At 64.8% G+C, this 57394-nt stretch carries 54 protein-coding genes, 1 tRNA gene and 1 pseudogene (1 of these 56 cut by a window edge); 32 read left to right on the forward strand and 24 right to left on the reverse strand.

Annotated elements, in window-relative coordinates; all coding sequences use genetic code 11:
• Window positions 1–586: 586 nt before the first annotated feature.
• Window positions 587–859, reverse strand: coding sequence for an amidohydrolase family protein (locus IIB36_11355; GenBank protein ID MCH7532337.1), 273 nt, complete (start codon window positions 857–859; stop codon window positions 587–589).
• 338 nt (window positions 860–1197) lie between these two features.
• Here IIB36_11355 and IIB36_11360 point away from each other — a divergent pair.
• The 8 genes from IIB36_11360 to IIB36_11395 all read left to right on the forward strand — a co-directional run bounded on the left by IIB36_11360 (window position 1198) and on the right by IIB36_11395 (window position 8584).
• Window positions 1198–1280 (forward strand) — tRNA-Leu (locus tag IIB36_11360).
• A 793-nt stretch (window positions 1281–2073) separates the two neighbouring features.
• Window positions 2074–2235, forward strand: coding sequence for a hypothetical protein (locus IIB36_11365; protein MCH7532338.1), 162 nt, complete (start codon window positions 2074–2076; stop codon window positions 2233–2235).
• A gap of 159 nt (window positions 2236–2394) precedes the next feature.
• Complete coding sequence (locus tag IIB36_11370; GenBank protein ID MCH7532339.1) at window positions 2395–2700, forward strand: hypothetical protein; 306 nt, start codon at window positions 2395–2397, stop codon at window positions 2698–2700.
• A gap of 162 nt (window positions 2701–2862) precedes the next feature.
• Entirely contained in the window at window positions 2863–3183 is a 321-nt protein-coding gene (locus IIB36_11375) for a hypothetical protein (GenBank protein MCH7532340.1), read from the forward strand.
• Window positions 3184–3628: 445 nt separating this feature from the next.
• Window positions 3629–3865, forward strand: coding sequence for a hypothetical protein (locus IIB36_11380; protein ID MCH7532341.1), 237 nt, complete (start codon window positions 3629–3631; stop codon window positions 3863–3865).
• A 457-nt stretch (window positions 3866–4322) separates the two neighbouring features.
• Complete coding sequence (locus IIB36_11385; protein ID MCH7532342.1) at window positions 4323–5633, forward strand: citrate synthase; 1311 nt, start codon at window positions 4323–4325, stop codon at window positions 5631–5633.
• Between the two features lie 57 nt (window positions 5634–5690).
• Window positions 5691–6548, forward strand: a complete 858-nt coding sequence (locus tag IIB36_11390) for an MBL fold metallo-hydrolase (GenBank protein ID MCH7532343.1) — start codon at window positions 5691–5693, stop codon at window positions 6546–6548.
• A gap of 41 nt (window positions 6549–6589) precedes the next feature.
• A complete protein-coding gene (locus tag IIB36_11395; GenBank protein ID MCH7532344.1) occupies window positions 6590–8584 on the forward strand; it encodes a M1 family metallopeptidase in 1995 nt (664 codons plus the stop codon).
• Between the two features lie 96 nt (window positions 8585–8680).
• On the opposite strand, the gene dnaE is transcribed toward IIB36_11395, so the two are convergent.
• The gene (dnaE, locus tag IIB36_11400; GenBank protein MCH7532345.1) at window positions 8681–12022 is read right to left on the reverse strand and encodes a DNA polymerase III subunit alpha; all 3342 of its coding nucleotides are present in this window, start codon (window positions 12020–12022) and stop codon (window positions 8681–8683) included.
• Between the two features lie 248 nt (window positions 12023–12270).
• Here dnaE and IIB36_11405 point away from each other — a divergent pair, with 248 nt between their 5' ends.
• Both IIB36_11405 and IIB36_11410 read left to right on the forward strand, forming a co-directional pair.
• Entirely contained in the window at window positions 12271–12777 is a 507-nt protein-coding gene (locus IIB36_11405) for an RNA polymerase sigma factor (protein ID MCH7532346.1), read from the forward strand.
• A 121-nt stretch (window positions 12778–12898) separates the two neighbouring features.
• Window positions 12899–13426, forward strand: coding sequence for a hypothetical protein (locus IIB36_11410; protein ID MCH7532347.1), 528 nt, complete (start codon window positions 12899–12901; stop codon window positions 13424–13426).
• A gap of 132 nt (window positions 13427–13558) precedes the next feature.
• Here the strand turns inward: IIB36_11410 and IIB36_11415 are convergent, their stop codons facing one another.
• On the reverse strand, window positions 13559–13870 hold the full coding sequence (locus tag IIB36_11415) for a hypothetical protein (protein ID MCH7532348.1): 312 nt from the start codon (window positions 13868–13870) through the stop codon (window positions 13559–13561).
• A gap of 1059 nt (window positions 13871–14929) precedes the next feature.
• On the opposite strand from IIB36_11415, the gene IIB36_11420 reads away from it, so the two are divergent.
• The 7 genes from IIB36_11420 (at window position 14930) to IIB36_11450 (ending at window position 18048) form a co-directional block, all read left to right on the forward strand.
• A complete protein-coding gene (locus IIB36_11420; GenBank protein MCH7532349.1) occupies window positions 14930–15223 on the forward strand; it encodes a hypothetical protein in 294 nt (97 codons plus the stop codon).
• Between the two features lie 2 nt (window positions 15224–15225).
• Window positions 15226–15450, forward strand: coding sequence for a DUF4926 domain-containing protein (locus IIB36_11425; GenBank protein ID MCH7532350.1), 225 nt, complete (start codon window positions 15226–15228; stop codon window positions 15448–15450).
• Window positions 15451–15700: 250 nt separating this feature from the next.
• Window positions 15701–15922: an addiction module protein gene (locus tag IIB36_11430; protein MCH7532351.1), complete on the forward strand. Its 222-nt coding sequence runs from the start codon at window positions 15701–15703 to the stop codon at window positions 15920–15922.
• On the forward strand, window positions 15916–16209 hold the full coding sequence (locus IIB36_11435) for a type II toxin-antitoxin system RelE/ParE family toxin (protein ID MCH7532352.1): 294 nt from the start codon (window positions 15916–15918) through the stop codon (window positions 16207–16209). Before IIB36_11430 ends, IIB36_11435 begins: the two co-directional genes overlap by 7 nt.
• A gap of 254 nt (window positions 16210–16463) precedes the next feature.
• On the forward strand, window positions 16464–16658 hold the full coding sequence (locus IIB36_11440; GenBank protein ID MCH7532353.1) for a hypothetical protein: 195 nt from the start codon (window positions 16464–16466) through the stop codon (window positions 16656–16658).
• Between the two features lie 24 nt (window positions 16659–16682).
• Window positions 16683–16931: an OsmC family protein gene (locus IIB36_11445; protein MCH7532354.1), complete on the forward strand. Its 249-nt coding sequence runs from the start codon at window positions 16683–16685 to the stop codon at window positions 16929–16931.
• 70 nt (window positions 16932–17001) lie between these two features.
• Window positions 17002–18048 carry a fructose-bisphosphate aldolase class I gene (locus IIB36_11450; protein MCH7532355.1) on the forward strand — a complete coding sequence of 349 codons (1047 nt, stop codon included), beginning with the start codon at window positions 17002–17004 and terminating at the stop codon, window positions 18046–18048.
• A gap of 4 nt (window positions 18049–18052) precedes the next feature.
• Here IIB36_11450 and IIB36_11455 read toward each other — a convergent pair.
• The 4 genes and pseudogenes from IIB36_11455 to IIB36_11470 all read right to left on the reverse strand — a co-directional run bounded on the left by IIB36_11455 (window position 18053) and on the right by IIB36_11470 (window position 22078).
• A pseudogene (locus tag IIB36_11455) lies at window positions 18053–18842 on the reverse strand (SDR family oxidoreductase).
• Complete coding sequence (locus IIB36_11460) at window positions 18842–20287, reverse strand: sodium:solute symporter family protein (GenBank protein MCH7532356.1); 1446 nt, start codon at window positions 20285–20287, stop codon at window positions 18842–18844. The pseudogene IIB36_11455 and the gene IIB36_11460 overlap by 1 nt, the downstream one beginning before the upstream one ends.
• 15 nt (window positions 20288–20302) lie before the next feature.
• Window positions 20303–21292 carry a P1 family peptidase gene (locus tag IIB36_11465; protein MCH7532357.1) on the reverse strand — a complete coding sequence of 330 codons (990 nt, stop codon included), beginning with the start codon at window positions 21290–21292 and terminating at the stop codon, window positions 20303–20305.
• 108 nt (window positions 21293–21400) lie between these two features.
• Window positions 21401–22078, reverse strand: coding sequence for a hypothetical protein (locus IIB36_11470; GenBank protein ID MCH7532358.1), 678 nt, complete (start codon window positions 22076–22078; stop codon window positions 21401–21403).
• Between the two features lie 202 nt (window positions 22079–22280).
• Here IIB36_11470 and IIB36_11475 point away from each other — a divergent pair, with 202 nt between their 5' ends.
• Together IIB36_11475 and IIB36_11480 are read left to right on the forward strand one after the other, a co-directional pair.
• On the forward strand, window positions 22281–23555 hold the full coding sequence (locus IIB36_11475) for an acetylornithine deacetylase/succinyl-diaminopimelate desuccinylase family protein (GenBank protein ID MCH7532359.1): 1275 nt from the start codon (window positions 22281–22283) through the stop codon (window positions 23553–23555).
• A gap of 184 nt (window positions 23556–23739) precedes the next feature.
• Window positions 23740–25074 (forward strand): beta-lactamase family protein, encoded by a 1335-nt coding sequence (locus IIB36_11480; GenBank protein MCH7532360.1) that lies wholly within the window; start codon window positions 23740–23742, stop codon window positions 25072–25074.
• Between the two features lie 16 nt (window positions 25075–25090).
• Here the strand turns inward: IIB36_11480 and IIB36_11485 are convergent, their stop codons facing one another.
• From IIB36_11485 to IIB36_11500, 4 genes are all read right to left on the reverse strand, one after another.
• Complete coding sequence (locus IIB36_11485) at window positions 25091–26635, reverse strand: alkaline phosphatase D family protein (GenBank protein ID MCH7532361.1); 1545 nt, start codon at window positions 26633–26635, stop codon at window positions 25091–25093.
• A gap of 35 nt (window positions 26636–26670) precedes the next feature.
• A complete protein-coding gene (locus tag IIB36_11490) occupies window positions 26671–27018 on the reverse strand; it encodes a hypothetical protein (protein ID MCH7532362.1) in 348 nt (115 codons plus the stop codon).
• 259 nt (window positions 27019–27277) lie between these two features.
• A complete protein-coding gene (locus IIB36_11495; protein ID MCH7532363.1) occupies window positions 27278–28252 on the reverse strand; it encodes a TRAP transporter substrate-binding protein in 975 nt (324 codons plus the stop codon).
• 5 nt (window positions 28253–28257) lie between these two features.
• The gene (locus IIB36_11500) at window positions 28258–29757 is read right to left on the reverse strand and encodes a serine hydrolase (GenBank protein MCH7532364.1); all 1500 of its coding nucleotides are present in this window, start codon (window positions 29755–29757) and stop codon (window positions 28258–28260) included.
• 192 nt (window positions 29758–29949) lie between these two features.
• Between IIB36_11500 and IIB36_11505 the strand changes: the two genes are divergently transcribed.
• A complete protein-coding gene (locus IIB36_11505; GenBank protein ID MCH7532365.1) occupies window positions 29950–30315 on the forward strand; it encodes an alcohol dehydrogenase catalytic domain-containing protein in 366 nt (121 codons plus the stop codon).
• Window positions 30316–30348: 33 nt separating this feature from the next.
• Here IIB36_11505 and IIB36_11510 read toward each other — a convergent pair whose 3' ends face one another.
• Complete coding sequence (locus IIB36_11510) at window positions 30349–30960, reverse strand: hypothetical protein (protein MCH7532366.1); 612 nt, start codon at window positions 30958–30960, stop codon at window positions 30349–30351.
• Between the two features lie 125 nt (window positions 30961–31085).
• On the opposite strand from IIB36_11510, the gene IIB36_11515 reads away from it, so the two are divergent.
• The 3 genes from IIB36_11515 (at window position 31086) to IIB36_11525 (ending at window position 33514) form a co-directional block, all read left to right on the forward strand.
• Complete coding sequence (locus IIB36_11515) at window positions 31086–31286, forward strand: type II toxin-antitoxin system VapB family antitoxin (GenBank protein ID MCH7532367.1); 201 nt, start codon at window positions 31086–31088, stop codon at window positions 31284–31286.
• A gap of 8 nt (window positions 31287–31294) precedes the next feature.
• Window positions 31295–31699, forward strand: coding sequence for a PIN domain-containing protein (locus tag IIB36_11520; GenBank protein ID MCH7532368.1), 405 nt, complete (start codon window positions 31295–31297; stop codon window positions 31697–31699).
• Window positions 31700–31852: 153 nt separating this feature from the next.
• A complete protein-coding gene (locus IIB36_11525; protein MCH7532369.1) occupies window positions 31853–33514 on the forward strand; it encodes a M28 family peptidase in 1662 nt (553 codons plus the stop codon).
• 9 nt (window positions 33515–33523) lie between these two features.
• Here the strand turns inward: IIB36_11525 and IIB36_11530 are convergent, their stop codons facing one another.
• From IIB36_11530 to IIB36_11540, 3 genes are all read right to left on the reverse strand, one after another.
• On the reverse strand, window positions 33524–34201 hold the full coding sequence (locus IIB36_11530; protein ID MCH7532370.1) for a hypothetical protein: 678 nt from the start codon (window positions 34199–34201) through the stop codon (window positions 33524–33526).
• A 34-nt stretch (window positions 34202–34235) separates the two neighbouring features.
• A complete protein-coding gene (locus tag IIB36_11535) occupies window positions 34236–36803 on the reverse strand; it encodes a hypothetical protein (protein ID MCH7532371.1) in 2568 nt (855 codons plus the stop codon).
• Between the two features lie 66 nt (window positions 36804–36869).
• Window positions 36870–38192, reverse strand: a complete 1323-nt coding sequence (locus IIB36_11540; GenBank protein MCH7532372.1) for an aminotransferase class I/II-fold pyridoxal phosphate-dependent enzyme — start codon at window positions 38190–38192, stop codon at window positions 36870–36872.
• Window positions 38193–38287: 95 nt separating this feature from the next.
• Here IIB36_11540 and IIB36_11545 point away from each other — a divergent pair, with 95 nt between their 5' ends.
• Entirely contained in the window at window positions 38288–40096 is a 1809-nt protein-coding gene (locus IIB36_11545; protein MCH7532373.1) for a GAF domain-containing sensor histidine kinase, read from the forward strand.
• 28 nt (window positions 40097–40124) lie between these two features.
• Window positions 40125–40784 carry a response regulator transcription factor gene (locus IIB36_11550; GenBank protein ID MCH7532374.1) on the forward strand — a complete coding sequence of 220 codons (660 nt, stop codon included), beginning with the start codon at window positions 40125–40127 and terminating at the stop codon, window positions 40782–40784.
• A 208-nt stretch (window positions 40785–40992) separates the two neighbouring features.
• On the opposite strand, the gene IIB36_11555 is transcribed toward IIB36_11550, so the two are convergent.
• From IIB36_11555 to IIB36_11575, 5 genes are read right to left on the reverse strand one after another with little or no spacing between them, the layout of a single operon-like run.
• Window positions 40993–42183, reverse strand: coding sequence for a hypothetical protein (locus IIB36_11555; protein ID MCH7532375.1), 1191 nt, complete (start codon window positions 42181–42183; stop codon window positions 40993–40995).
• Window positions 42180–42905: an ABC transporter ATP-binding protein gene (locus tag IIB36_11560; GenBank protein ID MCH7532376.1), complete on the reverse strand. Its 726-nt coding sequence runs from the start codon at window positions 42903–42905 to the stop codon at window positions 42180–42182. The genes IIB36_11555 and IIB36_11560 overlap by 4 nt, the downstream gene beginning before the upstream one ends.
• Window positions 42902–44167 carry an ABC transporter permease gene (locus IIB36_11565; GenBank protein MCH7532377.1) on the reverse strand — a complete coding sequence of 422 codons (1266 nt, stop codon included), beginning with the start codon at window positions 44165–44167 and terminating at the stop codon, window positions 42902–42904. The genes IIB36_11560 and IIB36_11565 overlap by 4 nt, the downstream gene beginning before the upstream one ends.
• The gene (locus tag IIB36_11570; GenBank protein ID MCH7532378.1) at window positions 44164–45426 is read right to left on the reverse strand and encodes an ABC transporter permease; all 1263 of its coding nucleotides are present in this window, start codon (window positions 45424–45426) and stop codon (window positions 44164–44166) included. Before IIB36_11570 ends, IIB36_11565 begins: the two co-directional genes overlap by 4 nt.
• Before the next feature lie 5 nt (window positions 45427–45431).
• Entirely contained in the window at window positions 45432–46205 is a 774-nt protein-coding gene (locus IIB36_11575; GenBank protein ID MCH7532379.1) for an outer membrane lipoprotein-sorting protein, read from the reverse strand.
• A gap of 226 nt (window positions 46206–46431) precedes the next feature.
• On the opposite strand from IIB36_11575, the gene IIB36_11580 reads away from it, so the two are divergent.
• On the forward strand, window positions 46432–47004 hold the full coding sequence (locus IIB36_11580; GenBank protein ID MCH7532380.1) for a TVP38/TMEM64 family protein: 573 nt from the start codon (window positions 46432–46434) through the stop codon (window positions 47002–47004).
• 27 nt (window positions 47005–47031) lie between these two features.
• Here IIB36_11580 and IIB36_11585 read toward each other — a convergent pair whose 3' ends face one another.
• The 3 genes from IIB36_11585 to IIB36_11595 form a co-directional block, all read right to left on the reverse strand.
• The gene (locus IIB36_11585; protein ID MCH7532381.1) at window positions 47032–47295 is read right to left on the reverse strand and encodes a DUF2442 domain-containing protein; all 264 of its coding nucleotides are present in this window, start codon (window positions 47293–47295) and stop codon (window positions 47032–47034) included.
• Window positions 47296–47365: 70 nt separating this feature from the next.
• A complete protein-coding gene (locus IIB36_11590; protein ID MCH7532382.1) occupies window positions 47366–47632 on the reverse strand; it encodes a hypothetical protein in 267 nt (88 codons plus the stop codon).
• A complete protein-coding gene (locus IIB36_11595; protein ID MCH7532383.1) occupies window positions 47629–49005 on the reverse strand; it encodes a DNA polymerase Y family protein in 1377 nt (458 codons plus the stop codon). The genes IIB36_11590 and IIB36_11595 overlap by 4 nt, the downstream gene beginning before the upstream one ends.
• A 384-nt stretch (window positions 49006–49389) precedes the next feature.
• Here IIB36_11595 and IIB36_11600 point away from each other — a divergent pair, with 384 nt between their 5' ends.
• Window positions 49390–49731, forward strand: coding sequence for a hypothetical protein (locus tag IIB36_11600; protein ID MCH7532384.1), 342 nt, complete (start codon window positions 49390–49392; stop codon window positions 49729–49731).
• A gap of 62 nt (window positions 49732–49793) precedes the next feature.
• Complete coding sequence (gene trxA, locus IIB36_11605; GenBank protein ID MCH7532385.1) at window positions 49794–50162, forward strand: thioredoxin; 369 nt, start codon at window positions 49794–49796, stop codon at window positions 50160–50162.
• Between the two features lie 30 nt (window positions 50163–50192).
• Here the strand turns inward: trxA and ggt are convergent, their stop codons facing one another.
• Window positions 50193–51956 carry a gamma-glutamyltransferase gene (gene ggt / locus IIB36_11610; protein ID MCH7532386.1) on the reverse strand — a complete coding sequence of 588 codons (1764 nt, stop codon included), beginning with the start codon at window positions 51954–51956 and terminating at the stop codon, window positions 50193–50195.
• 198 nt (window positions 51957–52154) lie between these two features.
• On the opposite strand from ggt, the gene IIB36_11615 reads away from it, so the two are divergent.
• The 4 genes from IIB36_11615 to IIB36_11630 all read left to right on the forward strand — a co-directional run.
• Window positions 52155–54380 (forward strand): NADP-dependent isocitrate dehydrogenase, encoded by a 2226-nt coding sequence (locus IIB36_11615; GenBank protein MCH7532387.1) that lies wholly within the window; start codon window positions 52155–52157, stop codon window positions 54378–54380.
• 9 nt (window positions 54381–54389) lie between these two features.
• Complete coding sequence (locus IIB36_11620; protein MCH7532388.1) at window positions 54390–55499, forward strand: carboxylate-amine ligase; 1110 nt, start codon at window positions 54390–54392, stop codon at window positions 55497–55499.
• 92 nt (window positions 55500–55591) lie between these two features.
• The gene (locus IIB36_11625; GenBank protein ID MCH7532389.1) at window positions 55592–57073 is read left to right on the forward strand and encodes a leucyl aminopeptidase; all 1482 of its coding nucleotides are present in this window, start codon (window positions 55592–55594) and stop codon (window positions 57071–57073) included.
• A protein-coding gene (locus tag IIB36_11630) for a Plug domain-containing protein (GenBank protein ID MCH7532390.1) crosses the window boundary here: on the forward strand, window positions 57070–57394 show its 5' end (the start). It continues 1604 nt past the right edge of the window; 325 of the gene's 1929 nt are visible here — the first part of the coding sequence; the start codon lies at window positions 57070–57072; its stop codon lies beyond the right edge, outside the window. Before IIB36_11625 ends, IIB36_11630 begins: the two co-directional genes overlap by 4 nt.

The raw sequence follows: 57394 nt of genomic DNA on the forward strand, positions 1-57394 counted from the left end.
ACCGAATGTCAGGCAGGATCCGACCGTACACGCGGCAGTGTTCGGGTGCACCTTCGGATAACGGTTCCATGTGTGCCTCGACGACCGAGAACTGGAAGTTCGTGAGGCTGGAGAGGCTCGTGCATGATCGCATCGGCAGTGTGGTGCCACCGTCTGTCTGAGCCCCAGCAGAGCCGGACAAGGCGAGCAGGCTGACCACCACCGCCAGTAGAGGAATCCGATTCTGCGAAGATCGCGAGTCGACAAGGTGCCGCGAGAAAGGCTTCATCGTGTTACTCCTCCTCCGTTCTCCGGCCGAAGCAGTCCGGTCCGTGAGCCGTTTAGACTTCGGCACGAGCATACCTCGTCGCAGACCTCGGCGCTATACAAGTTGAGCGCCAGCCCTTCGGCTCGATGGGCTTCGTAGCCGTAATCATCGTGAGCGTGCTGTTCGCGCTGGGGCTGGCGTTGGTGGATCTGCTCGCGCTCTGCTGACCCGCGCAGCATCTTGAGCGCATGAGCGAAGCCATCACCCGCCTGAACGCAGCCCTAGAAGGCCGCTACCGGATCGAGCGTGAACTGGGTGAGGGCGGCATGGCGAACCAGGTCAGTTACCCGACGGCGGCCTCAACTCCTCCGGATCGAACACCCACCCGCCCTTGATCACCCGCCAGATGGTCTGCGTGTTGCGAATGTCTTCCAGCGGATTCGCGTCGAGCAAGACGATGTCAGCGAGCTTGCCGACTTCCAGCGTGCCGAGGTCGTCACCGGCACCCACGGCGGCAGCAGCCTCTTGTGTGGCGATGCGCAACACTTCCAGCGGCGGGATGCCGGCTTGAACGAAGAATTCCAGCTCCCAATGAAGGGACGCACCGGGGATTCCGGGCGACGTTGCGGCACACGTACGCGGCCGCCCGGCTACAGACGACGGACCACGGAGCTCCCGTTAGCATCTTCACAGTGATGCGGGAGCTCGGCCATCGGTCGATCGGGTTGATCGAGAGCACCTACGGGCACCTCCTGGATGTACGGCACCGTAGCTCGGTTGTAGAATATCGGGTCGCAGAAGTGGTTCGTCTGCCGACCGATCAACCACGCGGAAAGCGCGTAGATGAAGACGCGACGGCCTTTTCGGTTACCGAAACGTTACCCGAAGCGTTACCCGACGACTAAATGAAGAGAGGGAGAGAGGCAAAAGTCCTTTAGTTTCAGCCCTTTGCCGGGGTGGCGGAACGGTAGACGCGACGGCCTCAAAAGCCGCTGTCCGCAAGGACGTGCGGGTTCGATTCCCGCCCCCGGTATGCAGGCCCCGCAAGGCTTTTCGGCCTGCGGGGCTTCGGCTCCTTTGAACCCTCACTTTCCGCCGGGCTCGCGCCTGACACCTTTCTTGACGCGCGGGTACCCGTCGGTCCTATTGCTCTTGCCTGGCCCCGTCCACATCGAGGTGGTTCCCACGATGGGAGCCGGGTGGGCCCCACAGTATTGAGGCCTCCTTCTGGAACGGAGGGGCACGATCCCCAGGAACGCCAGTGGCCTTTCTCCCTTGGGCGGCGAGATCATCTCGCCGGTGTTCTTCGATCTGTTTCAGGCGGCGGACGGCTGGGCGCCTTCCTGGCCGGTGATCCGCCCGACAGCGGCTCGAGGCCAATGTTCCAAGAACTCGGCACGTCCCGTCATCCCGCGCAACCGTTCCTCCGCCCCGCCCTGGACGGCCAACGAGGACGCCGTGGTGGATACGATCGCACGCCGCCTCAGGCGTGCCGTGCTCGACATTGCGGAGAGAGGGTCGGCATCGTGGCCCCCCAATCAGGAGTTCACCCTAGTTGAGGATGGGAACATGACCCCGTCAATCGGTCTTACTCAGCCCAAGAGCGTAGCCGTGGTAGACAAGGGTAGCGCGAGATACGTTTAGCCGGTTCACGATTCTCGTGCCCGGGAACGGGAGGGAACGGATGACCCCGCGGAGGAAAAAACCAGCCACGAAGGCACAGAAGAAAAGCCCGGTGAAGGAAACAAAGCGAACGTTCGAATTCGCTCCCGACCACGTGATGTTCTACTCGGACTACGAGCATCGTCTCGACGGAAGCCGAGGTAATGATGGCCCTCTATCAGACTGTGCCGAACCTTCCGGATCAGACGGGGGCAATAACGGGGGCGACCGGCTACCGGAAGGCGACGGTCACCATGACTCACGCGCACGCACTGCAGATCGGGGAATTATTGGTCAAGCAGGGCACCCGAGGCGGCAAGAAATGACACTCGTGACTGTCGATTCGACGACTGAGCCCATGTGGTGTGAGAGCGTGGCCACGGTGCCCTCGCCCGTGCCCGAGGAGCAGGGCGATGTGACGGCGCCTGACATTGACTTTGAGCAAGTGGATTGGGTGGGCGACATTGTGGGTTCAGCCGTGGCCTATGGTTGATCCTGGAGATCCGGCGCAGGTGCAGTTCGACGGGCTTCGGGATGAGTGGCGGTCGGAATCCCAGTTCATGTCCATGGTCCACGACATGGTTATGCTCCCGTGCTACCAGAGAATCGTCGGCATGGGGATGAGGGCGGTCCCATACATTCTCGAGGATCTTGAGGAGACGGGGGATCACTGGTTCTGGGCGCTCGAGGCGATCACCGGAGAAGATCCCGTCCCCGAGGAGCATGTTGGGAACATGCCCGCGATGGCGGACGCATGGCTGACGTTGGGCCGAGTTCGCGGCTGGGTGTAGGTGCCGCGCCGCCGCACGCGAAGGGGTCGAGCAAGTTCGGAGGCTGACATCCGCCAGGCCTTCCCCGGCCTCGCTGGGGTGGGATGGAGGATCACGAGCCCGGCATCAGTTGACTGCAACTACAACTGCATCGCCTGGGCAGCGGGCCTAACGAATCGATGGATGTTCTATGACGAGGCCTGGCCACCCGGCGTGCCGCGGTCTCGCCACGTTGATGCTTATCAGAGAGTCTTCGAGTTGCTCGGGTATGCCGTCAGTGGTGACGAATCACACGAGGATGGAGTCGAAAAGGTCGCCCTGTATGCGGATGCGAACGGCCACTGCAAACACGCGGCCAGGCAACTCAAGACAGGTCACTGGACGAGCAAGCTGGGCAACGGGAAGGACATCCGACACAACACCCTGTCCGCCCTCGAGGGCACCGCCTACGGCACCGTACATGTCGTGCTCGAGCGCCAGCGCCAGGAACCGGCGAAGTCGTAACACAAGGCCCCGCCCGATCTCGGATCTGCGGGAGTTTCGCGAACCGGTAAAATAACGGGAGTTTCGCGAACCGGTAAAAGAAAAAGACCCCCGATGGTTTACTCCGCACCGTGGGGAAGTCGGATTGTCAGTCGAGCGTAGAGTCGATCCGCTCGTAGAGCTCGTTTTTCCGTGCGACCTAGCCGAGCAGGAACACGCGCTGGCTCCGGTTGCTGGCGACGAAGTCATGGTAAAAGCGCAGCCGGACGAGCAGATAGTCCCGAGCGAGTTAGGGGCAGGGTCCGCGGCATCGATCGCGGCTTGCGTGATCGGCCCGTGCGCGCCGTCGTCGTGGCGGGCGGCGGAACCGGGGTAGGGGAGCGGCGGTGGCCCCGTGCGTCCTGAGACCTCGGGGACCCACTGTTAAGTTCAGTCAATGCTCCAACGCTCAGACGGGGTTGTGGCGATGCTGAAATCACTGATGGTGCTCGCCGCTGTTTCCCTTCTCCAGCCCCAGCAGGACGCCTATTCGGGCTTGGCGGTGATGGCTATGGCGGATGTTCGGAACGCCAATCCGAATCTCGAATTGTTGCTCGACTTGGAACCGTTCGAGGGCGTGGCGCGGGAGGCCCATGCGACACGCGTCGGCCGTGTGACCACTGCCGCTGGGTCTTCGTGCGGTGTCGCTGCGGCAACCACGTAAGCGGTCTAGCCGGTCTAGCCTGCCTAGGATTTCAGCGTCTTTTCAGACGCCCGCTTTCGCCCATAGACGGTGTCCGTCGCCTCAAAAGCGGCTGTCCGCAAGAAGGTGCGGGTTCGAGGAGGCGTTGAAGGCCGTGCTCCGTCGAGCGCTCGCCTACCAGACCAGCTACAGCTAGGAGCGCAAGCGCCACTAGCTCCACGGATGTACCGGATCCAGGACGTGCTGTCGGAGTGGAAGGGCATCAGGCCGCGGATCGACGACCTGGGCGCCAGGGACATGACGATCGCGCTTTTCGACAGGCCGTCGAGGACGCCCACGGTGAGGATCCCGACAAGGCACGCCAGGCGTGCCGTGCCCTTGGGAGGGCTTCGCTGCATGGATATAATAAAGGCTGTTGAGCTCATGGACGCCGCGACGACTGCTGGGACCGTCGCTCGGGGCCCGAAGGATGGATCATATGGGGGAGAATGGTAACGAGGTGAGGAACACTCTCTCGATCCGAGACAACCGGACGGGCAAGGAGTACGAGGTCGAGATCCTCGACGGGGACGTGATCCGGGCGATGGACTTGCGCCAGATCAAGGTCAACGACACGGACTTCGGGATGATGGCGTACGATCCGGCATTCTCGAACACGGCGTCAACGCGCAGCACCGTGACGTACATCGATGGCGGGAAGGGGATCCTCCGCTACCGTGGCTATGCGATCGAGCAGTTGGCCGAGCGGAGTTCGCATCTCGAGGTATCGTATCTGCTGCTGCATGGCGAACTGCCGACCCAGTCCGAGCTCGACGAGTTCGTGCAGGACGTGACGCTCCACACCTATGTGCACGAAAACATCACGGAGCTTTTCGAAGCGTTCCGGTACGATGCGCATGCGATGGGCATGGTCATCAGCGGCGTCAGCGCTCTCTCGACCTTCTATCCGGAAGCCAAGAACATCGAGGATCCGGACAGTCGCTGGCAGCAGATCGTGCGTCTGGTCGCGAAGATGCCAACGCTGGCGGCGTTCGCGTACCGGCACCACCGGGGGCTCCCGTACGTGTATCCGGAGAATGAGCTCTCCTATACGGCGAACTTCCTCAGCATGCTGTTCCGGATCGGGACGCGGGAGTACAAGCCGAGCCCGGTGCTCGAGCGGGCGCTGGACGTGCTCTTCATCTTGCACGCGGACCACGAGCAGAACTGCTCAACCACCGCGATGCGCGTCATCGGTTCGTCGCAGGCCGATCCGTACTCTGCACTCGCCGGTGCCATGGCCGCGCTGTACGGCCCGCTGCACGGAGGCGCCAACGAGGCTGTGCTACGAATGCTCAATCGAATCGAGCACGTCGACAACATCCCGGCGTTCATGGAGGGCGTGAAAAACCAAGAAGAGCGCCTCATGGGCTTCGGCCACCGCGTCTACAAAGCGTACGATCCGCGGGCCAGCATCATCAAGCGCACAGCTGATGAAGTGTTCGAAGTAACGGGACGTAACCCGTTACTGGACATCGCTTTGGAGCTAGAGAACATTGCCCTCAACGAAGAGTACTTCATCGAGCGGAACCTCTATCCGAACGTCGACTTCTATTCGGGCATCATATACCAGGCGATGGGCTTTCCCGTGGAGCTCTTTCCCGTGCTCTTCGCGATCCCACGGACGGTCGGATGGCTCGCACAGTGGCAGGAGATGTTGACCGATCCCGAGCAGAGGATTGCGCGACCGCGTCAGGTCTACGTCGGCGAGGATTCTCGGGATTTCGTACCGATCGGCGAGCGTGGGTAGAGGGATCCTCCCCAGCGGTCGTTGGGAGGGATTCTGAGTCAACCGACCTGCATCGACTTGGAGCACCTCGGACTCCAAGGGGCGATTGCGTGCTACCTCATCGACGCGGAGGAGCCGACCATCATCGATCCGGGTCCGACCACCGCCGTGGAGCGGTTGGTGGCCGAGCTGCGGTCCCGTGGGGTAGGCCCAAAGGATCTCCGACACATCGCCTTGACCCACATACACCTCGATCACGCCGGCGCGACCGGGCATCTCGTCGAGCTCTTCCCGAATGCGACCGTGCATGTTCACGAGGACGGTGCGTCTCACATGGTGGATCCGGAGCGGCTCGTTGCGAGCACGCGCCGGTCGTTCGGAGATGCCCACGACCGCCTTTGGGGTGAGATGAAGCCAGTTCCCGCGGATCGCATCCATGCATGGCGCTCGGGCGAGCCCGGGCCGTGCCGTGAGCTGCGCCCTGTTGCGACCCCCGGCCATATCGCGCATCACCTGGCGTATCTGGACGAGCGTGACGGCATACTGTACGCCGGTGATGCCATGGGGATCGTGTTGTCCGGTGGACCTTCGCACCCTCCGACGCCACCGCCCGCGGTGGACCTGAGAGCGTGGAAGCGGACGCTGGACGAGATCGGTGAGATCGGACCCGAACGGTTCGCGGCGACGCACTTCGGGATCCACGGCGATGTCGAGACGCGTCGTGTGCAGCTCCAGTCGCGTCTCGACGCGTTGGAGGCACGCGTGAGGGTGGGGTTGGCCGCAGGTGATGAGGAGGACGCGGAGCGTTACAACGACGAGGTCCGTGAGGAATTCGCGCCCTTCATGGGCGAAGATCGTGTCGGTCCGTACTTCGAGATGTTCTCCGCGGCCGTTGATTGGGCAGGAGTCGCGTTTTATCTGAAAAGGAATCCCTAGCGGGCCGACCACGGTCTGCACAGGTAGCTGGAGTCTAGCAAATGAGTCGGGAACTATCTCTGTGGCGTGGCATGATGGGCCTCGGCACTTTCGTCGCATTTCTTGGCGGACTCACGCCGGCCGCACTCACGGCGCAAGAGAGCGACGAAGTACGCAGGCCGGTGCCGGCGCCCGTCGTCCCCCCCCCGTTCTACCAGCGTTCGCTAGAACGCGGGTGGCGCAGTGAGGACGGCAGCCCTGGACACTCGTACTGGCAGCAGTGGTCCTCGTATGAGCTCGAGGCACGTCTCGATCCGGAGACCTCGGAGCTGGAAGGCACCGTTCGCATCCTGTACGTGAACAATGCGCCCGCGAGCTTGCCTACCGTTTGGCTTCATTTACACCAGAACCTGCACCAGGAAGGCTCGCCGAGGAGTGGCTCCGAGGAGATCACGGGCGGTATTCGGCTGACGAGCGTCTCGGCAGACGGTGAGGAGCTCGAGGAGATCGAGCTCGACGATGGGCCGGGCTACGAGGTGAACGGTACGCTGATGCAGCTTGCCCCGGGCTTCCCAGTGGAGCAGGGCGATACGCTGGAGCTCGAGATCAGCTGGAGCGAGACGATTCCGCAGAACGGTTCCGGCCGGATGGGGCACTCCGACAAGGAGATGTATTTCATCGCGTACTGGTTCCCGAAGATGGCGGTCCTCGACGACCTCCGTCTCTGGGACGCGCAGCCGTATTTGGGAGCTGCGGAGTTCTACGACGGATTCGGAGACTACACCGTCTCCATTTCCGTGCCCGAGGGCTGGACCGTGATGGCAACCGGCGAGCTCCAGAACCCCGATGAGGTGTTCTCGGCGCTCACGCGCGACCGTCTCGAAGAGGCGTCGACCTCCGACGAGCTCGTGATGATCGCGGGGCAGGCGGAACGCGATGCGGGTACGGTGACAGCTTCCGGAACGGACGGCTGGCTCACCTATCGCTTCGAAGCCGAGAACGTGCGCGACTTCGCTTGGACGACATCGAACGTCCAGCGGTGGGACGCGACGTCGGCGCTCGTGCCGGACCGCGACGAGGACGGCGAAGACGACCGTGTGCTGATCCATTCATTCTGGCGTCCGGAGCGAGCGCCGCTCTGGGTCCAGCAGTGGGAGTACGCGAAGCAGTCGATCGAGCACCACTCGGTGTATACTGGCTTTTCATATCCGTGGTCGCACATGACGTCGGTCGAGGGCGCGGACATCATCAGCGGCGGAATGGAGTTCCCGATGCTGACGCTGATCGGGCCGTACGAGGACCGGGACGCGCAGGCGCTGTTCAACGTCACGTCTCACGAGGTCGGACACATGTGGGTGCCGATGATCGTGGGGACCAACGAGAAGCGGTACGCGTGGATGGATGAGGGCTCGACCACGTTTCTGGAGGACCAGAGTCGGATGGAGATCTGGCCGGGCGTAGATCACCACCGGATCGAGGCAACCAACTACCTCCGGGTCGCTACCGCCGGCTTGGAGCAAAGCATGATGCGGCATGCCGACTGGTACGAGCCGGGGCCTGGTCGTGGCGCCGCGTCGTATGCGAAGCCTGCCACGCTGATGGTCGCGCTTCGTGAGCTATTGGGGCCGGAGACGTGGGAGGAGGCGTACCGGGCCTTCATCTCGGAGTGGGCGTACAAGCACCCCACGCCGTGGGACTTCTTCGCCACGTTCGAGCGCTTCGCCGAGCAGGACCTCGATTGGTTCTGGACATCCTTCTACTTCGAGACGTGGACGCTCGACCACGCGGTGGGCACGGTCCGCGCGCATGCGGCTGGTGGCGCCACCGTGACCATCGAGGACCGCGGCTTTGCTCCGTTCCCCGCAACGGTTCGCATCCGGACGTCGACGGGCGAGCAGATCGATGAAACGATCCCGGTCGAACACTGGCTCGACGGCAACAGGACCTTCGAGATCGAGGTCCCGGCGGGCGTGGGGTCGGTGATCCGAGTCGAGGTCGATCCGTCCGGTTACGTGCCCGACGTGGATCGCAGCAACAACTTTTGGCCACGGGGCTGACGGGGGCTGAAGACAGGGGTCGATTCGTTCGACGACGATGATGGGCGTCAGCTTGTTCATTGTGATCGGTCCGTGTTCTGTGTGGGTGGGCCGCTGCTACCCCCAGCTCTTGATGTCTGGAGGGTTCTGGCGTAGCGCCGTGAGGTAGCGAAACGGGCTTGGACCCTGCTGATCCGGGTCGGCCGCGGACGTCTTCGACATCCCCCTCCGCCGTACGGGCGTTCCCGGCACCCTCAACGCAGCCACTTCGTACGCGATCACGTTGAGCGTATCGCCGTCCTTCTGCAGCCGGCCGCGCACCGCGAGGAAGGGCTCCATGCGCACGGCATTGCGGTCCCGCTTGTAGATATCAGGCTTCACAATAACGTTTATGGGACCGTGCTCATCTTCCATAAGGACAAAGACATAGCCCTTCGCGGTCCCAGGTCTTTGCCGCGTGGTCACGAGGCCTGCGACGCGCACCGTGCTGTGCTGGCGTAGGTGCGGAAGGCGGTCAGAGGATACGGTTCCGTCGGGCAGGACACCCTTCAAAAGCGTGAGCGGATGCAGCTCCGCCGAAAAGCGCAACATGCGGTACTCGGCGACCATGCGGTCCGTGGGCCCCAGCTCCGGGAACGAGAGGTTCGCATACGGATCCGCGAGCTCCAACTCGGTCTGCGCGTGGTCTTCCCGGCCGCCCGTGCGCTCGTTGTCGGTCTCGGGGCCGAGCCAGAGACCCGCCTGCCACAGCAATTCCCGCCTGGTGAGGCCGAAGTCGCTGAATCCGCCCACCCAGATGAGGTTTTCGATGGCAGGCCGCTTCAATGAGGCCGGCGTACGGCGCAAAAAATCCGCGAGCGAGGCGTACGGGCCGCTTTTCTCCCGTTCTGCGACGATCCGCTCCGCGATTTCAGTACCCCAACTGCGTACGAAGCCAAGCCCGATGCGTAAATCGTCCCCTTCCGCGGTGCAAACGACCCGACTCCGGTTCACATCGGGCAGGAGGGTCCGTATACCATTCCTGCGTGCGTCCCGCCCCAGGGCATCGAGCGAGTAGAAGCCCATGGGCTGGTTATTGAAGAGCCCGACGTAGAATTCGATCGGATAATAGTGGCGTAGCCACGCGGATTGGTACGCCAGCAAGCCGAACGCGGCTGCGTGGGACTTGGGGAACCCGAATTCGCTGAACGCGGTGACCTGCGTGAAGATTTCCCGCGCGGTGGTCTCATCCACGCCGTTGGCCATCGCGCCCTTCTGGAAGTCGCCCCAGTGCGCTACGAGCGCCTCTTTCGAGCGTTTCCGACTCATCGCACGGCGTAGCTCCTCCGCTTGACCGTCCGAGAAGGACGCGAGCGCCTGACAGACTTTGAGCACCTGATCCTGGAAGATGATCACGCCCAGCGTCTCCCCGAGCGCTTCCTTCAGCAGCGGATGGGGGTAGGGGACCTCGTAGTCTGGGTTCTCACGCAGCATTTCACGGCGTCGCACGTACGGGTTCACCGCGCCACCGACGATGGGACCGGGGCGCACGATGGCTACCTGAACGGCCAGATCCTCGAGATTCCGCGGCTTCGTGCGCCGGAGCATCTGGATCTGGGCCCGGCTCTCGATCTGGAAGAGCCCGACGGTGTCTCCCGAGCAGATGCGGTCGTAGAGGACCTCGTCCTCGAAGTCGATGCGGGACAGGTCGGGGGCCTCTCCGTGCCGTTCCGCGATCAGGTCGATGCTCTCTTCGACCAGCGAGAGCATGCCGAGCGCGAGGAAGTCGATCTTGATGAAACCCGCGTCCTCGCAGGAATCCTTGTCCCACTGGCACAGCACTCGGCCTTCCCAGGCGGCGGGCTCGAGCGGGACGATCTCCACGAGCGGGCGGCTCGAGATGATCATGCCGCCCGGGTGCTGGGAGATATGGCGGGGCAGGCCTGCCACGTCTTCGGCCAAAGACCCCAATAGGCGCCACAATTGGGCGTCCGCGCGGTCTTTGAACTCCGGCAGCGCCGCGATTTCGTCCGCGAGACCCGCCGCGGAACGGTGCTCGGAGAGCTTCGAGAGCTTTTCCAGCTCTCCCATCGGCAAGTCGAGCACTTTTCCGATCTCCCGAACCGCCGATTTCAACCGATACGTGGGGAAGGTGCAGACGAGCCCGGTGTGCTCGTAGCCGTACTTCTCGTAGACGCGCAGGATGAGCTTTTCCCGGATGTCTCTCGGGAAGTCGAGGTCGATGTCCGGCACGCTGCGCAGGGCTTCGTTGAGGAATCGGCCGAGGGAGAGGTTGTTCTTCACCGGATCGATGTGCGAGAGCCCGATCAAATAGCAGATGATCGACGATACCGAGGAACCACGTCCACGGCCGGGGGGGAGGCCCGAACGGGCCCGCGGGGCGTCTCCGCGAACTTCCCGTGCGACGAGGACAGCCAGGTCCATGATGTCACGGTAGACGAGAAAAAATCCCGCGAGCCCGTGGAGATCCACGAGGCTCAACTCCGTGTGCAGACGGTCTTCAGCGTCCTTCTCTTCCGTGCTGCCGGGCTCGTAGAGCGTAGAGATCTTGGCCAGGCAGATCGCGGCGAGCGTTTCGAGTGCTTCACCTCGCGCCGATCCCTCGAAATTCGGGAACTCGTAGCCGAGATCTTCCGTCAGATCGAAGGCGGCGCACCGCTCGGCGATGAGCAGCGTGTTCGTGAGCGCTTCGGGTCGGCTCTGGAAGCGGTGACGCATCTCCCACGGCTCGGCGAGGTGGAAGAGCCGGTTGGCCCGCCGCGCACCGTGCGCGCCGTCGAGCGTCGCTCGCTTCTTGATGGAGACGAGCACGTCCTGGAGCCGATGCCGCTCGGGGCGATGATAGTGCACGTTTCCGGTCGCCACGACGCCGAGTCCCAAACGCCCGGCGAGGCGAGCGAGCGCCTTGTTGCGCGCCGTATCTCCCTTCACGGCATTGTCTTGCAGCTCCACGAAGACGCTGCCAGGCCCGAAGGCGTTCACGAGCTGCCGAATCATCTGCTCGGCTTCGGCGACCGATGATGAGAGCGCGGCCGCCACGGGGCTCTTCCCGCACCCGGTCAGCAGGATCAGCCCCTCGCAGAGCTCGAGCAGAGAGGGCAGGGGGAGCCGTGCATCGCCTCGCTCCGAACCCATGTGAGCCTCGGTGAGCAAGCGGCACAGGTTGGCGTAACCCTGAGGTGTTTCGGCCAAAAGCGTGACGTGATGTCCGCCCTCGGGCTCCTCGAAGCCAGGAAAGCACTCCCGGAGGGTGACTTCCGCGCCCGTGATCGGCTGGAGATTGGCCCGTTTCGCCGCGTGGGCGAACTCCATGGAGCCGTAGAGTCCGTTGTGGTCCGTGAGCGCGAGCGCCGGGTAGCCGAGCTCCACCGCGCGCATCGCCAGTTCTTGGGGATGCGATGCGCCGTCCAGGAACGAAAAACCCGAATGGCAGTGCAGTTCGACGTAGGGCGTTTCCATGGAAACCGAAGATAAACCGAAAGTCGGGGTCATGCAATGCTGATCGCAGCTCGCCAGCGGATGAGAACAGTGACCAGGAAACCAGTCGGATCTGTCTCCTATGGATGACGTCGGGACGCGTTCGCGAACGCCAAGACAACAAGTCCGGCGTGGCACGGGTCCTGCACTCATCCCGTTCTCGGGCTTGAGCGCCTCAGACCCATCCGGAAGGTCCGACTACATCACATGGGCTCGCGCAAGGAGGTGCCGTGGGGGCGACACGCGCTGCTGACTGCGTACCCGAGGCAGCTGCTGAGTGGGTAGCCCTCGAGCGGATCATCAAGCTCCAGTTGCGCCGCTGGGTTGTCGACGAGGATGACCTCGCGGACATGACCCAGGACTGCCTTGCCAAGGTCTGGCTGAAGGGCGGCACGTTCAGGGGTCAGTCCAAGTTCTCATCCTGGCTCTATCGGGTGGCTCGGAACGAGTTCCTCGATTGGGTGAGGAAGCGAGACTTGCACGGGCGAGCGGGGCGAGAATGGTCCGCCGAGTATGCGTTACAGCCTCGCCGAGATCTGGCCGAGCTCACGACCGATCGATTGGCGGCCACCAAACTCCTGAGTCGACTCGCGGTTCTCGACCGATGCATCCTCGAACTGCACTACCTCGACGATCGCACGTCCGCTGATATCGGCCGCCAGCTCGACCTCGCGGCATCGTCGGTTCGGTGCCGGATTATGCGAATGCGCTGTGACTGGGCGGCCCTCGAGGCTTGAGGAGGCGGCATGACACGCCGGTGGCTATTCGTGGTTGTCTCCGATCCCAGCTCCTCATTGCACGTTCTTCGCCCCAGCCGCATCATGGGTAGTGACCCTGACTCTGCCGGAAGGAGGGAGGATGAACAAAGGAGCCATACTGTCCTTGCTGTTTGTGGGGCTCATCACTGGCAGCTACCTCGAGTTCGAAATGAACCTAGCGCGCGTCGCGGACGAGGAGGACGGAGACGACCTGACGATCGTGGCCGAGGGTGTCGGATTGCCACCAGGGAGGGGGACGAGCGAGTTCGCAGATAACGTGCCCCAACCTGTTAGAGGCGTAGCAGTGGAAGCGTCTTTCAACTCAGAAGCGCTCCCGGACCGCCTCATCGTGCCTCGCTCCGCAATCCTCTTACGTGGTAGTGAGGATCGACGCCCGGTGCTTTTCGTGTATGAGCCGAACGGCAGCTGGGGACTCGCCAAATGGCGTTACGTCAACCTCGGGGAAGAGAACGAAACCCACGTGGAGATCTTGGCGGAAGGCCCTGAGGAAGGGGCGGTCGAACCGGGCGAGATCGTGCTAGTCGATGGTCACCACTACCTGGCGCATGACACTCCCATCCGGCTGGTGGAGGACGTGGCGGCGGAGGGGGGCAGACCTGCGCGTTAAGGATGGGCGATTCTACCGACCTTATGGGGCGTGCGATCGGAGGCCGGGGTCTGATCCAGGCTGAAATCCCCTTGGGGTGGCCCACGCGCGGGCGAGATGGGCGGGTCGGTGAGAAAGGAGAGGATCCTCATCTCAGCCGCCGATAAGGCCGATCAACTCGTAGAGAATGACAGTTGCCACGTCTAACTCATCGGTTACGACCGTCGCCAACTGCGAATCCGTGACCGCCAGCAGGCGCTCATCCATCGGAAGCGTGACCAGGCCCACCAACTGGCCGGCCATGGAAAGGCGATACCAGGCAACCGTTCTCAGTTCGTAGTCGGGATAGTCCTTCAGCCACAAGCGTCCGTCGTCCGAGGACCTCAGTTCAGTGAACGCCGGAAGCGTCTCGTGGCCTCGTAGCTGCTCCAGCCGACTCCGCTCGTGTCGGGCGAAGTCAGCCATGACATCGGCGGCGGGAAAATCGGCCGGCAACCGTCGATTCGCTTTCCGTTCGATTTCGCGAAGCCGGGCGTCATGTTCGGCGCTCGACGCAGTGCGGGTCGCAGCCCGTCGCGGCCTGCTACGGTGTGTGCAGGTCCTCGAGCGACCTCCTCCTCCCAACCCATGCTATCGCCGTGTCGCATCCTGATACGTGGCCGTTCGTGAGCGGCGGCGCTGGACCCGGCTGTGTCTACGTCGCCCGCAGCCCGTTCAACGCTTCCCACATCGTCGTGCCGGAGCCCTGTGCTTCTCTCTGCGGTGGCTTTGTCCGGCCATCTCGCGTGCTTCAGGCTATCCCGACGCAGTTCGACGACCTCCAATCTCCATAGCCCCACCCACCGCGTAGCGGCTTCGTTCAACGGATCCTTTCCGCACTCGCATGAGCCTCGCCTTCCGACCCGCCATCCTGTAGAGTGCGGAAACAATCCTTGTTTGTTATGCGAAAGCGGTGTAAGCGGGGGTGGGAAGGGAGCGGTCGAGGAGAGCGACAGCTGGATCAAGGTCTCTTGATGCGTATGCCCGTTAGTCCCGATCGTCTACCATAACCCGGTTCAAGATCGTGAAAGCCCGATAGCGCGGCAGCTGCCGCGCGTACGTATCGCAGTGGTCGACCATCGCTACGTCAGGTAACGCCTGATTCACGCTCTCGCTGTAGATCCTACGCAATATCGAGTGCTCCTTAGTGTGGCTTCGCCACACATGTCGCACTCGCCGACCCGGTGGGTCGGTTTCGCTGTCGTGGCTGCGGTGACCTGCACTCGACATTGACTCATCGGCCCGCTGCGCGGGAAGACCTTCCGCTCGGCCGCTACGCGGACACTCCGTCAGACGCTCACCTCGCTCGACCCAGAAGCATCGTCCGAAAGCGCAGGTCACGCGCAGCCTGCTAGCGCCCCGTGACTTGCGTCTGACTCCTTGTCGTGAATCAATTGGGCCGTTACGCGACATCAAACAGGACATTTTGGGAGTTGCCGTCTGAGTTTTCCGAGAGGAAGCGGGTTCGAGATCGCGCGCCGCAAGGTGACTCACTACCTGTTGGCCACGGCCCATCCGGTGGGTGGATCCAAAGCGCGCTACTTCGAATCCCGTGGCTATGTCCTGGATCGTCCCGAGGTCTTCGAAGCGAGCCTTGTACAGGCGGCTGAATCTGGCGACGTGCTCAACGCGGAGGCGACGGAGTGGGGAACCAAGTACTATTTGGTCTCGACCGTGCCTGCCCCCGATGGGAACCCGATGACTCTCGGCACCGTATGGATGGTCGATAATGAAGGAGGCCGTCCGGTGCTGGTGACGGCTTACCCGAGTGGAAGATGACCATGAAAGAACTAGGAACCGTAGTCCTGCGCCGCGACCTGCCCGAGGTGGGGCTTGAGGCCGGTGATGTGGGCGTGATCGTTCATAGACATGCCGGGGATTCTTACGAGGTGGAGTTCGTGTCAGGGGAAGGCGCGACTCTCGGGGTTGTAACGCTACCGGCTTCCGATCTTCGCCCGATCGACGCGAAAGAGATTCTTCACGTGAGAAGCCTCGCACACAGTTAGGGCGTTTGACGTCGCGTGACGCCGCTCTCCCGCTCGGGCCCTCAGAAAGCGCTGTCGCGCCGAGCGTGAATGGCACTATCGTGGGAAGCGACGGGCCCGGCCCCTACGGGGACACTCCGGTGAGCACTGACATGCTCGCCTCCGCGTCGGGAGCGCCTGTCCGTCCGTTACCTCACACGGCTCATGGAGACATGGCACCGAATTGTCCTGATGCAGTATGATGAAAGGACGCTATGGACCAAGGGATCAAATGACGATTGACGAGCTGGAGCAAGAAGTACTGAAGCTCTCGGCGGAGGAGCGCGCCCGACTCGCCGAGCGCATCATATCCAGCCTAGATAGCGAGGCCGAGATTGAGCGAGAGTGGCTCGCGGAGGTCCGGCGCCGAGATGCCGAGTTGGACTCGGGTGACGTTGCCGGCATCCCGCTTGAGGACGCCCTCACCTCGATACGCTCGCGCTTCGGGTGGTAGAAGTCATCGTCCACCCTGCCGCACTGGCAGAGTTGACGGAAGCATCAGCCTTCTACGAGGAGCGAGCTCCGGGCCTCGGCCGAGACCTTTTCGAAGAGGCTGTGCGGGTCTTCCAACTCATCGGCGAGAACCCGAGCATCGCAGCGGAGTTCGAAGAGCCGTACCGACGGTATCTGTGTCGGCGGTTCCCGTTCAGCGTTGTGTATCGGGAAAGTCGCGGAGGTGTCCGTGTGCTTGCCGTGATGCATCAGCGGAGGCGTCCGGGGTACTGGAAGTCAAGCGACTAGGACTAAGGAGACAGCACCCAGGCCAATTCTGCACCCGATATTGAGATTTCGCATACTTGCTACTTACGTCGCTTCCCATACTTCATCGGTGCGGCTCCCTGGTCGAGGACTTCATGTCACATTGAAGCTAGAATCAGGAGCCATGCACCAACGCCACGCTGTGCTAGGAGGGTCACTGTCCACATCGCCGGCGCCTTGCCGGGCCCCGGACCGTCTCATACGATCGCCACTCACCCTTTAGCGAGCAGAGCACCATGTCCGACGTCATCTACACCGCCGACATCAAGATCAAGCGTCTCAAGGGTCCGCACCGCCACGCGTGGCTTCCCGCGCACGACGGACCCGTCGAGTTCGGCGTGCACAGCGCGATCGCAGCCCACTACGGGGTCGAGCCCGAACGCGAGATCACGACCACTCTCGACTATGTGATGGCCGCCACGGGCGGCTGACTAACGGGAACCTTCGGAGGCGCGCTGGAGGCGCGCGGAATCAATGCGAGTGACGGAGCCCTGACGGCGGATGTGCGGGGCGAGGTCGAGAAGGAAGACGACGGCGTGATCGTGATCCGCCGCATACATGTGACGTATCGGCTGGAGGCGGGGGAGGAGCACCGGGAGACCATCGAGCGCGTGCACGGCTTCCATGCCGAGAAGTGCCCTGTCTACCGATCGATCCGTAGCTCGATCGACATCACGACGGAGTACACGCTGGATGACGCGTAGCCCTTAAAGTGGGAGAAGAGACTAACATGGATTCGCGTCAGAACTGTTACCGTTGGAAAGGAATGAGGTGTTGACCGTTACTCAGCCCCCAGCGGCATCGTCGCTCGCAGAGATCGCCCGAGCGCTCGTCGCGGACGGCAAGGGCATCCTTGCCGCGGACGAGAGCCATCCAACGATCGAGAAGCGCTTCCGGACGATAGACGTTCGATCAACGGAGGAGGACCGGCGCTCGTACCGCGAATTGCTCTTCACGGCCCCCCAAATCGAGCAGTATATCAGCGGAGTGATCCTGTTCGATGAGACGACGGACCAGGTCGATGCGTCGGGCACACAGCTGGTCGACCTACTGAAGGCTCGCGGGATTATTCCAGGCGTGAAGGTCGATCGTGGGGCCAAGCCGCTGGCAAAATCTCCGCGCGAGAAGGTGACCGAAGGTCTGGATGGACTGCGCGAGCGCCTCCATGACTATCGCGAGAAAGGTCTTCGTTTCACGAAGTGGCGCGCAGTCATCGCCATTGGCGACGCACTTCCCACGCCCTACTGCATTCGCGCAAACGCAGATGCGCTAGCTCGATACGCAGCGCTCTCGCAGGACGAGGGGCTGGTCCCGATCGTGGAGCCGGAGGTGCTCATCGACGGCGATCATACGATCGAACAGTGCTACGATGTGACTGAAGCCACTCTCCACTACGTCTTCGATGTGCTCCACCAACACCGCGTTGATATGGACGCCATGCTTCTCAAACCGAACATGGTGCTGTCGGGAAAGAGCTGCCCGGATCAGGCAGAGGTCGAGGTCGTCGCGGACCTAACGGTGCGGTGCCTGCTGAACTCGGTCCCGGCGGCGGTTCCCGGCATCGTCTTTCTTTCGGGTGGGCAGACTTCCGAGCAGGCGACGGAACGGTTGAACGCGATGAACGCTCGCGCGACCGAGGCGCCGTGGCAGTTGAGCTTCTCGTACGGTCGGGCGCTGCAAGAAGCGCCCCTCAGTGCCTGGCGGGGGGACCCCGCCAACACCGAGGCGGCACAGCGCGCGCTGTGCCACCGAGCGAGGCTCAACGGCGCCGCCCGGTACGGGCGATACGCGCGGGAGATGGAGAGCGAGGTCGAGGCGTAGCTTCTCACATGCCAGGCGGTGTGAACCTACCGTCGATCGCCGTCCACCCACCGTCGGCGAAGAGGACCGTGCCCGTCACGTAGCTCGCCGCGTCGGACGCCAGAAAGACCGTGGGGCCCGCCATCTCTCGGGCGCTTCCCCAGCGCTTGAAGATGTTGCGGTCCCCGTATGCGTTGTACCACTCCGGCTTGTCCTTTATGGGCGCCGTCAGCGGAGTGTCGATGACACCGGGGGCCACAGCGTTCACACGCACGCCGTGCCCCCCGAGCTCCGCGGCGGCGGCTCGCACCATCTTGCACGATGCCGGCCTTGGTGGCTGCATACATGCTCTGGCCGGGCTCCACGACCAGAGCGCGGATCGAGCTGAACAGGATGATGGAGCCCGAGCCTTGCTCGCGCATGATACGGCCGGCCGCCTGGAGCACGTGCGCGTTGCCCTTCAGGTTCACGCCGAGCACGAGGTCGATTTCCTCGTCGGTGTAGTCCAACAGGGGCTTTCGCACATTGATCGCAGGCGTGCACACCACGACGTCGAGCGAGCCTCGCTCGGCGGCGACGGCTTCGAAGGCCGCGGTGACGGCGGGGCCGTCGACGATATCAACCCGTCCGGCGTCGGCTTCGCCGCCGGCCTCGCGGATCGTCGCCGCCGTTTCCGTCGCTGCGTCCAGCTTCACATCGAGGCAACGCACGTACGCGCCCTGCTCGGCGCATCCGATCGCGACGGCCTCACCGATTCCTGAGCCTCCTCCGACGACCGCGGCGTTCTTTCCTTCGAGGCTGAACATGGGGGACATCAAGTGGTCTTTCCTTCGGATGGAGAGGAGGGTGCCCGGCGCCGGACCATGGCTACGAGCACGAAAGCGGCGGCCGACGCCAAGATGCCGAGCAGCGTGGGATCGAGCAGACGACTCGAGTCCGACAGCGCGTCCAGCCGCATGGTGAAGAGCACGGCGACGCCCGCGCCCATGCTCGCCAGCGCCTCGGGTACGCCGCCGCGTCTGCTGAAGAGGCCGGCGATGATCGGTACGAAGAGGCTCACGGAGAGTACGGTGTAGAAGAGGACGAGCGCTCCCAGGACCGTGGGCTGGATGAGCGCGAGCGAGACGCCCAATACTCCGCCCACGACGGCCGCTGCGCGCGCGACACGAAGGACTTGCTCGTCCGTCGCCTGTGGTGAGACGAAGCGTTTGTACAGGTCTTTGGAGAGCGAAGTCGACAACATGAAGAGCACTGCGTCTGCAGTGCTGACCTCGGCCGAGAAGATGGCTGCGAGCCCGAGCGCGCCGATGAGGGGTGGAAGGCCCTGCGTCAACACGACCGGGATCGCGAACTCGGAGTTGGCGCCGAGGTCGGGCGCGTACACGTGCGCGATCATCCCGAGCAGCACCGGCACGAACGCGAAAACCATGAGCACGAGGCCCTGGATCCCGATGCCCACGCGCAACGCTCTCTCGTCTCGCGCTCCGTACGACTTCTGGAGCAGCCCCGGTGAGACGACGAAGGCCGGGACGAGAAATGCCATCAGAATCCAGCCCGACTCGGGGCCGGTCCAGAAGCTGGACCAGTCTGCCTGATTTGGCGCTGCTGCCTGCACCGCCTCCCATCCCCCGGCCGCCGAGAGCGCGAGTGGCACGACGAGGAGCATGCCGGCCAGCAGCACGACGAGCTGCACCATGTTCACCCAGGCGGACGACCAGAGCCCGCCGGCGGTGAAGTAGACCGTGACGACGAAGCCCCCGAGCAGCGCACCCACCCAGCGAGGCGTGCCGAGCACGAACTCGAAGATCTGTGACATCGCGATGAGTTGCGCCGACAGAACGGAGAGCGTGACGATCCAGAGCAGTACCGCGATCGTCGCGCGGACCGCACTGCCGTATCGCAGCTCGACGTAGTCACCCGCGGTGTAGAGTCCGTTTTGCGTCGCGACTCGCCAGATCCTGGGTCCGACCCACATGGCGAGGATCAAAGTCCCGATGCCCGCGGACCCAACCCACCACCAGGCGGAGATTCCGTCCCGATATCCAAGGCCAGCAGCCCCGATGAGGGAGCCGGAGCCGATGTTGGCGGCGAGAAAGGTAGAGAAGATCAGTCCAGGACCGAGGCTCCGGCCTGCGACGAAGAAGCCCTCACTGCCCTTTACGCGCCTGGAGATCCACAGCCCGAACGCGATGAGTCCGAGCGCGTAGACGATGAGCGCGCCCAGGTAGAGGCCGACGGGTGCGTTCGGGTTCGGGTTCACGAGGCACCTTGCGGACTAGTTCCCAAGGTCGCTCACGCTCGGGATGCCCGGCAATCCTTCCGCCAACCTCACCGCTCTGAGAATCGCTTCCGCCATCACGTCGGCAGCCAAGGCGCCGATCAGCGTCACGTTCGCCGGTCCCTCGAGCACGCCGGTCGCGAGCGCGAAGACCGTGTCCCCGTCGCCCATCGTGTGCGCGGGATAGATCGTGCGAGCGAGCCCATCCTGCGCCATCTGCGCGACCTTGGTCGCCTGGGCTTTGGTGAGCGTGGCGTTCGTGGCGACCACGCCGATCGTACTATTCGCGCCGGCTTCGATCTGTGGCTCTTCACCGCTTCCGCCGGAGGCGCGGAGCAGGAGGCGCGCGTCCGCAAAGCCGCTCCCGTCCTCGGTGCGAACACCGGCCACGACCTCGCCGGTTGCCGGATCGATAATGTCCCCGACCGCGTTCACCGCGACCGCCGCGGCGACGACCAGCCCGTTCTGAAGCATGACCGACGCAGTTCCGAACCCGCCCTTCATGGCGCGGCCGGAACCGCGCATCTTGCCGACGGTGGCGCCGGCGCCGGCTCCGACGGAGCCTTCGGTGGCGGCCTCGGAGGACGCGGCTTCCGCCGCGGCGAAGCCACACTCAGGCCCCGGGCGGATCTTGTCATCGCCCTCGAGGCCCAGGTCGAAGAGGATCGCCCCGACGACGATCGGCACGACTTTCCCCCGTCCGACCGGCCATCCGATGTTACGCTCATCCAGGTAGCGCATGACACCCGACGCGGCGTCGAGGCCGAAGGCGCTCCCTCCCGACAGCACGACCGCGTGTACCTGATCGACCATGTTGACCGGGTCGAGCAGCGCGATCTCACGGCTTCCCGGCGAGCTGCCGCGCACGTCCACACCGCCAACGGCCCCCTCCCGCACCAGGATGACGGTGCACCCCGTAGGCCGTTCGCTCAACGTGTGGTGGCCGAGCTCGATGCCCGGCACCGCCGTGATGCCCCACGCGTCCATGCCGGGTCCCCCCTGGGCCTCGAGCGGCCCATGCGAGATCGGGGCCCCCACGAGGAGGGCCCCGACCATAAGCATCCGTGACTTCTTCGTCACGTCAGTCCTTCTGCATCAAAAAGTCTCCGCGCGCGCCGCGGGTTGCTCGGGCGTGTTCGCGTCGATCGCGAAGCAGTAGAAGAACCCGTTCCCACCGGTGGCTTGCAGGTCTTCCTGGCTGCAGCCACCGGAGCCGTGCGCGGAATTCCACGACTCAGGGTTCTGGCCGCCACCTTGCCGGTCATGGTGACCCACTCGGGTGCTGCCTTCGCCGTCGCTGGTCCAGTTGTCACAATTGGTGTTGTCCTCACCCTCGAACACGGTCCCGTCGAGGTTGGAACCAGTCAGGATGTCGTGCATGTTCGGATCGTCGCCCCGGCCGTTCGACTCCATGCCCTTCTCCGACAGGATCGATTGCTTCGTGAGGTTGGCGGCGTCCGAGTGTAGTGCGGTGACGTCCGCCGCGATCATGTCGCCGGCGTGGTTGTGCCAGGGCCCCGAGCCGATGCGGTCACGAGCGTTCACCGCGGGCTCGCCGTTGCGGGCCAACGCGCTCAGGTACGCGTGCCAGGTGAGGTCGCTGGACCCTACGGCATCGGCGAGATCGGCGCAGTGCTGATCCGCGCCGTCGAGGCCTCCGAGGTTCGCTCCGTCACCGGGACCTGCGCTGGTGATGAAGAAGGTCATGGCGGCGTCCTGCGCGGCGGCGGGAGCCGCCGCGACGAGCGCCAGGGCGGCGAGGGCGGCAATCATCTTTTTCACGGTGCTCTCCTGCTTCGTTGTGGAGCGGCACGCCGGACCTGCGTCCAGTGTGCCGCCTCTGCAATACGTCCGGGCAATGTCCGGAGGATGGGCGGAACCGGCAATAGGGGAGTGGCGGATCTTTCGCGGTTCGGGCCGGGGCATAGCTTGACGCCCTTCCGAGCGTTGCATTCTCCCCTGCCGCCCACGCTCCATGTCTCGCTCCGCTTCCGTCGATCGCGTGCTCGCCGAAGTCGAGCGGGCCCGTGACGAGCTCGTGGACTTCGCCGCGGAGTTGATTCGAATTCCGACGGTGAACCCACCGGGTGAGAACTATCGCGAGTGCGCCGAGACCATTGGTGCGCGTTTGGGCGCCTGGGGCATGGAGGTGGAGTACGTGGAAGCGGAAGGACGCGCCGAGCATACCAGCGCCCATCCACGCGTGAATGTGATCGGACGGTTGGCTGGCGCCGGTGCGCGGCCGTGCCTGCACCTGAACGGCCACTTCGACGTGGTGCCGGCGGGTGGCGGGTGGACGGTCGATCCCTTCGGTGGGCTCGTGCGGGAAGGGCGGCTCTTCGGGCGCGGTGCGTCGGACATGAAGTCCGGGTTGGCGGCCGCGGCGTTCGCGGTGGAGGCGATCCGTCGAGCGGGCGCCGAGCTGCGCGGCAGCATGGAGGTCAGCGGCACCGTGGACGAAGAGAGCGGTGGCTTCGCGGGTGTCGCCTACCTGTGTGAGGCAGGCCACATCGCTTCGGACCGCATCGACTACGCGATCATCCCCGAGCCGTTCGGGCCCGAGCGCATCTGCGTGGGTCACAAGGGTGTGTACTGGTTCGACGTCATCGCCCACGGGCAGATCGCCCACGGCAGCATGCCTCACCTGGGACGTAACGCCATCTGCGACATGGCGGCCTTGATCGACGCCGTGGCGTCACGGCTGGGACCGGAGTTGGCCCAGCGTGTCACCGCGATGCCGGTCGTCCCGGAGGCGTCGCGTCGAGCATCGATCAACGTCAATGCGGTGGCGGGTGGGCAGGCGGGGCAGGAGCAGCAGAGCTCCTGTGTGGCCGATCGTTGCGTCGCGACGTTCGACCGTCGCTTCATCGCTGAGGAGTCCTACGACGAGGTCCGCGCGGAGGTGGTGGCCATCGTGCGGCAGCTCGAGGCTGAGCAGCCTGGACGCCGCTATACGATCGAGGACCGCATGGTCGTGAATCCCGTGCAGACGCCGGACGGCTCACCAGTCGTGGCCGCCCTCTCTCGAGCGGTGGCGCGGGTCAGAGGGTCAGAAGCGTCCTTGGTGGGTAGCCCCGGTACGTACGATCACAAACATTTCGCACGTATTGCGGGCGTCGAGCACTGCGTCGCCTACGGACCCGGCCCGCTCGAGGAGGCGCACCAGCCCGACGAGTCGTGCTCGATCGACGATCTGGTAGCCTCGAGCCAGGTGATGGCGTTGGCGGCGTTGGAGTTGGTCGGCTGCTAGCCTTCCTGCGGCTACCCCACAAGTTGTTCGGACCGTTCTTCCGGAGGCAGTGAGATGGCGCCGAGCACCGCGCTCGTGAGCCAATACTACGACGTGAAGCCGGCGCTCGGTCTCCTCGCGCCATTGGGCAAGCGAGCCTAGAATCATGTCCGGACTGTCACGATTCCGCTGTAAGGAGGGGAGTATGCGCACGCTCAGCGCCAGGTCGGCGTTCCTGGGACCCATCCTGGCGATTACGCTCGTCGTCTCGGGTTGCGAAGCGTCCCCCGGGGCTGCCGCAGCCGGTACGCCTCCGGCGCTACAGCGCTCGGCGCCGGAAGCCGTGGGCATGTCGTCGGAGCGCCTCACGAGACTGCACGATGGGATGCAGCAACTCGTGGACGAGGGGCTCCTGGCCGGAATAACGACGATGGTCGCGAGGCGCGGACAGGTCGTGGACTTCCGGACCTACGGCTACCAGGACATCGAGGCCGGGGACCCCATGGAGGAGGATGCGATCTTCCGGATCTACTCCATGAGCAAGCCGATCACCGGCGTCGCGCTCATGACGCTGTACGAGGAAGGTAAGTTCCGCCTGTCCGATCCGGTGCAACGGCACATCCCGGAGTTCACCGATCTGAAGGTCGCGGCGTCATGGGGGGGCGACGGTCCGGTGCTCGAGGACGCCGACCACCCCATGACGATCCGAGAGCTGATGTCGCATACGGCCGGGCTGGCGTACGGCATCGGTGCTCCAGGTCCGACAGACAGCCTGTATTCCGCGCGGGGCGTTCTCTCCAGGGAGCAGACGCTCCAGGACATGATCGACAAGCTCGGTGCGATGCCGCTTCGGCATCAGCCGGGCACCCGCTGGTACTACAGCATCGCGGTCGACGTTCAGGGCTATCTCGTCGAGGTCCTCTCTGGCCAGCCGTTCGACGAGTTCCTCCAGGAGCGGATCTTCGATCCGCTCCGCATGGTTGATACCGGGTTCCACGTGCCAGAAGAGAACCACGACCGCCTCGTCCAGTACTATGGCTATGACCGCGAAGGCGATCTCCTCCCGCCAGCCAATACGGGGGCCGCGCCCGGATCGAGACCATTCCTGGACCCGACGACGTTCTTTTCGGGCGGTGGGGGGCTCGTATCGACCACGACCGATTACATGCGCTTCTCACAGATGCTGCTGAACGGCGGCGAACTGGACGGTGTGCGAATCCTCTCGCCCACGACGATCGAGTTGATGACCCGAAACCAGATGCCGCGCGACAACCCGGAGCGCAGTCCTGGGCAGGGCTTCGGACTCAACTTCAGTGTCGTGTTGGACCCCGTCGCGGCGGAGTTCTACTCGGTGGGCGAGTACTATTGGGGCGGAGCAGCCGGCACCTGGTTCTGGATCGACCCGGCCGAAGATCTGATCTTCGTCGGCATGATTCAGCAACGAGGCGGTCCTCGGCGTCCCAACGTGCGCTCGATTTCGCACCGACTAACGTATCAGGCCATCATCGAGCCGCTGGCCGAGATGCACGAGGACGAGTAGGGGCCACCTGACTCGGCTAGCCTTCCTGCGCGCCCGGCCTCCCATTCTCCACCACGAACGTCGCACGCGTCTCAATAGCCGCACCCGGTTCGGTGACCACAGGCACGATCTTGAACTCGCTGGTCCACAGATCGGGCGTCACCTCCGCGGTCACGTAGCCTCGCTGGCCGTTGTAGAACTTGATGTGTGGATTGTCCGAGAGTCGGCGCTCGCCGCCGGCTGTCATGTCCTGGCCGTCGCCATTGGAGCTGATCGAGGTACCCACGAGCTCGGTTGCGACGACGGGTGACGTCAGGTCGTCGAAGTCCGTGTGCAGGTCGGCCACCCAGTGCGAGTGGATGTCTCCGGTGAGCACGATGGGGTTGGGCGTGCCGACCTCGGCGAGCAGGCCGAGCAGCGCCTGACGTTCGGCCGGATAGCCGTCCCACATGTCCATCGACCACGTCTCATCGCCATCCTCGTTGTTCCCGCGTAGACGGGCCATCATCACCTGCTGGGCGAGCACGTTCCAGCGGGCGTCGGTAGCCGCCAGACCCTCGAAGAGCCAGTCTCGCTGACGTGCGCCGAGGATCGACTGGTCGCTCGCGATGTGCTGAGCGCAACTCGGTTGCGTGCGGTCACCGCACGGTTGGTCGCTCCGGTACTGACGGGTGTCGAGCACGTCCATCTCGATCAGGTTGCCGAAGCGGAGCCGGCGGTACAGCTGCGCGTCCGGACCGACCGGCATCGCAGCCCGCCGTAGCGGCATGAACTCGTAAAAGGCCTGGTAGGCGGCCGCGCGGCGCAGAAGTAACTCCTCCACCGTCTGCTCGTCCTCGGCGACGTCGTCCGCATAGTTGTTGTCGACCTCGTGGTCGTCCCACGTCACCACCCAAGGCGCGGACGCGTGGGCCGCGATGAGATTCGGATCTGAGCGATACATCGTGTACCGCGCACGATAGTCGTCGAGCGTCATGGGCTCGGGAGCCTCGTGGTGCCGGACGAGGTTCTGACCGTAGGACATCTCGTAGATGTAGTCGCCGAGATGCACGATCAGATCGACGTTCTCGTCGGCGAGGTGCCGCAAGGCGGTGAAGAGCCCGTGCTCGTAGTGCTGACACGACGCGAACGCGAACCGGAAGCGATCGACTGCAGCACCGAAGGCAGGGGCGGTCTTGGTGCGTGCTACCGGGCTCACTTGGCCTCCGGCCATCAGCCGATAGAAGTACTCACGCCCGGGCTCCAAGCCGGCGACCTCGACGTGGACCGAGTGGCCCAGCTGGGGCGTTGCCGAGGCACTTCCGGACTGCGCGATCCGCCGAAAGCTGTCATCCTCCGCGATCTCCCAGTCGACCCCGACCGCCTGATCGGCAGCCCCGGCGGCTTCGAGCGCCGAACGTGCCAGGCGGCTCCACAGGACGACACCGTCGGGGGACGGGTCGCCGGAGGCGACACCCAGCGTGAAGGGATTCGACGAGAGCGCCAACGAGCGCTCGGTCCCGCAGGCGGGAAGAGAGCCCAGCGCGACGAGCCCGGTCACGCCTCCCGTGAGTCGAAGGAAGTCGCGACGTGTGCCGCGCATGTGAAAGAGGTCGTACCACTCGACGTCGCGTGTTTTCATCGTGTGCCTTCTCTCAAGACGCGCTCTGCCCGCGCGGGGTTGAAGCTTCCGCAAACGCAAAAGCGGGCCATGTACGCACATGCCTGTTCGGGCGTTCGTCGTCCCGACCGGACCCACTCGACCATCTTCTTGGCCAGGGTTCCCGAGACCATGCCGTGCCCGCACATCGTCGCCAGCCGACGTGGCGCGTCGTTCACCGGACCGTATTTCAACGCGGTCTCGAGAAAGGTCCGTTGTTTCGGTACGCAGTTCTGGTCGTTGTAGCCGCGGGCCGGCATCGCGGTCACGATGTAGTCGTCGGTGAAGTCTGGAAGACGTCCGTAGCGGTGGAGCGTGTGCCGCATCGGCCTCGTCCATCGCGACCTCGATGATGCACGACATGACCTTCTCGTCGAAGATCTCGGGGTTGAGCAGTCCGAGTGCTCGGTCGGTCATCAGGCTCGTCACCGGATTGTGTTCCTCGAATCGAACCGGACAGGAGGCGAGCGCGACGGTCACCTTCTGAACGTCGCGAAAGCGCGTGCCTACGCCGGGACGGCCCAGCTCGACGGTGAGTCCCACGGTACCGACGTCGATGCGGCCCGTGACGTCGTTGGTCGATCCTCATCGACTTCCCTCGTCTGCCAGAGCGAGCGCCCTTTCGATCCAGGCTCGGCCACCCGGAACCTGAGCGCCGAAGTCATCGTACACGGGAGCGCTTTCGCGGACAAAGGCATCCCGATCCACCTCGTTGATCTGCATGCCCGAGGCGGCCAGCTCGGTGAGAAGTCTCTCGTCGATCGCGCGGGCGGCCTCGAACACGAACGCTTGCGTGTCCCGCGCAACGGCCGCGAGCAGCTCGCGCACGTCTTCGGGAAGGCGGTCCCACGCGTTGGGTGCGACGATGAGGTACGCGGGACTGTAGACGTGGCCGGTCAGCGACAGGAACGGCTGGACGTCGTCGAAGGACGCGGTGGCGATGTTGGTGAGCGGGTTTTCCTGGCCGTCCATGACTCCGGTTTGAAGTGCCATGAACACCTCGGAGAAGGGCATCGGGGAGGGGTTCGCGCCCCACGCCCGGAAGAGCGCGATCCGCCAGGGGCTGTTCGGAGTTCGGATCTTCATGCCGTCCAGGTCGGCTGGAGAGACTATGGGCCGAACGCTGTTGGTCACATGGCGAAAGCCGTTTTCCCAGAGCGCGAGCACGCGATACCCCTCCCGCTCGGCGAGCGGCGCGAGCTCGGGCCAAAAGAGCGTGCGCTCGATCTCGCGCATCTGTGCGCGGTCACGCACCAGGTACGGCATGTCGAAGAGCGCGAACGCGGGCACTACCGAAGACATGACGGTCGACGGCACCGAGAGATCGACGGTGCCGAGCTTCAACTTCTGCAGCACCTCGCGGTCGTCGCCGAGTTGGGCGGAACCGTAGACCACGACGGTGGCGCGACCCGCCAATCTCTGGTTCGCGATACGCGCGAACTCGTCGGCCGAGATCGCGATGAGTGATTCGGGCGGCGCGGAGTGGGCGAGCTTGAGCTCGAGGTGCCCGGGCTCAGCACATGCCGTCAGCGCTAGCGTGAGGAAGACGAGGCGACGCATCGACTTCAGTCGGACTCGGGGATCGCTTCCATGAGCTTCTCCAACGCCAGGTTCAGGATCCGACTGCCCGGCCCGCTTCCGCGAAAGTGCCCGAGCCGCACGACCACCAAGTCGTGCGTGGGAATGATGATGGTGCGCTGACCACCGCCGCCGGACGCGTAGTACGCGCTCTGGGGGACTGGCATGCCGCCGGTTCCGTTCAGCCAGAAGAGGCCCCCGTATATCGGGCTGTCCCATGCGGGAGCGGGGGAGCTGACGAAGTCGACGTACCCCTCCGGCAACAGGCGCTCCCCGTTCCAAACGCCGTCTTGCAGGTAAAGCATGCCGATGCGGGCCCAGTTCCTGGCGGTGCCGTAGTCGTAGCCCGTGAGCTGGAAGTTGCCCCACGGGTCGGTCTCGAGCACCTGGCGGCGGATCCCGATCTTGTCGAAGAGCGCTCGCTGTGGGAAGGTGAGGTACTGCTCGCCTCGCGCCTCGACCGTGCGACGAATGACGTAGCCCAGCGAGAGCGGATCGGAGTTCCGGTACCGGCCCTCGGTGTTCGCGTCGAACTGCATGGGCCGGTTCACGGAGAAGTCGAAAATGTCGACCGCGCCGGTGTACACGTACATGTGATCAGGGTATCCGCTGTTCGGCCCGTAGTCCGGATCACGCGGCGCAGTGAAGTGCAGCCCGCTGCTCATGCGCAGGAGGTCGGAGACGCGGATCGCCCCACGCGGGTCGTCGGGCCGCTCGTGCCACTCGGGCACCGGTGCGGGGTCGTCGAGCGCGAACTCCCCTTCGTGAATGAGCAGCCCGATGAGCGTCGCGGTGAGGCTCTTGCCCATGGACCAGCTCTCGAGCTGCGTATCGAGTCCGATCCCCTGCATGTACCGCTCGGCGATGATCTTGCCGCGGTGCGTGACCAGGAACGCAGCCGTGTATGCCTCCGGGTCGGAGAACGCCAGATCGACCGCTTGCTCGAGCGCGGCTCGGTCGATCTCGGGCCCGAGCGGCTCATCGGGAAGAAGATCCCCCATCGGCCACGGCGTGCTTTCGGCGGGGGGTAAGGTGGACACGACCGGCACGGGGTCGAAGAACGGCGCTCTCTCACCCGCCGGCAGCAGCACGCACCCCTGGTCGCCCGTATAGACGGCGGTACGCGTGACCGAGTCCCCGTAGGACATGCTGAGCGTCTGCGCGTCGCGATCGATCATCGGCCGGGAGACGTTCGGCAGCTCGCTCTCGGGCATCATGAAGTAACCCGACGTATACAGCGCTTCATCGATATCGCGGCCCGAGACGAAGACGGCCGAGCACATCACCTTGGTGTAGCCAGCGACTCCCAGCTCGAGGTCGCTGCCCTCGGGGATGTACCGGAAGTCGCCGGCCGGTGCCGAGACGCCCGCGCCCGCGGGCGCGTCATCCGCGGAGGAGCACGCCAGGAACGCGACTGCCGTGACCGCGAGGCACGTGCGGCGACGGAAAGCCACCACCGCCTCCGATCTGAGTGTGAACCTTACCATCAGGCACAGTACGCCCTGTGGAGAAGCCTGTCCAAGCGGCACTCGGCGCGACAAGTTGCCGACCCGACCGGACCCGAACGGATCAGCTCCGACCCCAAGTGAGATTCCCTCATGAAGTCGATCACCTTCTAGGACATCGAGTCCCTGGCCTTCGAGGACGCCGATGACCCGCGCATCGAGTAGCCGACCGACGTGCTCGTCCGGGTTAGCGCCCAGGGTATCTGTGGCTCCGATCTTCATCCGTATTTCGGTCGCGAACGGGGTCTCGACGTCTGTACGGTCATGGGACACGAGCTCGTCGGTGAGATCGTCGAGGCGGGAGAGCCTCACCTCGTGCTTGCGCCTGGTGAGATTCACGACCGCAACCTGACGTATTCCGGAGGACGATGCCCGGCACGTCACTACCTGCCGGCATCCCTGCGTTTGGCGCAGCGAGACGCCGATCTCATCGGCGCACTGATCTCGCACCGGCTGCTGCTCTGCGAGGGAGTCGAAGCCTATCGGATGTTTGCCGAGTGCCGCGAGGGGTGCAGAAAAGTAGTGCTCATCCCGAGCTAGAATCGGGATCTGCTGGACTTCTACGGCCGGATGCTAGACGCGGACCCACCAGTTCTTCGACTTGCCGCCTTCGACCCGCTTGAATCCCACTTCCTTCAAGTCGCCTCGAAGCGCGTCGGTCAGGCGCTCGGCCTCCTTGGCGCTGAGGTCGCCCTCGAGCTTCAGTACGGTTCCTCCGTCGCCGCCGATGGCGACCTTCACGTCGCGCGCCGGATCGCCGAGCTCACGTAGTTGGCGAGCGAGGTCGTTCGCGAAGGCCCGTCGATCGTCCTTGGTGACGACCCGGTCCTTGCGCTTCCTCTTTTTCTCTTCGTCCGCGCGTGCGTCCGTCCAGGTGAGCATCACTCCTGGCAGCGACATGGGCAGTCCGATCGCGAGTCCGAAGAGCAGCATCGCGCCCGCCGAGGCAAGCTCCGGCTGCCCACCGATCGAGTCGAGCATCGAGGTGACCATCCAGTAGGCCGCGCCTCCACCCAGGCCGACGGACACGACCGCGAAGACCGCGATGCCCGCGCGTTTCACGTTGAGCAGCATCTCGTGCCCACGAGGCTTGCGCAGCAGCCAAGTGGTGCCGAGTGACGTGCTCAAGCCGCCGAGCAACATCGCGACGATCTGCGGCGCGTACTGTCCCAGTCCGCTTTCCATGCGGAGAAGCTAGCGGGCGCTTGCGCAGACGTCCCGTTCACGCATTCGCTTCGCCCGGCTTGCACTGCACGTTTCTCTGTACGCGTCCTCAATGGATGTGTAGATTAATGTGTGGAGGTACACACATGGCGACCAACTTAGCTCTCGACCCGGACTTGCTCGACCGTGCGCTGGCGGTTAGCGGGCAAAAAACGAAGAAAGCAGCGGTGACCAAAGCCCTCGAGGAATTTATCGCCCGCCGCGAGCAACGGGAGATCCTCGATCTTTTCGGCAAGCTCGACTGGGACCCCGACTACGACTACAAAACGGAGCGCTCACGGGGGTGAGGCTATTCGTGGACACGAGCGTGTGGTCGCTGGCGCTGAGGCGGAACGATCCCGCAGCGATCCCCGAAGTGAGGGCCCTGGGCGAGGCCCTCGAGCAGGGCGACCTCGTGTTCACCACGGGTCTCGTTCTCCAGGAGTTGCTCCAGGGCTTCCGGGGCCCGAGGGCCCGGGACGCGATCATCCGCCGGTTCGCCTCCCTGCCTTTCCTCGTTCCCGAGCGGAGCGACTACATCGAGGCGGCCGGAGTACGTAACGAGTGCAGGCGAAAGGGAGTGCAGGTCGGAACGATCGATGCCCTGTTCGCCGAGCTTTGCCTGAGCAACGACCTGACGATCCTGACTACCGACCACGACTTCCATCGGATCGCCGACATCCTTCCGCTGTCGTGCTGGAGGTCCACAGCAACCGGCTGACGCCTTCCTAGCCCTAGCAGCGAGCGTGATCCCGGCACGAGGTGGATCGTCTCGCCAGCGGCCCTAGCAGCTCGCGCGCACCGAGCTGCGTTCTCATCTTGTGATCGGCATGGGCCGTTCCGCCGATCTCCCGAGCCTCCGTTGGAGATGGACATGAAGCGATCTCGAAGCCACCGACTTCTCCCTGGCCTAACCGTCGTCTCGATGCTCGCGGCGCTCGCGACGTGCGGCGACGCTAGGGCCCCCGAGAACGGTTCGATCACGCAGGACAAGCTCTCCGCCGACCTGCACGTGCTCGCACACGATTCGATGGGTGGCCGGTTGGTGGGCTCCGAGCACCTCGGCGCCGCGTCAGAGTGGATTGCCGGGCGGTTCGAAGAGCTGGGCCTCGAGGGCGCGGGAGACGGAGGAGGGTACTTTCAGCGGTTCGACCTGACGTGGTTCAGCCTGGGCCAGGGCAATCGCTTGACCGTATCTGGTTCTGGTTCGGCGCGCCTGCCCGGCGACGGGTGGAGCCCTTCCAACGCGAGCGGGACCGGTTCTGTGACGGCGCCTGTCGTCTTCGCCGGCTTCGGCCTCGTGGAGCCCCGGCTCGGCCATGACGACTACCTGGGCGAGGACGTGAACGGCCGCATCGTGCTGGTGCTCGATCGCGAGCCCGGGGTGGCCGATCCCGCGAGCCCGTTCGACGGGGTGGTCACGACGGAAGCGTCGCGGGAGTGGCGCAAGGTGCTTGCAGCGCAGGAGCGGGGAGCCGTTGGCGTCCTTCTGACGAGGGATATCCACAACCGCACGGCTGTGGAGGATTGGGATAGGACTCACGCGGCGAATTGGCCCGACGAGCCTCGTCGCATCGAGCGCTTCACGCTCGGGGCCTGGGCGGAGCAGATCACGATCCCCGCCGCGCGCATCTCGACCGAGCTCGCCGAGGCACTGGTGAACCGGGCGGGGCGATCGCTCGAGGAGCTCGGCATGGAGGCCGAGCGGGCTGAGGGGGGAATGGGGTTGCTCGAGCTACCGGGTTCACAGGTCACTATGAACCTGGCAGTGGATCGCCACGACCTTCCAGGCGCCAACGTCATGGCGATGATCGAGGGCTCGGATCCCGAGCTACGCGACGAGGTCGTGATCATCGGGGCGCACCACGACCACAACGGCGAGACCGAGACCGAGGTCTTCAACGGCGCCGACGACGACGGCTCCGGCACGGTCGGTGTGATGGCGATCGCCGAGGCGTACGCCCGTGCCGCGGAGCGGGGGGACCGGCCACGTCGAAGCGTGATCTTCGCGATCTGGGATGCCGAGGAGCGGGGCCTGCTCGGCGCGTGGTACTACACGCTCCGCCCGCTCTTCCCGCTACGGAGCACGGTAGCCAACCTCAACATGGACATGATCGGGCGGCACGAAGAGGTGCCGCCAGACGGCGGCGGGCGCTTTCGTGGGCTCGAAGTGCAGAGTGCCGAGTCGAACTCCAATGCCACCAACATCCTCGGCTACAGTCGCACGCCCGAGCTGGCCGCGATGGTGGAGGCCGCGAACCGCTACGACCTCACGCTGCGCATGCGCTACGACAACAACGAGTCGAATCTGTTGCGCCGGTCGGACCACTGGCCCTTCCTGCAGAACGACGTGCCTGCGGTCTGGTTCCACAACGGTCTGCACCCGGACTACCACACGCCGAACGACACGCCGGAGCGCGTCGAGTACGAGAAGATGACACGCATCGTCCGGCTTGTGCATCAGACGAGCTGGAACGTGGCGAATGCGGATGGAAGGCCCGCGATCGAAGGGATGGCGTCGAGGCCGCGGTCGTGAGACCTACGCCTACGGGCAGACCCACGTCAGCAAGCGGATCTCGCCGGCTACGTCCCCGCAGTTCTCATCCGTAGACCGGGCCCCGATCCCGACCTCGACGAAATCTTCACGACACGCACCGGCGCCCGAGCCGTCGCACTGCACGACATGCCATGGCCCGCCGCTGAGCTGCTGTGACGAATCGACCATGGGTACACAAGAGAAGTCGATCGTCGTCTCCGCACGTTGCCCGCGTCGGATCCGGAAATCACCTTCGCTCGGCTCCATCTCGAGGTCCAAGTCGCCGATCCCGACCTCCTCGAACTCGCGCTGAGGCACGCCGGGGATGAGCGGCTCTTCCAGGGGGTCCCCGGGCTGGGGGATGCGCCAGTGACCCGTACTCACCGAGATGTGCGCGCTCAGGATGCCGACGAGCAGGTCGCGGAACTCTCGGTCGATGAAGACCAGACGCAGGCCTTGGGAGACGTATGCGATTGGCGGCTCGGACATCGGTGTGACTATGCGGGCGGCGTCTCCGGCGTAAGACCGGACGATCGGGTCCAGGACCGTGCGGCCGGTGGTCGTCGTCGAGGCCCCGCGTTCCGCCTGGGAGCGATCGGTGCAAGCGACCAGCGCGACGACCGGGGCACCGAGGCCCGCGGCGCCCAGACGTCGCAAGAACGTTCGGCGGTCCCAGGGTTTCGTCATTGGTGCCTTCTGCACGGTCCGAACGAGCGGTCCGCTACAGAGCCGCGAGCGCCTGGCGCTGTCGCTCGAGCCGGTTCTCTCGTTCGCGGGCGAAGCGAGCGACCCCCTGAAAGATGGAGTCCGTGTCGAGCCCGGCTTCCGTGATCACGTCGTCTTCGGTCCCGCCGGTCCGCCAGCGATCGTCGTGGTCCGCGTACAGCGAGTACTCTTCCGTGAGCGGACCGAAGTCGGGCAGGGGAGGCACCCGCTTGGTCATCGTGCTGACGACCATGCTGTCATAGCGCGAAGCGTCGGGGTAGATGTGGTTTCGGTAGTCCGCGCGCTGATCGGCGAAGAGCTCCGGACTGATCACCGCCGCGACCCGCACGTTGATTTCCTCTGCGTCCAACCGATCGAGGCTGCTCACCAGGTTCACCGTCGAGCTGGAGCCTTGGACCCAGACGGTTCCCATGGGCGGTAGGTGGGCGTCGTAGTCCCGGATCAAGTAGATGCCCTTCGCGGCCGCCTTGAGGTCGGAGTCGGCGAATTTCGTGCGGTCCGCCACCGGAGAGTCGGGCCGAGCCACGTGGATCGCGATGATCCCGACCTCTTGGGTTCTGGCCGCCTTCGCGACCGCCGCGAAGTAGCCGGGGGCGACGTCGTTGTAGTCCCAGAAGTACAGGTTGATGATCTGCCCGCGTGGGAAAAGCGTCCAGACCTGTGGCGCGAAGATCCCGAAGTGGGTGCGCGCGTCGGCGGCCGTTTCGGGTCCCGAGTGACCCGCCAGAATCGTGAGCACGCCCAACCGGAACCGGCTGTCCTGACTCTGCTGGCTGAACACGCGGGCCGGTGTGTACATGAGAGGGGTGAACGCGCCGTACGTCCCTGAGAGACCCCAAACGCCAGCGTGGACGGACGGATCGGCCGATGCGGTCTGATTCACCAACCCGATGATCGTGGACACGTTGACGGCTTCTTGGATCGAGGCCTTGAGGCGTGTCCCGCCCCGGTTGTCCACCGGATCATAGTGCCCGAAGAAGTGGGACCCCTCCACGTTGATCGAGTTGGAGAGGTCGGCGGCTACCGTCAGGAAGCGACCCCCGGTGACGTAGTTGAGCCACCGGCCCACCTCGCTGATCGCGCGGCGTGCACCCTTCTTCTCTCCGGCCGGGAGCAAGAGTTTGATCGTGCTCGACACGGACTCACCAGAGTGCGGGTCGGTGACCGTGACCTCGGCCGGCTCGGTGGGAAGCCCCTCGGGCGTCAGCCGTTCGTCGAGGAAGGGATCGGTGGTGGTATCGATATCGACGGAAAGCTGCCGGTTCAGGCCCTCGGCGATGTCCACGAGACGGTCGGCAATCCAATCACCGAGCTCGGACTTCTTGTCCATGACCGACAGCGCGACGTCGACGTTGGTCTTGAACTGGATGAGCCGCTCGGCTTCGGATTCGGGGGCTCCGTCCCGGATCCCATTGAACTCGACGCCGTACCGTCGCTCGAAGGACTCGGCCAGAGCCACGAAGTAGGGGGAGTTGATGCCGAAGCCGTACGGGTGGCTCGGAAAACCGACGATCTGGTCACCGACGCCGGCTAGCTTGCCGTTCTCCACCCCCGGCCACCACCCCTTCACGGTGGGACCGACCAGGATCATCGGGCGGCGGTCGTCCTCCGGCCACTCCTCCATGAGCGTCAAGGCGGCGAAGATGTCGTCGAAGTCGTTGCCGTTCTCGACGCGCAGGACGTTCCAGCCGTAGGAGCTCCACTGCTGGGCGATGTCGTAGCCTTCGTACTTCGGCTTGATCACCCCTCCCAGGAGCGAGTCGTCGATACCCGCATTGTTCAGACTGAGCAGGATGCGGAGGCGCTTGCCGACCTGCTGGGCCAGTGCCGCGGTCTTGAGCTCTTGGGCATGTCCTTCGGTCAGGGCGAACTCGCCTTCGAAGGCCATCACCTTCAAGCTGGGCGGGGCGCCGATGAAGTCCCAGAACATCGCCTTCCCGGCTGCCGTGGCGATCCCGATACCCGACGGACCCCCATTCACGTCGTTGGTCACGTCGGTGCTCTCGGCGTGCCCCATCAAGGGCCGGATTCCCCGGAGCTTCGCCTGCGCGAAGAGCGGGTGGTCGGCAAGGCCGTTCTGCTCGAGGATGGTGGCCATGGCCCCCTCGCTCCGGCGGAAGCCGAGAGCGTCGACGGAGAGAATGGCGACCGCCGGGTCACAAGCATACCGGTCGTCTCCCGTGGCCGAGTGCCGGCGCGCCATCGCCTCGTACAGGATCATCCAAAGCGCATAGCACGTCGGGACGCAGTGTCCGCCGGCCAACATGAACTTGTCGCTGAACGGGTGCTTGGGCTCCCGAATGTCGTACGAGAGTCCGCCCATCTCTGGCCCGCCGAGGTGGAGCGCCACGTTGTAAGGCGTGTACGCCAAGGGGCCGCCGAAGTGGCCGGATCCCCGGTAGTTGCCGAGCAGCGTGAGCAACATCGCCGTCATGAAGGCTACGTCGTCGAAGTACTCACGCCGGTAGGCTGGGAGCTCGACGGTGTGAAACGTCTGCTGCTGTCGGGAGCCAATGGTGGTCACGGTGGCCACCTTGGGCCCCGTCGCGACTTCTGGGGTCATCTTCTTTCGGGTCCCGTCTCGGTCAACGATTAAGAAGGTGCGTCGTCGTGGTCGACGGCGACATGTCTACAGCGTGAGTTTTGTGGCCGTTTGAACGAAGCTCTGGAAGCCGTCGGCGTCCTTGGCCGCGATCGCCATGCGGCGCACGGCCTCCGCGAGCTCGTCATCCGCGTTCGCCGTCGAGATCCGAAGGAAGTGCTGGCCCTCGCTGCCCAACGCGTTGAACGAGCGCCGATCCATTGTGGCGACGTGGTAGCGGTGCAGGAGGAAGAGCTGGAAGAGCGTCGCCGGGCTCGAGTCCGAGCGGATACGCTCCGGCAGCCGGTCGTAGGCATCCAGGACCCCGATGCTCTCCAGCGCCCCGCCTACGTTGGGGAAGGCGTAGAAAGCGCCCTTCGGGTTTTGGCAGGTGATCCCGTCGATCTCGTTCAGACCCGCGACCACGAGGTCGCGGCGGCGTTGGAATGCATCGACCATCTGCTGTATCGCCGGGCCGCTCTCGGGAGACTCGAGTGCCTCGATCGCACCCCACTGGTTGTACGGCGGGATCGACGCGAAGAAGTTGATCGCCAGCTTGCGGTGGACCTGGGCCTCCTCCGCCGTGGGGTACACCGCCCAGCCCACGCGGCCTCCTGTCCACGCGTAGGTCTTGGAGCAACCGGAAGCGATGATCGTTCGTGCCTCCATGCCCGGCATCGACGCGATCGAGACGTGCTCGTCCCCGTCGAAGGTGATCGCCTCGTACGCCTCGTCCGAGTAGACGCGCACGTCGGGACCCGTCTTCTCGAGGATAAGTTCCGCGATCTCCGCGAGCTGCGCCCGCGTCGCGACACCGCCGGTCGGGTTGGACGGGAAATTCAGGAAGATCAGGCCGGTCTTGTCACTCAGCAGCGGCTCGAGCGCCGCGCGTGTGAGGCCGAAGCCGTCCTCTTCCTCGAGCACGACCGGGACCGGTATGCACCGGAAGTACGGGATGAACGACTCGAAGAGGGGGTATCCCGGCGAGGGGTAGATGACTTCCTCTCCGGCCTCGCTGTACGCCATGTGCGCGAAGCCGATAGGGGGTCGCCCGCCCGGATAAACCACCACGCGCTCCGGTCCGATGTCGAGCCCGTGCTTCTCGCCGAGTGACCTCGCCACCGCAGCGCGCAGCTCAGGAATTCCTTGCGGGTCGCAGTACGTCGTGAGCCCGGCGTCCAGCGCGCGTTTGACCGCGTCGGTGATGTGCTTTGGCACCGGGAAGTCCGGTTGCCCCAGGTTGCATCGGATGACGCGCTCACCCTTCGCCTCGACCTCCGCGATCAACGCTCCCAGCGCGAATGCGGCTTCGGTGCCGATGCGATGGACTCGGTCGGCGAAAAGGGGGACGGGTGGGGCGGCGATGGTCATTCGAAATGATACCCGGAAGCGTGGGAAACCCCGAAAGATACACGACTTTCTCACTCTTCCGGGGTCGGGATTCGGTGGGGAGGATCGTCAGGAGAATGCCTTCTGGCAAGCGCATTGCCGGACAGCTCTCGCCGGCGGATCTTCGGATCATGGATCTCTCCGTCCCGGACCTCGCACGCAACGAGCTCGCCGCGGGGTATCTACAGCTCGTGGTGACACTGGGTCTCGTGGTATTGTGCCTGGTCCTGTCTCGGCGCTACCAGAAGCGGTACTTCGGTCTGTGGGGGCTCGCCTGGGGGCTGTATGCGCTTCGCCTCGGCGCCATCATTGCGTTCTTGCACACCGGGGTGTCGTGGTGGCTCTTCTGGCATCAGGTAACCACCGGCTGGGCCGCGTTGGCGTTGCTCTGGGCCGCACTGGTCTTCGCGCAGCGCCTCGAGTGGCGGAACGAGTACGTGCTCTTCCTCGCGATTCCGCTGGTTTGGTCTTTCGTCGCGATCTACATGCTCGACCAGTTCCTCTGGGCTGCGGGCCCCATGGTCGTCTTCCTCAGCATCACAACCGCCGGAACGGCGTGGGCGTTCTTCCGGTACGACCGTCTGGTCGGCTCGCCCGCCGCTCGGCTGCTCGTTGTCTTGCTCGCGCTGTGGGCGCTGCATCATCTCGACTATCCGTTGCTGCGCGCGCGTGGGGCTTGGAGTCCATGGGGCTACTACCTGGACATCGTGTTCGAAGTGGGCATGGGGCTCGGTATCCTCTTTCTCGTCCTCGAGGACCTCGATCAGGGGCTGCGCACGTTGACTGCGCTGTCGGGCGAGCTGCAAGGGCGAGGAAGGAAGGAAGAGCCGATCGCCGAGGCGATGCTGCGGCGGGCACTCTCGCTGCGCGGGGTGCATGGATCCGCCCTGTATTTGGCGACTGAAGGGGGTGGCGCCTTCGTGCACGGCGCCGGTGTCGCTGCGCTTTGGCCCTTTGAGGGCCCGCCGACCGCCGCGAGCGAGAGCGCTGCGCTCGTACAGCGGTCCGGGCTGCCGGCGGTTCGACGCGACGACCGGGCGCGCGACTCGGCAGCTTGGACGCACGCCTATACGGCTGCGCTCCCGGTGATCCGCGGAGAGGATGTGGTCGGCGCGCTCGTCGTGGTCGGCGAAGCCCGTGACCCCTTCACGGTGCTCGATAGCCGCTTTCTGGTCGCGTTCGGGCAACAGGTCGGAGCCGCGCTCGAGAACGAGGATCTGCACCGGAGTCTCGAGGATCGCACCGAGGAGCTCGAGCGGCTGCAGGTGCGCATGGTTCACCAGCACGAGGAGGAACGGAATCGACTTTGGCGTGAGCTGCACGACGAAACGGCGCAGGTGCTCGCCGCGCTGAACCTGCAACTGGGGCTGCTGCAGGAGCGCAGCGACCCCGAGTTGGCGCAGGGGCTCGACCGGGCGAAGACACTGGTCGGCGAAGGCATCAAGTCGATCCGCAGCGTGACTCGCAACCTTCGCCCGGGTGCACTCGATGACCTGGGACTGGTGCCTGCGCTGCGCGCGCTCGCGCGCGGCTTCGAGGTGCAGGACGCGTTGCAGGTCGTCTTCGAGAGCCCGTCGACGGGAACTGCCGTCGGGCCAGACGCCGAGCTGGTGCTCTATCGCGCCTTGCAGGAGGCGCTCTCGAATGCGGTCCGCCACGGCGAGTGCACGCGCGTGGACGTGACCCTCTCCATGGAGTCGGACCACGCGCTGCTCACCGTGCTGGACAATGGCCGCGGACTGCCTGAGGATGCGCTCCAGAATCTACGGAGCCGTGGCGGTCTCGCCGGCGTGCGGGAACGCGTCACGGCGATACACGGCGACTTCGAGGTAGGAAACGGGGCGAACGGCGGTGCACGTGTTCGCATTCAGGTGCCGCGTGTTTAGCACGGGCTGCTAGGGGGGCTGAGCGGAGGTGACCGACGAGCGACTGAGGGTAGTGATTGCGGACGATCATGCGGTAGTGCGAGAGGGCATCCGCATCGTGCTCGAAGAGATCCCGGGGCTCGAGGTCGTCGGCGAAGCCGCGGACGGTGACGCGGCGCTGAAGCTCACGAAGGAGCACGAGCCGGACGTTGTCGTGCTCGACGTCACCATGCCGGGCAAGACCGGGCTCGAGGTCGCGAAAGAGCTCCGCGATAGTGGGCAAAAGGTCGGCATCCTGATTCTCTCCATGCACGACGACCCTGAATACGTGCTGCAAGCGGTACGTGCCGGTGCGGACGGGTACGTATTGAAGGACGTAGCGCCCGCTGAGCTCCGACGCGCGATCGCGAGCGTGAGTCAGGGGCGAGAGTTCTTCGCGGAGCGCATCACGCATCAGCTGTCAGTAGGACTGCGGGCCGAGCTCGAGAGGGAGCAGAAGCGGAGCCGCGTTGACAGCCTCACGGCTCGTGAAGTCGAAGTACTGCTCCGGATCGCCGATGGACACACCAACCGGGAGATCGGTGAGGAGCTCGGCATCAGCCCCCGCACCGTCGAGACTCACCGCGAGCGAGTCATGACGAAACTGCGCATCCGAACCGTCGCGGGGCTTACGCGGCTCGTGGTCGAGCAGGGGCTCGGCGAGGAGTAGCCAGCCAGCGAAGCCCTATTTCTTGGTAATCAGCTTCAACCACTTGAGCGGATCGGGTCCCAACTTGTCCCAGGGCTTGCTCGGGCCTGGCAGCTTCGGTGACTTCGGCGGTCGCGGGGCGCCGGTATCAGGCGTTCTGAATACGGGTCTCTTGGCCATAGAGAAGTTCTCCTTTGGCCCAAACTACGCGGTTCGGGCAGGGAAGGGTTCAGAAAAAGCGAGAGACCGCCACATACGCGAGCCCCGGGACCGATCCGTACTCGGACGCTAGGGTGCCCAGCGGCCCGAGTCCAGCTTCTCCGAGCCCCGAGTAGATGCCGAGGCGTACCGAGGTGGACCCCGTGGCGGCCCAGGACAGGCCCGGGGCCAAGAGCGCGCTTCCGTCCGCCAGATTCAGCAAGGCCATCGCGTCGAGGCCGACGAGCGCATGGATCTGGTAGCTCGCCCGCATCACCGCCGTCCATTGTCCCAAAGTCTGTAGCTCACCACGTAGAAATGACTTAGATGATGCTACTTCTAGTAGATACGAAGCATCGCGGGCACCGAGTCCGTCATATTGCAGCTCGGCGATCAGGTAGAGATCCTTTCTGCCGGGCGTGAAGAACCGGTCGAGTCCTAGCGTGGCCCGCACGGTCACCTCGCCGGCGTCGTCCTCGCGCAGCGTGGCTTCGCTTCGCACCGCGGTGGCTCCGATCGCGCCGGTAGCGAAGAGCGCCATCGCGAGGTCGTCGTGTAGCATCCCTGCCCAGCCGCCGAAGGCCCAGCCCCGGGTCGAGGTTTGCGCACGCGCGAGCGCCGTCACCGTGGTACCGAGGTCGGTCTCGGCCGCGCGCAGCACTGCCTCCACCTCCGTGAACGGTCCAGGAAAGACACGAAGTCGCACCGCGTCGACCCCGCCGCGATACTCGCGAAAGGGGTCGGACGGGCCGAAGGGCGCGAAGGGATCGGCAGGGGTCAGAAACAGCGTCGTCGCCCAGGAGATCGCCTGGCGGCCGATCTTCAATTCCACCGGGCCCTCGGACAAGCCGACGCTGAGCCGGTCGAAGCGATGGCGCCACTGGCCGCGGGACCAGCCATGAAGCTCCCAATCAGTGCCTAGCCAGTCTCCCGCCCCAGTCCCGGCCGCCGGGGACGTCACCGAGAAGCCGGCGCCCTCAGGCGTGCGCTGAAGCACGTGTTCGTACGCGACATCGAAAGTGAAGCGACCGGACCTGGCGAGCCCCATCAGACGAGCACGGCCGAGCAGCGCTGTTCCGGATGGTGACAGATCGCCTTCGCTCGTGTGGCTACTCACGCCGAGTGCGTACCCGGTGAGCTCGACTTGCGCCGTGGCAGGCGTCGGAGGAAACAGCAGGGGGAGGGCCGCGAGCAGGGTCTTTGTATTCGTGACCCGCTTCACGCGTCGGAAGTCCCGTGGTCTCGGCGCACGTCCTCGGAGATCTGGCCATCGACCAGCGTGATGAGTCTGCGAGCGCGTTCCATGACCCGGGGATCGTGAGTAGAGAATACGAACGTCGTGCCGTGCTCGCGGTTCAGGCGTTCCATAATGTCGAGAAGCGCGGAGCTGGCCACCGAGTCGAGGTTGGCGGTGGGCTCGTCCGCGAGCACCAGCGCCGGCTCGCCCACCACAGCGCGCGCCACCGCGACGCGCTGTTGTTGCCCGCCCGAGAGCTTCCCCGGGAATCGGTCTTCCAGCCCTTCGAGCCCCATCTGGTCGAAGAGCTCTCGGACTCTGCGGTGCCGCTCGCTCGAGGGAACTCCACGCAGCAGCAGCGTGAACTCGGCGTTCTCCATGGCCGAGAGTACCGGAAGAAGGTTGTACGCCTGGAAGACGAAGCCGATGCGCTCGAGCCGCAGGCGCGCGAGCGCCCTGTCGGGCATGTCGGTGATCTCGTCCCCCCCGATCCAGATGCTTCCATCGGTGGGTCGGGTGAGGCCGCCCAAGAGGTTCAACACGGTGGTCTTGCCCGAGCCCGACGGACCCGCCATCGCGACGAAGTCTCCGGACTCGATCTCGAGAGACATGCCGCGCACCGCCTTCACCGGGTTCGGTTCCTGGGGATAGATCTTCCAGACGTCTTCGGTCCGGACCGCCAGTTGCGTGCCGTTTGAGGCGCTCATTGATCGAATTTCATCGCCTCCGCCACGTCGAGTTTCGCCGCTCGAATGGCGGGATAAATGGAAGCCAGGGTTCCGATGATCAGGATGAAGTAGAGGCTCAGCAGCACCTGACTCGAGTGGAAGATCGGCACGATCACCGGGTCCACGATGCCCCCAGCGCTCGCCCACGCGCCCTCGTTCTCGGCGATCCCACTGAAGTCGAGTCCGTCACGGAAGAACCCCCAAGTGAACAGGTATCCGAGCACAATGCCGACGCCACCACTCACCGCCGTGAGGAAGAGTCCCTCGCCGAAGACCACCCATCCTGTCTCGGCACCGGTCAGACCCAGCGCTTGCAGGAGACCGAATTCACGTCGGCGTCCGAGCACGGACATCATCATCGCGTTCAGGATGGCGAGCGCCACGATGGCGAACAGGATCGAATGGAAGACGTAGTCGCCATAGTCGTCCATGCGAAGCGCGGAGTCGAGTTCCGGCGCCGTGCGTCGCCACCCGAGCACACGTAGGTCCGAATCGCCGGCGAGCCTTGCCTGTAGCTCCTCGACCACGGCGTCCGTGTCGCGCGAGGTCGTGAGCAGAACGGCGTGCGTCGTGACTGCACCCGGAGTCCGAAGCCACTCTCGTGCGGTCTCGATCGGGATGTGGATCAGCCCCACATCCATTTCCGGGATGGCGGTCCGGAAGATCCCCGCCACGCGCACCAGTTGGCCTTCCACGTCGCCCGCCGAGGACTGCGCCGTGAGCACGAAGCGGCTGCCCACCTTCAGGCTGAGTCGGCGCGCGAGCTCCACGCCGATGTACGCGTGCAGCCGGTCATCGGGCTGGAGATACCGGCCTTCGTGAATCTTCTCGTCGAGATCGGAGAACGCGCGCTCCCCGTCTGGATCTACGCCCTCGATGCGAACCGGAAGCGCGGACGAGGCCGAGCTGGCCAGCCCGGTCACCGTGAGACGAGGTGCGTGCGCGACGACCCGTTCGCCGGCCACCGCCTCCACCGCATCGAGCGCGCGCTGGTAGGCTTTGGCACCGATCCGATGCTCGAGCTTTCCGGACTCCAGGTATTCAGGCGCCTGGATCGACACATGGCCGCTTCCCATCCTGACCGCGGACTCGACCCACTGCTCGTGGGCTCCTTCAGCGAGGCTGCGCGAGAAGATCAGAAGCGCGAGTCCGACGACCATCGCCGCCGCGGTGAGCGCGCTGCGCCGGGCGTTCCGGCCCACGCTACGCGCCGCGAGCTTGAGCAGAATGCGGAATCTCATCGGTCTGCGAGCGCGTCCGCAGGCGGCACCCGCGTCGCTTTCCACGCGGGGTAGACGGCCGCGAGAACGGCGGTCAGGAAGAGCGCCACCGCGCAGATGACTGGCGTGTCATAGGAGTATTCGATGCGCAGGATCGGACGCCACTGCGAGCCGCTCACGGTGAAGCCGCCGAGGACCGATGTGAGGTCGGGCGGCGAGTTGTGCCACCACACGACGATGGGCCATGTGATCAACGCACCTGCGACGAGCGAGATCGCCCCCAAGATGATGCCCTCGTAGACCACGGTACGGCCGACGCCGAACGCGCTGGTGCCGAGGGCCCGTACAACGGCAAACTCCCTCCTGCGCTCGAACGTCCCGATCAGCATCGTGTTGGCGACGCCGAAGATCGCCATCGAGAAAATGATTCCGGCGATCAAGTAGTTCACCGCATCCATGAGGCCGATCATTTCCGCCAGCTCGGGGCGCAGCTCCGTCCACGGCGTCACCTCGATCGCGGGGCCCGAACTCTCGAGACTCGCGGCGAGCGCTCTCGCGATCAGCGGAGTGTCCCATGCGCGCGTCACCGTGAGCGCGATTTCGTGGATGCGGCCGGGGTCCATCGCCATCAGGTACTGGAGGTCGGGCAGAGGCAGTATTGCGTAGTTGGCGTCGATCGCCGGCGTGCCTGTCTCGAACACACCGACGAGCGTGAACAGGTCGTTTCCCATCGAGCCGTCACTCGCTGGCGCCACGACCACGACTTCGGCGCCGAGTTCGAGTCCGAGCTGTCGTGCCATCTCGACACCGACGAGGATCTCGTACCGGCCGGGCTCCGGCAGCCGCCCGCTGCTGAGGCGGGACAGCAGCGTGCTGACTTGCTGCTCGCGGTCCGGATCGACCCCGAACAGCAGACCGGCTTTGGTCTCGTCCCCCGAGGAGAGCAGGCCACCGCCGTAGAGGCGAGGCGCAGCCGCGGTGATGTCCGGATCGGACTCGATGCGCGCCAGGAACGCGTCCAGATCGACGCCGTCGTATCCGCCGATCGTGTGATGCATGTTGCGCTCCGGCAGATACTCGGCGGAGTGCACCTGCACCTGCCCCATCATCAGGCGCGTACCGTTTTCGATGAGCTCGGCCACCATCCCGTCCGTGAGCCCGACCATCACGACCGCAGCGAGGTATCCGAAGGCGAGCCCCGAGGCCGTGATCAGGGTGCGGCCGCGGTTACGCCAGAGGTTTCGCCAAGCGACCCTCCACCACACCGCGTCGCTGGACACTCCGGCTACCGTCGCGCCCGGAGAGTTCTGAGGCTGAAGAAGCTCTCGTCGAGATCGATGTCGAACTCGAGCTCGTGGTACGTCATCGACGTCTTCTCATCCGGCTTGTCCGCCGGAACGATGAGCATGACGGTGGGCACCAACCGGCCGCCCATCACCTTGTAGTCGGAGAACGTCATCGTACGCACGAGCGTGCCGTCGTCGTCGTAGTAGCGCACCCAAGTCGGCATCAGGTCGCGCTTGCGCACCTGCTCCTCGACACGGCCCCACACAACCGGGGCCTCCGGTCTGGGGATCATGGTGAACTCGTAGACCTCGACGCCGTCCACCGCCCCCTCGAAGGAGATCTCGAAGTCGTAGTCGTCCACGATGCGGCTCTCCTTCACGAGGTCGTCGTTCGTGAAGTGTGACCCCATCCACGACCCCATCATCAGCGACGGGGGCACCTTGATCGTCCGGTCCACGCGCGGGAGATAGTTCCAGACCTCTTCGCTCGCGCGCAGGGTCGCCGTCCCGGCTTCTCGTGCCGGGGATTGCACGCGCACGAGCGAGTGTTCGGTACCCAGCGACCAGACCTCCATGTCGAGCGATCGCGACCAGTGCTCCGTCGTGATGTCCATCGTCACACGGCCATGGCTCGATTCGCCGCGCATCAGGCGATCGACCTGGTCGATGATCTCGCGCGCGGTCTGGGCACTCAGGGGAGCCGCTGCAGGCGCACACAGGAGGAAACTGGCCGTGGCCGTGAGCGACATGCGGACGACCCGGTATCTAAACACGCGAGACATTCGCGCCAACCTCGGATTCAGGGATCAACCTGCTCTGCAGTTCCTGGGACCACTGCTCTCCGGCGAAGTGGTCTACCGGGAAGCTAACCGGTGGTGCCGGCTCATGACCGCCCTCACCCGTCGAGTCGCGCAGGCGAAGCGTTCAGGCGGTCGACCTTGGCGAAGCCCTCGATCCTAAGCAACCTTTTCTTGAGCGTGTTCGCGGAGGGAGGAGGACGTGGAAGGGATGATTGCGGAAATCGGTCTGTGGCTCGCCGAGCTGGGATTTTGGGCGTACGTCGTCGCGCCGTTGGTCATGACGGTCGTCGCTGTCTTGCCGGTTCCGGCGGAGGCGCCGGCCATGGCGAACGGCATGATCTTCGGTCCGGTCGTCGGGAGCATCATCTCGTGGATTGGCGCCATGGCCGGGGCATGGATCAGCTACGAAATCGCCCATTCTTGGGGTCGTCCCCTCGCCGAACGCATGGTCGGCAGGGCGGGACTCGAGAAGGTCGACCGGGTAGCCGAGGACGCGGGATGGTGGGGCCTGCTCGTGCTCCGGTTGATACCGTTGGTCGCCTTCACGGCGTTGAACTGGGGCGCTGGGCTGTGCGAGGTGCCCCGCTGGCGCTTCCTGTGGACCACCGCGCTCGGAATCGCGCCGGGCGTGATCATCTTCACGTCAACGGGCGTGGGCCTCGGGGCGTTGTACCGGCGTTCGCCCACGGTGGCGGTCGGTCTCGTGTTCGCGGTGATCGGCGCCGTGGTCATCTGGGCGCACCGAAGGCGGCAGCGCTTGGCTGGAGGGTAGGCGGGGCTCGACGCCGGCAGGGCCGCCTTAATGGGCTTCCGAAGGGCGTGTGCCAGACAGAAGAGCGCGAGTATCGATATTCTCGTCGAGGTCGGGCCAATGGATGCCCCGTCCCGAGTGGATGAGGCGCCAGTTAGCCCGCTGCTCGTCCGTGCCGTTCGCGAGTCGAGGGTAGATCTCCACCGGAACGCTTACCGTCTGGCCGTCTTCGAGATCTACGTAGAGACGCTCGTCGACGATGCGCACGTCTTTCACGCGGTGCCTAGGATCGAGATCCGAAGGTTGCGTTATAGGGGAGGGATAGGGTTGGCTTGGCACGACGTTGGGATTTGGAGGAGTGGCCTAATTCCCAATGTACCTCTCAACCTCGTTGGGCGTACCAATTTTCTTCGAGCAGGTCGTGGTAAAGTGTGACGTTTCGACCGTCGTCGAGAATGACCACTCGGTATTCTCGTGAAATCGGCTGCCGCCACCACTCGTCGTCGATGCGCCAGCGCTCGCACACGGCTTCCACGGTGCGGGCCGGTTTGCCGGGCAGGCGCACATGGGTCGGCTCACCGTTTTCGTCGGTGCGAACCGTCACGACCCGCGGTTGGCCGAGCGGTCGTAGGCGGGGTGCGTCGCTCATGGATCGAAGCTCAGCAGTGCATGACGCCGTTCGGGGATCCGTGACCAAGGATCGACTTCGACCACGCGGTAGAGCGGAGAGTGTCCCAGCCGGAGCTTGAGCTCTTTCACGGCATCGCGGAGCGATGGAGGTACCTCGCCTCGAGCCAATTCCCGACCTGCGGCTGCGCGGCCGCTCTCGTTCTTGCGATCGAACAGATCGGTCTGAGCGCTCGGTGCACCGAACTGCGTGAGCTCGACGATGAGCATGTCGACGGCCTTGGGGGGAGGTGAGATCGCCATCTTCATGCGCAGTGGTGAAGCGATTCGTTCTCGTTGAGCCGTGGGCTCCCTGAGCACGGTCTCCACGAACCACGATCCCCCCCCTTCGAGCTGCGCGCCCAAGCGCACACCCGTCACGCTTCGCCCCCGACGTGTGGGACGGGAGAGCGCTCGTTCGATCAACCGGTCGAGCGCTCCGTGCAACGTTTCGGTGATGCCCACGGGGTTGGGAAAGTCCAGGGACACACGGATCGGCTCGGGACGATGCCATGGCCGAACGGGATCGATGCGTCGCCCCGTAGCCCATGCCAGTGCACTCCGGCCTTCGTCGCCGAACTGGGAGATGAGTGAGGGTCCCGGGAAGCGTCGAAGCTCTCCGAGTGTGTGCACACCGAGCCGCTCCAGGCGTTGAACGATGAGCGGATCCACGGGCAGTGAACTCACCGGACAGCGGGCCAGGAACCGAGCGAGATCGCTTTCTCCGACGATCACTGGTTCGCCGGACCGGGCAGACGCCGCCGCGACCCACGCCCCGAACTTCCCGGGTGCCATGCCTGCTCGGGTTGCAGCGACGAGAGGAGCGGGGAAGATGCGGAAGAGCGAGTGAAGGGCCCGCTTCGCCTGACGCTCGGGAGAGCCGAAGAGACGGCCCAGGCCGTCCATGCCGAGGAAGACACGTCCGCGACCCGCGGGCTCGAGGATCGGTGAGATCTCAGCGAGCAGCTCGAGCATCGATTCGACCGCGGCGTCGTAGTGCGCCGGATCGGGTTCGAGCAGCGTGAGAGAAGGGCACAGAGAGACCGCTTGCGAGACGAGTTGCTCGGGACGCACTCCGGCTTCGTGAGCTCGCTCCGAGACCTGCCAGATCGTGCGCCGAATGCTTTCGCCGGGCGCGAGCAGGGCGATCGACGTACTGTCGAGTGCCGGGGAGCGGATGAGCTCGAGGCGCAGCTCGAAGGTGGGTAGCCAAAGGCAGAGCGCTTGGCGACTCCCCGAGGAGACGCGAGGCGAAGCCGACAGGAACGCCGAGCCGGAGCCCGGGTCCGAAGCCCATCCGGTGGGTTGGTCTGCTAGAGCCCACCCTCCGCCATGGTGGGTGGGAACACCTTGCAAGCGCGGATGGAGCTCCGACATAGCCGTTTGGGCCTAACCGAAAAAGGACAGAGACGACGGCCCCCGGCTCCCGACGCATTCCGCATCACACAGCCGCTCACCACACGTCAGGTACCGGGGGCACAACCGAATAAACACCGAAAATTATAACCGAAGATAAGCCGAAGATTTTGCAGGTGCAAGCAGGGGGGTCGTGCGTGCGTCTCCGCGGGAACGTCGGAGCACGTCGACTTCGTCATGTGTGCCGATGTCACAGATATGGAGGGGCGCTCGTTCCTGTTGATGGGTGCGAGCGTCGCGCCTGGCGGCCAGCGTACCGACGTCGGGCCGTAGAACGTCTCGTTCAAACGGGGTGTTATGCAGGGGCGACTCAAGACTCTTCTGGTGATCACGCCGATATGTCTCAGCGCGTGCGGAACGTTGGACCCCGTCGTCTGCACCCTAGAGTTCAGATTCGGGGTCAGCGTCCAGGTCGTCGATGCCGCGAGCGGCACGGCGTTGGCCGAGGGCTCGACGATGACGCTCCGCGACGGCGATTACGTAGAGACGACCTCGGAGTCGTTCGACGGGCGTACGTTGGTCGGGGCCGGCGAGCGAGCTGGGACGTATATCATTACGGTCGCGCGTGAGGGATATCACTCATGGGTCCTGACCGACGTCGAAGTGACCGAAGACGAGTGTCACGTCGATCCGGTCTCACTCCTCGCCGAACTCGAGGCGATCTAGGTCAAATCGCGGGAATGTGGTACTGTGGCCCAACGCTCGCCTCACCAGTCACGCCCACAGCCATGTTCTTCAGGAAGCGAAAGCGCCCCGAGGCGCCGATCATCCATGCGGACGACTCTGACTTCACGCATTGCGTCGAAGAACAGCCGGGAGTCACCGTGGTGGACTTTTGGGCTCCGTGGTGCGGTCCGTGCCGCATGATGGAGCCGATCCTGGAAGAAATCGCCATCGAGCAGGCCGACGCGGGCGTCAGGGTCGTGAAGGTCAACGTGGACGAAGCGCCCAAGACATCGAGCGACTTCGGGATCCGCTCAATTCCCACACTGCTGTTCTTTCAGGACGGCGAGCCGCTCTTCGAGATGGTGGGCATGGTGCCCAAGCCGGTTCTAGAGCGCGAGCTGGCACAGCTCGTCAGGCCGGGCACCGCGTGAGCTGACCGGTTCCCGATGCCCAGAGGCTTCCTAGCGTCCTGACACGCCCCCGCCCCGCCGCCGGTCCGAATACCCCTCCAGGGTGCCGTCGGGCATTACCATGATCGCGTGCGCGTCGCCCTGGTACCCACCGCGCTCCACCACCGTATGCCCGAGCTTCTCGAGCTCGGAGACGATGTCTGCTGAGAGGCCATCCACCTCGAAGTAGATCTGGTCCGGCAGGTGCTGGTGATGGAGACGTGGGGCGTTGACGGCTTGCGCGACGTTCATGCCATAGTCGATCACGTTCGAGATCGTCTGGAAAACGGTGCTGATGATCGTCGGCCCGCCCGGTGTCCCGCTGACGAAGAAGAGATCCCCGGCGGGATCGAGTACGATGCTTGGGGACATCGATGACAGGGGACGCTTGCCTGGCTCGATCGCGTTCGCCTCCCCCTGAACGAGCCCGTACTGGTTCGGGAAGCCTGGCTTGGCGGCGAAGTTGTCCATCTCGTTGTTGAGTAGGAACCCCGCCCCGGAGACGGTCACCTTGCTGCCGTATCCGGAGTTGAGCGTCGTCGTCACCGCTACCGCGTTGCCGTCGGCATCCACAATCGAGTAGTGCGTGGTATGACCAGTCGTATCGGACATCGACAGGCCTGGTGCTACTTCTTCGGCGGGTGTCGCCCGATCCCGCCTGATCGTCGCCCGGCGCATGTCAGCATACTCCTGGCTGATCATTCTCTCCAGTGGGATTGCCCGGAAGTCGGGGTCGGCGAGCGCGCTGTTGCGGTCGGCGAAGGCGCGCTTCGATGCCTCGGCGTAGAGGTGGATCATGTCGCTCGACTGCCACCCCATCGAACCGAGTTTCCAACCCTCGAGGATGTTCCCGATCTCGGCCATCGTCGCTCCGCCGGAGGACGGTGGGTGCATCGAAACCACGGTGTAACCGCGGTAGTCGAAGCGCACAGGATCTCTCCAGACGGCTTCGTACTGCTGGAGGTCTTCGTGGTCGATGATCCCCCCGCCGCGCTTCATCTCGGCGACGAGGAGCTCCGCTGTGCGCCCGCGGTAGAACCCGTTAGGGCCTTTCTCCGCGATCCGCCGGAGGGTCTCCGCGAGATCCGGCTGTCTGAACGTCTCACCTACCTTGGGCGGTTCCCCTCCGGGTAGGAACGTGGCAGCCGAGCCCTCGAATGCGGACAGCGCGCGCTGCGCCCTACCCAGTGACTGAGCGAGAAACGCGTGCGTCGCGAAGCCGTCGGCGAGCTCGATCGCGGGCTGCACGAGCTCGGACCACTCGAGCGTCCCGAAGCGCTGGTGGGCCTCCCACATTCCGGCGGGAGTCCCGGGCACGCCCACCGAGAGATGTCCGACCGTCGAGCGACGGCCTACGTCACCGTGCTCGTCGAGGTACATGTCGCGCGTCGAGGCGAGTGGCGCCTTCTCACGGAAGTCGAGCGCCGCGCTCGTACCGTCGGCCATGCGCACGACCATGAAGCCTCCTCCGCCGATGTTGCCCGCGGTGGGATGCACCACAGCGAGCGCGAAGTGGGTCGCGATCGCGGCGTCCACGGCGTTTCCGCCTCGCTCCATGATCCCGATTCCCGCTTCGCTCGCCTGAAGCGCTCCCGAAGCCACGATACCGTTCTCGGCCCGTAGCGGCTCGATCTGCGCCGACCACGGCCATGCCGACGGGAACTCGATGCTCGCGCCGGACGAGGTGCTCGTCGATACGCCGCCGCAGCCGGCCACGACGAGGCACGCGCCGGCCATGAGGCCGAACCAAGAGCTATGTACGGCATTTCGATTCATGAGACCCCCGCTCAATCGTGACCCCCTGCCGTCGACCGGCGGGGTGGGGGAGAATGGAAGCGTGATCGGCGGCAGGCAAATGGGGCGACGACGCCTTGCCGCTCCCGTTCCAGGTCGGCAAGCTCTTGCGTGCGTTGGAATCGCGCATCGGGCCAACCGTCCATTTTGACAAGACCGCACCCCGCCGCCCGCGAGTGCATGAGCCAGTCACCGCCGATCATCTATACCTGGACCGACGAAGCCCCCGCCTTGGCGACCCATGCGTTTCTTCCTGTCGTCCGTGCGTTCGCGGGGGCGACTGGGGTGCCGGTGGAATCCCGCGACATCTCTCTCGCGGGCCGGATCCTCGCCGTGTTTCCCGACGTGTTGGACGAGGGGCAAAAGGTCTCCGACGACCTGGCCGAGCTGGGTCGCCTGGTGGAGACGCCGGAAGCGAACATCATCAAGCTGCCGAACATCAGTGCGTCCATCCCGCAGATGAAAGCGTGCATCGCGGAGCTGCAGGCGAAGGGGTACCGACTGCCCGAGTACCCGGACGAACCGGCCAGCGAGGAGGAGCGTGGCATTCAGGCGCGGTACGACCGGGTGAAGGGCAGCGCCGTGAACCCGGTACTGCGTCAGGGCAACTCCGACCGACGTGCCCCCAAGGCAGTGAAGGACTTCGCCCGTGCCAACCCACCGCGTATGCGCGCCTGGCCGGAGGACTCCAAGACCCACGTGTCGACCATGAGCGCGGGTGACTTCCGGAGTAACGAGACGGCCATCACGCTCTTGGCTGCGACCACTGCGAGGATCGAGCATGTGTCGACCGACGGCACCGTCACGGTACTGAAGGAGTCACTCCCACTCGAGGCCGGCGAGGTCCTCGACGCCACGTTCATGAGCAAGCGCGCGCTCATCGCATTCCTTCGAGAGCAGGTCCAGGACGCCAAGGACCGCGGCGTGCTTTTTTCGCTCCACATGAAGGCGACGATGATGAAGGTCTCGGACCCCATCATCTTCGGCCACTGCGTGCGGGTGTTCTTCGAGAACGTCTTCGCGAAGCACGGAGCCGTGCTCGACGAGCTCGGCGTCGACGTGAACAACGGGTTCGGTGACGTGGTCGCCAAGATTGCGGAGTTGCCGGAGGAGGAGCGCTCGGCCATCGAGGCCGATATTGAGGCGGCCTACGAGGACGGCCCCGACATCGCGATGGTGAACTCCGACCTGGGCATCACCAACCTGCACGTGCCCAGCGACATCATCATCGACGCCTCCATGCCGCCGATGATCCGTGACTCCGGCGGCATGTGGAACGCTCAGGGCGAGCTGCAGGACTGCAAGGCAGTGATTCCCGACTCGAGCTACGCGGGCATTTACGACGCGGTGGTCCGGGACTGTCAGCAGCATGGACAGCTCGATCCGTCGACGATGGGGAGTGTGCCCAACGTCGGGCTCATGGCGCAGAGGGCCGAGGAGTACGGCTCTCACGACAAGACCTTCGAGGTACCATCCGACGGCTCGGTTCGAGTCGTGGATGCCGGCGGCGACACGCTCATCGAGCAGGCGGTGGAGGCGGGCGACATCTGGCGCGCCTGCCAGACGAAGGACGCCCCGATCCGCGACTGGGTGAAGCTCGCCGTGAACCGTGCTCGCGCCACCGGTTCGCCGGCCCTCTTCTGGCTCGACAGCGCCCGCGCACACGATGCGGAGCTGATTCGGAAAGTCGAGACGTATCTGGCGGAGCACGATACCGACGGGTTGGAGATCGAGATCCTGTCGCCCATCGAGGCCATGCGCTTCTCGCTGGAGCGCATCCGCCGGGGTGAAGACACCATCTCCGTCACCGGCAACGTGCTGAGGGACTACCTCACAGACCTCTTCCCCATCCTCGAGATCGGCACCAGCGCCCGCATGCTCTCCATCGTGCCGCTGCTCAACGGCGGCGGGCTCTTCGAGACCGGCGCGGGCGGCTCGGCGCCCAAGCACGTGCAACAGTTCGAGCTCGAGGGACACCTCAGGTGGGACTCGTTGGGTGAGTACATGGCGCTCGGCGCCTCACTGCAGCACCTGGGCGAACAATTCGACAACGCTGGCGCGCGGGTCCTAGGCGATACGCTCGATACGGCCACGGCCCGGTATCTTGAGAACGCGCGCGCGCCTTCCCGCAGGGTGCACGAGCTCGACAATCGGGGGAGCGCTTTTTACCTGACGCTCTACTGGGCGCAGGCTCTGGCAGAGCAGGAGTCCGATGTCGAGTTGGCCGAGCGATTCGGCCCGGTGGCCGCGGCTCTGGCACAGGACGAGGAAGAGATCCTCTCCGAGCTGAACGGCGCCCAGGGTTCACAGCAGGATGTCGGCGGGTATTACCTGCCCGATGAGGACCGAGTTACCGCCGCGATGCGTCCGAGTGCTACGCTCAACGCGATCATCGATGGAGTCTAGCTGAGAGCTATGAAAGCACCCTCTCTCACGCTCGGAATCGAAGAGGAGTACCAGATCGTCGACCCTGAGACCGGCGAGCTGAAATCCTTTATCACACAGATCCTCAAGGACGGACGTATTACCGTCGAGGATATCAAGCCCGAGCTGCATCAGTCCGTCGTCGAGGTCGGCAGCACGGTGTGCCAAACCCCCACGGAGATCCGCTCGGAGATCGTCCGACTCCGGCGCGCGGTCATGGACCTGGCGGCCAAGGACGGTCTCAAGATCCTCGCTGCCGGGACTCATCCCTTCTCTTCGTGGATGGATCAGGAGATCACGCCGCTCGAACGCTACCAGGGGGTGGAGCAGGACCTCCAGGATCTCGCGCGAAAGAATCTGATCTTCGGCATGCACGTGCACGTCGGGATCGAGGATCCGGAGTTCCTGATCGACGCCATGAAAGTGTCGCGGTACTTCCTGCCGCACATCCTCGCGCTCTCGACCAGCTCGCCCTTCTGGATCGGCCGCCAGACCGGGTTGAAGTCATACCGGAGCGTGCTGTGGCGCAACTTTCCACGCACGGGTGTGCCGCCGACGTTCGAGACGTTTGCGGACTACGAGAAGATCGTGCGCATGCTCGTCAACGCGAACGCGATTCCCGACGCATCGAAGATCTGGTGGGACATACGGCCCCACCATCTCTACCCGACGCTCGAGTTCCGGCTGTGCGACATGTGCACGCGGGTCGACGAGGCGGTGTGCATTGCGGCGATCTTCCAGGCGCTCGTCGCCAAGCTCTGGAGGCTGCGTCGCGACAACATGACGTTCCGCGTTTATCCGCTCACGCTCATCGAAGAGAACAAGTGGCGGGCGGTTCGCTATGGCGTCGACGGCAACCTGCTCGATCTCGGCCAAGAGGCCGAGCGGCCCGCTCGGCAGGTGATCCGGGAGTTCCTCGACTGGTTCCTCACGGATGTCGTGGACGAGCTCGGGAGTCGGGAGCAGATCGAGTACGCGTTCAAGATCCTCGAGGAGGGCACGAGCGCCGACCGGCAGCTCGCGACGTTCGCAGAGACCGGAGATCTCAAGGCGGTCGTGGACCAATTGGTGCTCGAGACGGCAGAGGGCGTCGACCCCTAGAAAACCTCCGTAAAAGGATGGAACGAAGCGGCGAATCTCGTGAACTAAGGGTCGCCATTCACCCCACAGGTTCCGCGAGCCAAGGCGACCCCATGCAGCTTCGTTACGTCGACTCGGACCCGCTGTCGCATGCCACGCCGCTGTTGGCCGTCGGCATCGTCAAAGGGGCCGTCGACGCGGAAGGGTCGCTGGGGCAGTTGGACGAAGTCCTGAAGGGGGCCCTCCGTCGGGCGCTGGGCTCAAGCGACATGAGGGGACGTTCGAAGGACGAGGTCGTCCTGTACGGCACCGAGGTTGGTCCGGAGCGCGTGCTCTTGCTCGGGATCGGTGCCGCTGATGAGGTCGATGGCGAGGCGGTGCGCCGCTTCGGCGCTCGGGCGGTTCGCGTTGCCGAGCGCCTCGGAATCAACTCCCTGAGCCTGTCATTGGATGGTCTGGGGCAAGTCGATGACGACACGGCAGCTCAGGCTGCGGCCGAGGGAGCGGCGCTCGCCGCGTGGAAGTTTCGCGAGCTGAAGAGTGGCGACGAGGACGACGACGAAGACGTTACCGCCGTTGACGTGCTCGGGGGTGGTGAGCGTGCTGCGGACTCCGTGGCGCTTGGCGCTACGATCGGAGCGGCCGAGAACCTCGCACGCACGTTGCAGTCGAGGCCGGGCAACGTCGCGACGCCGTCGCACATCGCCGCCGAAGCCCAGCGGATCGGCGAGGACGCGGGCCTGGAAGTCACGGTGTTCGACGAGGCACGAATTCGGGAAGAGGGCATGCACGCGATCCTCGCGGTCTCGCGGGGGTCCGAGGAGGAAGCCCGGTTCATCATCATGGAGCACAAAGGTGGAGCCGAAGGCGAGGCTCCCCTGGTATTGGTGGGGAAGGGCCTGTCGTTCGACGCGGGTGGAATTTCGTTGAAGCCGCCCGGGGGCATGGAGGACATGAAGTTCGACATGTCCGGTGGCGCGGCAGTTATCGGTGCGATGCAGGCGATCGCGCTTCTGGGGCTGAAGGTGAACGTCGTCGGCATCGTGCCGTCGTCGGAGAATCTGCCGTCGGGCACCGCGCTGAAGCCGGGTGACGTCATCGACACGCTCGCGGGCAAGACCGTCGAAGTGATCGACACCGACGCCGAGGGGCGCCTCATCCTCGCGGATGCCCTGACGTACGGCGCTCGCCTGAATCCGGCGGCGATGGTCGACTGTGCCACGCTCACCGGTGCCGTAGTGATCGCGCTGGGCAACCATGCCGCGGCGGTCTTGGGGAACGACGAAGGCGTCGTCGACGAGCTGATCGCAGCTGGCTCGGAGTCCGGGGAGCGGTGTTGGCCGCTGCCGCTCTGGAAGGAGTACCGAAAGCAACTCGACAGTGAGACCGCCGACCTGAAGAACGTCGGCGGGCGTCCGGGCGGCTCGATCACCGCGGCGTGCTTTCTGTCCGAGTTCGTGGGTGATGCCGCGTGGGCGCACCTGGACATCGCGGGCACCGCCTACGGGGATGGCAAGCTCCCGTATCAGCGAAAAGGCGGGTACGGATTCCCGACCCGGCTACTCGTGCAATGGGTCCGGAGTCGCGCCGGGTGACCGACTCGTGCGGACCGCTCCTCGCGCCCCGGTCCCCGTCGCGGGTCGGGGCGTTCCTGCGTTCCCTCACGGTGGCGCTCTCACTGTTCCCGCTCGCCCCTCTGTCGGGGCAGGAGCCGCCGGACTCGCTCGTCGCGCCACCGGACAGCACGGTCGTCGACTCGCTGGCGCTTGGGGCGCTGCCAGACAGCGTGTCGGCAGACACGATCTTCTACAATTTGCCGCGCTTCGAGGGCGAGGTGCCGGACGGGTGGGGAACCGGCGTCTGGTCGTGGGACCATCGCGGCATCATGGTGTCCGGAGCGAACACTCTCGCAGAGC

It is taken from the genome of Gemmatimonadota bacterium, from assembly GCA_022560615.1.
Lineage (GTDB): Bacteria > Gemmatimonadota > Gemmatimonadetes > Longimicrobiales > Gaopeijiaceae > UBA1138.

Bases quoted from the DNA above. Each gene is read 5' to 3' on its own strand.
- IIB36_11620 (MCH7532388.1), top strand. From the start codon at position 54,390: ATGAAAGCACCCTCTCTCACGCTCGGAATCGAAGAGGAGTACCAGATC.
- dnaE (MCH7532345.1), bottom strand. From the start codon at position 12,022: ATGGAAACGCCCTACGTCGAACTGCACTGCCATTCGGGTTTTTCGTTC.
- IIB36_11495 (MCH7532363.1), bottom strand. From the start codon at position 28,252: ATGCGTCGCCTCGTCTTCCTCACGCTAGCGCTGACGGCATGTGCTGAG.
- IIB36_11425 (MCH7532350.1), top strand. From the start codon at position 15,226: ATGAAAGAACTAGGAACCGTAGTCCTGCGCCGCGACCTGCCCGAGGTG.
- IIB36_11465 (MCH7532357.1), bottom strand. From the start codon at position 21,292: ATGGACGCGTGGGGCATCACGGCGGTGCCGGGCATCGAGCTCGGCCAC.
- IIB36_11500 (MCH7532364.1), bottom strand. From the start codon at position 29,757: ATGGTAAGGTTCACACTCAGATCGGAGGCGGTGGTGGCTTTCCGTCGC.
- IIB36_11440 (MCH7532353.1), top strand. From the start codon at position 16,464: ATGTCCGACGTCATCTACACCGCCGACATCAAGATCAAGCGTCTCAAG.
- IIB36_11410 (MCH7532347.1), top strand. From the start codon at position 12,899: ATGAACAAAGGAGCCATACTGTCCTTGCTGTTTGTGGGGCTCATCACT.
- IIB36_11365 (MCH7532338.1), top strand. From the start codon at position 2,074: ATGATGGCCCTCTATCAGACTGTGCCGAACCTTCCGGATCAGACGGGG.
- IIB36_11530 (MCH7532370.1), bottom strand. From the start codon at position 34,201: ATGACGAAACCCTGGGACCGCCGAACGTTCTTGCGACGTCTGGGCGCC.
- IIB36_11385 (MCH7532342.1), top strand. From the start codon at position 4,323: ATGGGGGAGAATGGTAACGAGGTGAGGAACACTCTCTCGATCCGAGAC.
- IIB36_11380 (MCH7532341.1), top strand. From the start codon at position 3,629: ATGCTGAAATCACTGATGGTGCTCGCCGCTGTTTCCCTTCTCCAGCCC.
- trxA (MCH7532385.1), top strand. From the start codon at position 49,794: ATGTTCTTCAGGAAGCGAAAGCGCCCCGAGGCGCCGATCATCCATGCG.
- IIB36_11590 (MCH7532382.1), bottom strand. From the start codon at position 47,632: ATGAGCGACGCACCCCGCCTACGACCGCTCGGCCAACCGCGGGTCGTG.
- IIB36_11430 (MCH7532351.1), top strand. From the start codon at position 15,701: ATGACGATTGACGAGCTGGAGCAAGAAGTACTGAAGCTCTCGGCGGAG.
- IIB36_11490 (MCH7532362.1), bottom strand. From the start codon at position 27,018: ATGCGGCACACGCTCCACCGCTACGGACGTCTTCCAGACTTCACCGAC.
- IIB36_11525 (MCH7532369.1), top strand. From the start codon at position 31,853: ATGAAGCGATCTCGAAGCCACCGACTTCTCCCTGGCCTAACCGTCGTC.
- IIB36_11370 (MCH7532339.1), top strand. From the start codon at position 2,395: ATGGTTGATCCTGGAGATCCGGCGCAGGTGCAGTTCGACGGGCTTCGG.
- IIB36_11625 (MCH7532389.1), top strand. From the start codon at position 55,592: ATGCAGCTTCGTTACGTCGACTCGGACCCGCTGTCGCATGCCACGCCG.
- IIB36_11470 (MCH7532358.1), bottom strand. From the start codon at position 22,078: ATGATTGCCGCCCTCGCCGCCCTGGCGCTCGTCGCGGCGGCTCCCGCC.
- IIB36_11515 (MCH7532367.1), top strand. From the start codon at position 31,086: ATGGCGACCAACTTAGCTCTCGACCCGGACTTGCTCGACCGTGCGCTG.
- IIB36_11560 (MCH7532376.1), bottom strand. From the start codon at position 42,905: ATGAGCGCCTCAAACGGCACGCAACTGGCGGTCCGGACCGAAGACGTC.
- IIB36_11510 (MCH7532366.1), bottom strand. From the start codon at position 30,960: ATGGAAAGCGGACTGGGACAGTACGCGCCGCAGATCGTCGCGATGTTG.
- ggt (MCH7532386.1), bottom strand. From the start codon at position 51,956: ATGAATCGAAATGCCGTACATAGCTCTTGGTTCGGCCTCATGGCCGGC.
- IIB36_11565 (MCH7532377.1), bottom strand. From the start codon at position 44,167: ATGAGATTCCGCATTCTGCTCAAGCTCGCGGCGCGTAGCGTGGGCCGG.
- IIB36_11540 (MCH7532372.1), bottom strand. From the start codon at position 38,192: ATGACCATCGCCGCCCCACCCGTCCCCCTTTTCGCCGACCGAGTCCAT.
- IIB36_11415 (MCH7532348.1), bottom strand. From the start codon at position 13,870: ATGGCTGACTTCGCCCGACACGAGCGGAGTCGGCTGGAGCAGCTACGA.
- IIB36_11615 (MCH7532387.1), top strand. From the start codon at position 52,155: ATGAGCCAGTCACCGCCGATCATCTATACCTGGACCGACGAAGCCCCC.
- IIB36_11535 (MCH7532371.1), bottom strand. From the start codon at position 36,803: ATGACCCCAGAAGTCGCGACGGGGCCCAAGGTGGCCACCGTGACCACC.
- IIB36_11395 (MCH7532344.1), top strand. From the start codon at position 6,590: ATGAGTCGGGAACTATCTCTGTGGCGTGGCATGATGGGCCTCGGCACT.
- IIB36_11545 (MCH7532373.1), top strand. From the start codon at position 38,288: ATGCCTTCTGGCAAGCGCATTGCCGGACAGCTCTCGCCGGCGGATCTT.
- IIB36_11475 (MCH7532359.1), top strand. From the start codon at position 22,281: ATGTCTCGCTCCGCTTCCGTCGATCGCGTGCTCGCCGAAGTCGAGCGG.
- IIB36_11375 (MCH7532340.1), top strand. From the start codon at position 2,863: ATGTTCTATGACGAGGCCTGGCCACCCGGCGTGCCGCGGTCTCGCCAC.
- IIB36_11485 (MCH7532361.1), bottom strand. From the start codon at position 26,635: ATGCGCGGCACACGTCGCGACTTCCTTCGACTCACGGGAGGCGTGACC.
- IIB36_11480 (MCH7532360.1), top strand. From the start codon at position 23,740: ATGCGCACGCTCAGCGCCAGGTCGGCGTTCCTGGGACCCATCCTGGCG.